The following is a 44,746-nucleotide window of genomic DNA, read 5'->3' on the forward strand; positions in this document are numbered from 1 at the left end:
TAGTCGGTTTTCTCGCCGTCCATGTTGGGAATGCCGAACAGCACCAGGGGCGAGGGTTCGCTGCCGTGGTTTTCCCAGTGGCCTTCGATGGCGGCGATTTTTGCCGGTTGATGTTCCAGGGTGTTGAGGCCGTGGGCGTCACCGACCACCGCCTGGATCGGCGCCACGATCAGCGCCATCCACAGCGCCATGGACAGCATCTTGCGCACCGGCGGCGTGTCGTTGCCCCGAAGCAGGTGCCAGGCGGCGCTTGATCCGACGAAGAACGCCGTGGCGACAAAGGCGGCAATCGCCATGTGCGCCAGGCGGAAGGGGAACGACGGGTTGAAGACGATCGCCAGCCAGTCCATAGGCATGATCCGCCCATCGACGATGGAGAAGCCCTGGGGCGTCTGCATCCAGCTGTTGGAGGCGAGGATCCAGAAGGTCGAGATCAGGGTGCCGATCGCCACCATCACCGTGGCGAAGAAGTGCAGCCCGCGGCCGACCCGGTTCCAGCCGAACAGCATGACCCCGAGAAAGCCCGCTTCAAGGAAGAACGCGGTCAGCACCTCGTAGGTCAGCAGGGGGCCGGTGATGCTCCCGGCAAAGTCCGAGAAGCGGCTCCAGTTGGTGCCGAACTCGTAAGCCATGACCAGCCCGGAGACCACGCCCATGCCGAAGTTGACGGCGAAGATCTTCGACCAGAAGTGATACAGGTCCTTGTAGGTGCTGTTGTGGGTCTTGAGCCACAGCCCTTCGAGCACCGCCAGGAAACTGGCCAGGCCGATGGTGATGGCGGGAAAGATGATGTGGAACGAGACCGTGAACGCGAACTGGATGCGTGCAAGGTCGAGCGCCTGTAGATGAAACATGACGATACCCTCGTAATGGCTTGATGCCCGTGCAGGCACTGCGCGGCCGTCGCGAACCTGTGGGCTCGCGACGGGGGCAGGGGCACTGCGCGGGTGAAGGCTGGGGTGGCGATCGCGCCGCCCCAGGCTGGGTCACACGCCGACGGACTGGATCAGGTTGCTGGCCGCAGCCGGCTCCAGGCGGATGGCGATGAACTTGGAGGTCGGCGTGTAGGTGCGGTCGCCATAGCTTTCCAGGGGCACCAGGGGGTTGGTTTCCGGGTAGTAGGCGGCGGACTGGCCGGCGGGAATGTCGTAGGCGATCAAGGTGAAACCGCTGACCCGACGCTCCCGGCCGTCGTCCCACAGCGAGACAATGTCGACCTTCTGCCCCGGCTCGAAGCCCAGCTGGCGAATGTCCTGTTCATTGGCGAACAGCACCTCGCGCATGCCGTAGACCCCGCGATAGCGGTCATCCAGGCCATACAGGGTGGTGTTGTACTGGTCGTGGGAACGCATGGTCTGCAGGATCAGGTCCGGCTTGACCTTGAGCTTGCGCACCCCGGCACTGATCAGGTGCTCGGGCAGCACGCTGGGGATGAAGCGCGCCTTGCCGGTGGCGGTGTTCCAGCGCCGCTGGGTGGCGTCGTTGCCCAGGTGGAAACCGCCGGGGTGCAGCAGCTTGAGATTGAAGTCCTCGAACCCCGGGATGGTGTCGGCGATCAGGTCGCGGATGCGTCCGTAGTCTTCGATGGTCCACAGCCAGTCGATGGGGTGCTGGCCCAGGGTGGCGTTGGCGATGCCGGCGATGATTGCCGGTTCCGAGCGCAGGTGCGGCGACTTGGGTTTCAGTTGGCCATGGGAGATGTGCACCATGCTGAAGGTGTCTTCCACGGTGATGCCTTGGGGGCCGTTGGCCTGGATATCGATATCGGTGCGGCCCAGGCACGGCAGGATCAGCGCCTCGCGACCGGTCACCAGATGGCTGCGGTTGAGCTTGGTGGCAATGTGCACGGTGAGTTCGCAGTTGCGCAGGGCGGCGTGGGTGCGCGGGGTGTCCGGGGTGGCCTGGGCGAAGTTGCCCCCCAGGCCGATGAACACCTTGGCCCGGCCCTGTTCCATGGCCGAGATCGCCATCACCGTGTTGTGCCCGTGCTCCCGTGGCGGCTTGAAGCCAAAGCGCGTTTCCAGGGCATCCAGCAGCTCGGTGGGCGCCAGTTCGTTGATGCCCATGGTGCGGTCGCCCTGCACGTTGCTGTGGCCGCGCACCGGCGACAGGCCGGCGCCGGGGCGGCCGATATTGCCCCGCAGCAACAGCACGTTGATCACTTCCTGGATGGTCGGCACCGAATGGGTGTGCTGGGTCAGGCCCATGGCCCAGCACATGATCGCGCGCTTGGCCTTGCGGTACATGCGCGCCGCCAGCTCGATGTCGGCCAGACTCAGGCCGGACTGCTCGACGATGTGGTTCCAGGACGTGGCATCGACCTCGGCCAGGTAGCTGTCCAGGCCCGAGGTGTGCTCGGCGATAAAGGCCCGGTCGAACACCGCTTCGCCATTGTTGGCCAGGGCCTCGCGCTCCCAGCGCAGGAGGAACTTGGCGATGCCGCGAAAGGCCGCCATGTCGCCGCCCAGGGCCGGGCGGAAGTAGGCCGAGGAGGTGGGCTCGGAGCCGTTGGTGAGCATCTCCAGCGGGTGCTGCGGATGCTGGAAGCGTTCCAGGCCGCGCTCCTTGAGCGGGTTGAAGCAGATCACCTGGGCACCGCGTTTCACCGCCTCGCGCAGCGGCTCCAGCATCCGTGGGTGGTTGGTGCCGGGGTTCTGGCCGATGACGAAGATCGCGTCGGCCTCTTCCAGGTCATGGAACACCACCGTGCCCTTGCCCACGCCGACGCTTTCGAACATGCCCACGGCACTGGCCTCGTGGCACATGTTCGAGCAGTCGGGAAAGTTGTTGGTGCCATAGGCGCGCACGAACAGCTGATACAGATAGGCCGCCTCGTTGCTGGCCCGGCCCGAGGTGTAGAACTCCGCCTGGTTCGGCGAGTCCAGGCCCTTGAGGTGGCTGGCGATCAGCTCGAAGGCCTCGTCCCAGGTGGTTTCCACATAGCGGTCCTGGGTGGCGTCGTAGCGCATGGGGTGAGTCAGGCGACCCTGGTATTCGAGCCAGTAGTCGCTTTGCGCGGCCAGGGCCGAGACCGTGTACTTATTGAAGAAAGCCGGGTTCACCAGGCGCCCGGTGGCTTCCCAGTTGACCGCCTTGGCGCCGTTCTCGCAGAACTTGACCATGCCGTTTTCCGGCGATTCGCCCCAGGCGCAGCCCGGGCAGTCGAAGCCGCCGTTCTGGTTGGTCTTGAGCATGGCGCGGATGTTCTTGAAGGCGTTTTCACTGCCCAGCCAGTTTCTGGTCACCGCGATCAGTGCCCCCCAACCGGCGGCCGCCCCCTTGTAGGGTTTATATCGATCAACTTCGCTCATGATATTTCTCCAATACAGCGCACGCAGGCAACCGCCCGACAATGAATCAATGTCAGTGATTGTTTTACTGCACAGGCTAAATGCGGTTTTGTTGTGAAGCTGTTTAAGTTTGGATCTGCTTAGCGTTACCGAGTCACTTGAAGAGCCCGTTTCATGGGCCACGAATAAAGCCTATTCGGCCCCTGTGTCGGCTGTCTAATCGCAATTAATGACCGGCTGATCGAAAGGCTCTATCACGGATTAAAATTGATAATAATCAATTGGTTGGATTAAGTTTTCGGTCTTGGTTGTTGGTGTTTTTCTCGTTGATAGATTGCATTGATCAATCAGTTGCAAATAGCGATTGGACGTGACTTTTAATGGCTATTAGTCTTGCCGCCAACAACTCCTTAACGGTCGTTTCTGGCCGCGAACTACAACTAAGACCTATAGGTCGCAAGCGTCGACAGAGGCTGTGATGTCAGATCAAGTATTGGTGGATGGCTTTGCTCGACGGGTCGACTATTTACGTATGTCGGTGACCGACCGTTGCGATTTTCGTTGCGTGTATTGCATGGCCGAGGACATGCAGTTCCTGCCGCGCCAACGCATCCTGACCCTGGAAGAGCTGTACCAGCTGGCGCAGCGTTTCGTCGCCCTGGGTACGCGCAAGATCCGCCTCACCGGTGGCGAGCCGCTGATCCGTCCCGGGGTGGTGCAACTGTGCGAGCGCATCGGGCAATTGTCGGGGCTGCGGGAGCTGTGCATGACCACCAATGGCTCGCAACTGGGCAAGCTGGCAGCGCCGCTGTTCGAGGCCGGGGTCAAGCGCCTGAACATCAGCCTCGACAGCCTGGACCCGACGCTGTTTCGTCAGCTGACCCGCACCGGTGACCTGTCCCGGGTCATCGCCGGCATCGACGCGGCGATTGCCGCGGGCTTCGAGCGCACCAAGCTCAACTGCGTGGTGATGAAAGGGCGCAACGACCAGCAGATCAACGAGCTGGTGGCGTTCGCCATCGACCGCAGCCTGGACATCTCGTTTATCGAGGAGATGCCCCTGGGCACCATCAGCGAGCACAGCCGCAGCGATGCGTTCTTTTCCAGCGCCCAGGTCCGTGAGCAGATCGCCGAGCGCTACACCCTGATGGAGTCCGCCGAGTCGACCCAGGGGCCGTCGCGCTACTGGCGCCTGGCCGAGGCGCCGCAGATCCGCCTGGGCTTCATCTCGCCCCACAGCCACAACTTCTGCGGCACTTGCAACCGCGTACGGCTGACAGTGGAAGGGCGCTTGCTGCTGTGCCTGGGCAACGAACACTCGGTGGACCTCAAGGCCGTGCTGCGCGCTCATCCCGGCGACGCCGAGCGCCTGCAGCGGGCCATTGTCGAGGCGATGAAGCTCAAGCCCTATCGCCACCATTTCGAGCTCAACGACGAGGTCCAGGTGGTGCGTTTCATGAACATGACCGGCGGCTGAGCCTCCACTCATTGCTTCCTTTTATCGTGCAAAGGTTTCGCCCCGATGATCGTCAGATCCAAACCCAACCTGATCAGCGTGCTGATCTCCCTCAAGGGCTCGATTGCCAAGCGCATCGCCTTGCGCAGCCTGCTGGTGACCCTGCTGGCCTCGGCCATCGTGCTGATCGAAACCCTGCACCCGGCGTACTTTTCCAAGGTCAATGCCACGCCTTTCACCTTGCTCGGGCTGTCGCTGTCGATCTTCATGAGCTTTCGCAACAACGCCTGTTACGACCGCTGGTACGAAGGGCGCAAGGCCCTGGGCGCGGTGCTGACCGAGGTGCGCTCGCTGATCCGCGAGACCCAGGTGCTCGGCGATGCCCAGGCCCGCAGCAGCATCCTGCGCGACCTGTGCGGTTTCGCCCACGCCCTCAAGGCCCGGCTGCGCCAGGAGGACGAGCTCAGCGCGGCAGGCACCTGGCTCAGCCATTGGCCGGCGGCCCGGACGCCGAACCTGCCGGACAGCATCCTGCGCCAGGTGTCGCGCCAGTGCTCGGCCCTGGCGACTTCGGGCGTGATCAGCGAGTGGCGCTACCTGCTGATCGCCAATCTGCTGTCCGGGATCACCGCCGCGCAAACCACCTGCGAGCGGATCAAGGGCACGCCGCTGCCGTTCCCCTACACCTTGCTGCTGCACCGCACCAGCTACATGTTCTGCATCCTCCTGCCCTTTGCCATGGCCGAGCCCCTGGGCTGGCTGACGCCGATCTTCACCGCCATCGTCAGTTACACCTTCTTTGGTCTGGACGCCATTGGCGACGAGCTGGAAGACCCCTTTGGCCACGACGAGAACGACCTGCCGATGGACGCCCTGGTGCGCACCCTCGAACGCGAGATTCTCGACGCCCTGGGGGCCACAGAACTGCCGCCGGCCCTGGTGCCGGTGGACTATGTCCTGAGCTGATCCACTGTCTTTATCCGAGGTTGCACATGAACGAACTCACTCACCTGGACGCCCAGGGCCGGGCCAGCATGGTGGACGTCACCTGCAAGGTCGCAACCGAGCGCGAAGCCCAGGCCCAGGCCTGGGTGCGCATGCTCCCGGCGACCCTGCAACTGATCCAGGACAACGGCCACCCCAAGGGCGACGTGTTCGCTGTGGCGCGCATCGCCGGGATCATGGCGGCGAAGAAGACCCACGAACTGATTCCCCTGTGCCATCCGCTGCTGCTCAGCGGCATCCGCGTCGAATTGCAAGCGCTGCCGCCGGACCGGGTACGGATCACCACCTGCTGCCGGCTCAACGGCGCCACCGGGGTCGAGCTGGAAGCCATGACCGCCGCCAGCGTGGCGGCGCTGACGATCTACGACATGTGCAAGGCGGTGGACCGGGGCATGGTCATCGAGGGCCTGCAACTGCTGAAGAAGCAGGGCGGCAAATCAGGGCTGTTCATCGCTGGAGAAACGCAATGATTCTGGTCAATTACTTTGCCCGCTACCGGGAACAGCTGGGCAGCGGCGGCGAGAAGCTGCCCCTGGACCCCGACCTGCACACCGTCGATGACGTGCGCCAGTTGCTGATGGCCCGGGGTGAAACCTGGGCCACGGTGCTGGGGGAAAGCAGCCTGATGTGCGCGTTGAACCAGGACCTGTGCAAGCTCGATGCGGTCATCGAGGACTTCGATGAAATCGCCTTCTTTCCTCAAGTGACCGGGGGCTGAGGCATGAGCATTCAGGTGCAGACCCAGGCCTTCAACCTGGATCAGCTCAACGCCGGCCTGCAGGCCGGCGATAGCCGTGTCGGCGCGGTGGTGACCTTTGTCGGTTATGTGCGCGACCTCAACCTGGGGGAGGCGGTACAGAGCCTGTACCTGGAACACTACCCGGGCATGACCGAGCGCTCGCTGCAGGGCATCGTGCAACAGGCCCGGGAGCGTTGGCCGCTGAACCGGGTGAGCCTGGTGCATCGGGTAGGGTTGCTGCAGGTGGGCGAGCCCATCGTCTTTGTCGGCGTGGCCAGTGCCCACCGGCAAGCCGCCTTCGAGGCCTGCGCCTTCATCATGGATTACCTCAAGACCCGCGCCCCGTTCTGGAAGCGCGAAGTCACCCCCGGCGGCGAACGCTGGATCGACGGACGCGAGAGCGACCGGCAGGCTGCCGAACGCTGGGTTGCAGAACGTTGAGCGGCAGAACGTTGAGCTTATGCCGGTGAGTGAGGCTTGAGGGAAGGGGGGGACAACGCCGGATGCCTGTCATCCGGCGTTGTGCATTTACACCGGGCTGTAGATCCGCGGGGCGTTGCGGTGGGGCACGTGAATCAGGTTCAGGTGGTGTTTGTTGGCCCATTGCACGGTCAGTGCGGTAGGCGCGGAGAGGCTGACCAGGGTGCCGAGACGGGCGCGCACGGCCTTGTGGATCAGTTCCAGGCTGCAGCGGCTGGTGACCACGGTGAAGCCCTTGCGGCCATCGATCCCGGCGTTCAGCAGGGCGCCGATCAGTTTGTCCAGGGCGTTGTGGCGGCCGATGTCTTCCTGGCACAGGCGCACTTCACCCTGTTCGTCGATATACAGCGCCGCATGCAGGGCACCGCTGCTGCGGGCCATGTGCTGGGCCTGTTCGATGCGCTCGCGCAGGCCCTGCAGGTGTTCGGCGCAGGGCAACGGCGAAGGTTCGAGGATCTGCAGTTGCGGTAGCGCCTGTTCCAGGGCTTCCACGCCGCATAACCCACAGCCGCTGGTTCCGGCCATTTGCCGGCGATGGTCCTTGAGGGCCCAGAAGGCCCGGTTGGAAATCTGCACATCGGCCTGGCAGGCCTGGGGAAAGTGGCTCAGGCGGATGTCGTAGATTTCGCTGAGGTCGCTGACGATGTCGTTGGTGATGCTGAAGCCGCGAATGAAATCCTCCAGGTTGCCGGGAGACACCATCATCACCGCCTGGCTCAGGCCGTTGTAGGTGATGGCCAGGGCAATCTCCGCGGCCAGCGGCGCCTCGGCCACCCCGCCCTCGGGGCTGTATTCGCGATAGGCCACGCGCTGCGGCGCGGGGGCCGGTGCATTGGCCTCGGGCTGTTGCTCCGATTGTTCGATACGGCAAACCATGACGACACCTCAATACAGTCGATTCACTCCGGGGCACGCTGGCTCCGGGGGCGTTCATTCGCCCTTGATGGCAAAGAGTTTCCTGGCTTCGGCAAAGCACTTTTCGGCAATCGCCGAGCGCGGCTCGGTCTTGCGCATCACCAGGCCCAGGGGCGCCAGCACGCTGGCATCCGGCAGCTGGATGAAGGCCAGGTTGTCGATGGGCGAATCCAGGCCGCTGTCCAGCGGCATGATCGAGCAGCAGAAGCCTTCGTGAATGGCCTGGAACAGCTGGTAGGTGGAATCGCTCTCCAGGATCGGCGTCGGGTTGAGGCCGCGGCTGCGAAAGCTCAGGTCGATGGACTTGCGATAGTGCATGCCGGTGCTGAGCATCCCCAGGGGCAGCTCGGCGGCGTCCTCCCAACTCATCTCGCTGCCTTCGAAATGAAAGTGCCGGGTGTCGTAGAGCAGGCCGACCCGGGTCTCGCCGATCTCGAAGAAGTCCAGGTAGTTGGGGTTGACGTGGTCCAGGTAGCAGACCCCCAGGTCCAGCTGGTTGTTGCCGATGTCCTCGATGATCCGGTCGGAGCTGGCGGACGACAGGCTGAACTTGAGTTCGGGAAAGCTCGCCGACAGTTTCTGTACATAGCTGATGGGGTTGAAGCCGCTCAGCGGCACCAGGCCCAGGCGCAGGTTACCCACCAGTTGCCCACGGCAGGCGGCGGCTTCGGCGAACAGCCCGTCATGGGCCGCCAGCAGGGTCTTGGCCCAGGCCAGCACCCGCTCGCCAGCCTCGGTGAAGCCTTCGAAGCGCTGGCCCCGGGTCACCAGGATCAGGTCCAGTTCGTCCTCAAGGTTGCGCAGGCGCATGGACAGGGTCGGCTGGGTGATGTGGCAGCGCGCGGCGGCCTGGCCGAAGTGCCGGGTCTGTTCCAGGGCGATGAGAAACTTGAGTTGCTTGATGTCCACAATGGCACCTGTTGTGAGGAAATCGGAGTCAGTATTAACGCAGGTGTCCGGCCTATGGAAAGGCCTTCAATCTTCCCGGGCCGGACCTTCGGGGAACACCTTCGGCGTTCAGGCCAAGGGCCAGGGGTGTGTTTCAGACAGTAGTTCAGGGGTGTTGAAATTGCTCAGTCGCGGGTCGTCCGCGGCGCAGGGCAGGGCGCTCAGTCCATGGGGCGCCAGGGCCCGCAGCAGGCTGCGTTCACCCAGGTTCCAGGCTTGGCGCAAGCTCGCTGCCAGCGCCGTGGGAATCAGGCTGAACATGGGTTGCCAGTACCCGGCCTGCTGCACCATCAGCGGATGAGGGGCGTCCTCTGCGCGGGCATCCAGCAGCGCCTGGATCAGCGCGCTATCGATCCGCGGCGCGTCGCAGGCCAGCACCAGCAGCCAGGGATGCCGGGCCACTGCCAGGCCTGCCAGCACGCCCGCCAGAGGGCCGGGAAAGTCCTCCTGCTCATCCGCCACCAAACGATCGGCATAGGGCCGGTACTGCTCGGCGTTGCGGTTGCAGGAAATGATCAGGTCATCGCTGAAGGGCCGCACCACCGCCTGCACATGGGCAATCAGCGGCCGGCCGTGCCAGGTCACCAGGCCCTTGTCCTGGCCGCCCATGCGCGAGCCGCGGCCACCGGCCAGCAGCAGGATCGAGCAGGGCAGGGAACAGGCGGGTGCAGGCTGGATCGGGGTCATGGCGGGACGCATATCAAGTCGGTGGCGCAAACGATGGCATTGTCCTTCGGGCACGTCCAATCGGAAGTGTTGAATGGCCGATTGACGGGCTTTATCAACCGCCACGGCAAACCCCGGGTGACGATAGAGCGGGTCGATAATCCGGTCAGCCAGAACGATTAGACAGCCGCGGTTTCGGGCCTTTAGCCTGCACTCATGGTTTTTATCTTGCCGGTCGGAGAATGACATGAGCGTGAAGTCGGATGCGTTGTTTGTACCCTTGAACATGGCCGTGCTGACGGTCAGCGATACCCGGGAATACGCCACGGATACCTCCGGGCAACTGCTGGTCAGTCGCCTGCTGGAAGCCGGCCACACCCTGAGCGAACGCAACCTGCTCAAGGACGATCTGTACAAGATCCGCGCCCAGGTGGCGGCCTGGATCGCCGACGAGCGCATCCAGGTGGTGTTGATCACCGGCGGCACCGGCTTCACCGGCCGCGACAGCACCCCCGAAGCCGTGAGTTGCCTGCTGGACAAGCACATCGACGGTTTCGGCGAGCTGTTTCGCGCCATCTCGATCCTCGATATCGGCACCTCCACGGTACAGAGCCGGGCCCTGGCCGGACTGGCCAACGGCACCCTGGTGTGCTGCCTGCCGGGCTCCACCGGGGCCTGCCGCACCGCCTGGGAAGGCATCCTTGCCGAGCAACTGGATGCTCGCCATCGGCCGTGCAATTTCGTGCCGCACCTCAAGCCGGTGCAGGCCTGCGAGTCCCGGGGATGAGCCAGGGCCACTTGATGCCGCTGGAAGAAGCACTGGCCAGCCTGCTGGCCATGGCCGATACCCAGCGCCTGCCAGAGAGCGAAACCCTGGCCCTGGACCATGCCCGGCAACGGGTGCTGGCCAGCGATCTGCTGGCGACCCTGGACCTGCCGCCCTGGGCCAACAGCGCCATGGACGGCTATGCCCTCAACCTGCAGCACTGGGACGGCCAGCCACTGGCGGTGTCACAGACGATCTTTGCCGGTCAGCCCGGCGACCCCTTGCAGCCGGGCACCTGTGCGCGGATCTTCACCGGCGCCCCGGTGCCTGCCGGCGCTGACTGCGTGGAGATGCAGGAGAACGTCGAGTTGCTGGAGGATGGCCGGGCGCGCTTCACCCAGGCGCTGAAACCGGGACAGAACATCCGCCCCCAAGGCCAGGAGAACCGGGCTGGTGATGTGCTGTTGCAAGCCGGCAAGCGCCTGGGGCCTTTCGAACTGGCGGTGGCCGCCGCTCAGGGCTGCACCGAGCTGCAAGTGGTGCGCCGTCCGCGAGTGGCGTTGCTGTCCACCGGCGATGAGCTGCTGGAGCCGGGCATGCCCATGCGCCCGGGTTGCATCTACAACAGCAACCGCACCTTGCTCCGCCACTGGCTCGACACCCTGGGCTGCGAGGTCATCGACGCCGGGATTCTTCCCGACCAGCCACAGCAGACTCGGCTCAGGCTGGAACAGTTGCAGCACGGCGCGGACCTGATCCTGACCACCGGCGGCGTCTCGGCGGGGGATGCCGATTGCCTGGGCCAGGTGCTGAGGAACAACGGCCGACCGCTGTTCTGGAAGCTCGCCATCAAACCCGGAAAACCGTTGACGGTGGGCCACTTCGGCCAGGTGCCGGTGATCGGCCTGCCGGGCAATCCGGCCTCGGCCCTGGTGACCTTCGGCCTGCTGGCCCGGGCCTACCTGTTGCGGATTCAGGGAGTGGAACAGGTTGCGCCCTTGAGCGTGCCGGTCAGCGTGGCCTTCAACTGGCCCAAGGCCGGCAGCCGTCGGGAATACCTGCGGGCACGCCTGGAAAACGGCCGCGCCGTGCTCTATCCGAACCAGAGCTCGGGGGTGCTGCTGGGGGCTAGCTGGGCCGATGGCCTGGTGGAGATCCTTGAAGGCCACACCCTGCAGGTGGGCGACTCGGCGCGTTTCATTCCCTTTCGCGAGCTGTTTTAAATCTTCCAGTGCCGGGCGCTCTTGGCCAATCGCTGGCGCATCTCGCCAAGGGTCGCGGCCAACTGCCGGGTGAGCAGCCGATAACCGTCCAGGGCGCTGTACAGCGGCGCCTCCAGGGCGTTATCGACATGGCCGTCCAGGGGTTTCTCCAGGCGCTGGGTGACTCCCGTTTGCAGGGCCCGGGCCATGCCGATCAGTTGCACGCGGATTTGCCGGTGCTCGGCCTTGAGCGCCAGTTGCATCTGCGCCATGGCGTGCGGGTCGCTGGCGTCGGGGCGGGTGTTGCCGAGGATCTCCAGGGTGCTGATGCACATCCGCAGGTGGCGCTGGATGGCGTCCAGTTCAGTCATGGAAATCCGCACTTCCTTGGACACCGAAGGCATCAGCGAACGCAGTTGCAGCATGGCGCTGTTGACCCGGCCCAGGAGCTTGAGGTGCTCGTCGTCGGTCACCGACTGGCCCTGGATGATCCGCCCGTACAACTGCGCGCAGTCGCGCAGGGCGCTGGCCAGGTTGTAGCGCCAGGAGTACACCGCGTACAGCGGGATGGCGAAGGAAAACGCCAGGGCCAGGGCAATGCCGATGAGGATGTCCACCGCCCGCCACAGGCCGTCGCTGATCTGGTTATCGCCATGGCCGGCGACGATGAACACGGTGATCGCCGCCAGCAGCGCGGTGTAGCCGCCCTTGCCGATGGCGTGGTAGGAAAAGTAGCCGCAGACCGCTGACATGCCCAGGTAGGTCAGCCAGGGAAGACCGAAGTACGCCTGCTGCACCACCAGCACCAGCCCGACCCCGGCGCCCACCAGGGTGCCGATGGCCCGTTCCGCGGCCTTCTTGCCGATGTTGCCGTGGTGCTGCAGGCCGCCGATCACCACCAGCATGGTCACCGAGGCCCACTCGCCGTGGGGCAGGTTGAGGCCGGTGGTCAGGAGGATGGTGGCGATCAGGCCGAGGGCGACCCGCACCGCGTGGATCAGCCGGGCGTGACGGTAGCGCCGGTACGGGTCGAGCACGGGACGCAGCAGGCGGCGCAGCAAAGGTGGCAGGGTGATGCCCCGCAGGTGTTTGAACGGGCCCAGATCGGTACCTCCGGTTGGCGGCAGGGGCCGGGCGTTCGCGCCAGGGCGAACGCTCGGGGCTCCCTCAGAAAATGTAGTCGGTGGTCAGGAAGCTCGACTCGCGATTACGGATGATGTCGCTGATCAGTTGCTTGTTGCGCTCCTGGAACTTGGTCGCCACCAGGGTGCGGATCGAGAAGGTGCGCAACGCATCATGCACCGACAGCGTGCCCTCGGCGGAGTTCTTGCGGCCGTTGAAGGGGAAGGTGTCCGGGCCGCGCTGGCACTGGGCGTTGATGTTGATCCGCCCGACCTGGTTGGCGAAGGTGTCCACCAACCGGCCGATCACTGCCGGGTCGCTGCCGAACAGGCTCAGTTGCTGGCCGAAGTCCGATTCCAGGACGTAGTCGATCACCGTGTCCAGGTCGCGGTAGGGCACGATGGGCACCACCGGGCCGAACTGCTCCTCGTGGTAGACACGCATCTGCGGGTTCACCGGGTACAGCACCGCCGGGTAGAAGAACGAAGCCCGGGAAGCGCCGCCGTGGGCGTTCACCACCTTGGCGCCGTGGACCTGGGCGTCGGCCACCAGGGCGTGCAGGTAGTCGACCTTGGTGTTTTCCGGCAGCGGCGTCAGGGCCACCCCCGGTTCCCAGGGCATGCCCGGCTTGAGGGCTTGCAGCTTGGCGTTGAACTGCTCGATGAAGCGTTCCACCACGGCTTCGTGGACGAACAGGATCTTCAGCGCGGTGCAGCGCTGACCGTTGAACGACAGCGAGCCGGTGAGGGCTTCGCTGACCGCGTTGTCCAGGTCGGCATCGGGCAGCACGATCCCCGGGTTCTTCGCGTCCAGGCCCAGGGCCGCGCGCAGGCGGTGGGGCTTGGGGTGGAGTTTCTTCAGGTCGCTGGCGGCCTTGTTGGTGCCGATGAAGGCAAAGATGTCGATCTTGCCGCTGGCCATCAGCGCGCTGACGGTCTCGCGGCCGCTGCCGTAGATGACGTTGATCACCCCGGCCGGGAAGCTGTCGCGGAAGGCTTCGAGCAGCGGGCGGATCAGCAGCACGCCGAGCTTGGCCGGCTTGAACACTACGGTGTTGCCCATGATCAGCGCCGGGATCAGGGTGGTAAAGGTCTCGTTCAGCGGGTAGTTGTAGGGGCCCATGCACAGGGCCACGCCCAGGGGCACGCGGCGGATCTGGCCGAGGGTGTCCTGTTCCAGTTCGAAGCGGCTGGAGCGCCGGTCCAGTTCCTTCAGCGCGCCGATGGTGTCGACGATGTAGTCGCAGGTGCGGTCGAACTCTTTCTCCGAGTCCTTGAGGTTCTTGCCGATTTCCCACATCAGCAGCTTGACCACCGCCGTGCGCTGTTCGCGCATGCGCGCCAGGAAGGCTTCCACGTGCTGGATGCGTTCGGCCACGCGCATCGTTGGCCAGGCGCCCTGGCCGCGATCGTAGGCGCGCACCGCGGCGTCCAGGGCGGTGAGGGCGGTGTCGGCGTCCAGCAGCGGGGTGCTGCCGAGAATCACCTGGGTATCGCCGTCGGCGCCGCTCAGGTAGATCGGGCTGCGGACCTGGGCCAGGGGGCCGTTCCAGGTGCGCAGTTCACCGTCCACCAGGTAGTCGCGCTGCTCCACCGGGTCGGGCAGGCGAAAGGCTTCGGGGATGTCGGCAGCGGCAGGAAACAGGTGGCTCAATAGATTGGCTGTGGTCATGACTCTACCCCGTGTTGGAAATGGCTCCGGCGCGGTGACAGCGACGGCATCGCTCCATGGTTTATACGCCTTAATGGCCCGGCGCTTTAGCGGTTTTTCCACTGGGCGCCCGAGCGCGACGGCCCGCGGCGCCCCTGTGCGGGCCCGCGGCGCGTCAGCGGTCGTGGTTCTAGATTAAACGTTTCAGCCGCTGCCCAGCAACTGCCGGATCAAGCTCGGGGTGCTGCCGGTCCAGCGCTTGAATGACCGGCGGAAGTTGGCCGGGTCATTGAAGTTCAGGTACTCGGCCACCGCCTCGTTGCTCCAGCCCTTGATCTGGTACAGGTACAGCGCCACGTGCTTGTGCACCCGGTCCACCTGTTGCTGGTAGCCGCTGTGGTGCTTGCTCAGCTTGCGCTTGAGGGTGGCCGGGCTCATGGCGAAATCCTGGGCCGCCTGCTCCAGGCTCGGGGTGTGGCGTACCTGGGTTTTCAGGTAGCGGTACAGGGTGTCGAGGAAACTGCTGGCAAACCCCAGTTGGCGCAGGTGCTCGCCGGCCTCCAGGCGCGCCACCTGGCCGGCGGTGGCCGAGGCCCCGGGCCAGGGCAGGGTCAGGTATTGCCGGGGGATGCGCATCAGGTCCAGGGGCCGCTGGAACTGGGTCTGTTCCCCCAGGTGCACCCAGTACTGCTCGACGTAGCGCGGCTCGCTGTGGCTGAAGCTGCATTCCCAGGGCAGGCGCTGGCCGGCCAGCCACTGACTCATGGCCACCAAGGAGGTCATGCTGGCTTCCAGGAGGAACCGCCAGTGCTCGCCGGCGCCGCAGCTGTCCAGCCAGTAGCAGTAGGCGTGATGCTCGTCCAGCACCAGGCGCGGGCTGGCCAGGGGGCTGAGCAGCGCCTGCTGCTGCACCAGGGCGTCCAGGGCCTGGTGCAGGTTCTGCGCATGGCGCAGGGCATGGCTGGCGGCGCCGTAGTGCCCGGGCAGCAGGCGCTGGCCAAACAGGAAACTGCTGTCGTCGGCATCCAGCAGGCGCCGGCCGTTGCCGATCAGCGCCAGGAACTGCTGCGGGCTGAGGCGGGTCTGGCCGGCCAGGATGTCCTCGTGGAACAGCCCGGTGCCGCGCAGCAGGCGGTGGCTGTCGATGTCCCGGGACAGCGCCAGGTCGATCAGCGCCGCCGGTTGATAGTGCCCGGGGATAAACCGCGTATCGGCTTCGTACCAACTGGTCTTCACGGTCATGACGGCGCCTCAGGCGGTTTTTGCCAGGGGCTGCTTGGCCCGGGCCAGGGCCAGGTTGAGGCGCTTGAGCAGCCCCTCCGGGGTTTCCTCCAGGGCCATCACCACCGCAGTGCTGGCCGCCAGGTGCAGGCGCTCGCCGTGTTGCCGGGTCTTGTGCGCCAGGCTCTGCACCGCCTGTTGCAGCTCCAGGGCCAGCAGCCGTGCCTGGCTTTCCCCGGTGTTGGGCAGCAGCACCACGAAGCGGTCGCCGGCCAGCCGGCACAGCAGGTCCTGGCGCCGCAGGTTGAGCAGCAGCACATGGCTCAGGGCCTGCAGCACCGCATCGCCTTCGGCATGGCCGTAGTCCTGGTTGATCGCCGCGAAGTGGTCCAGGTCCAGGGCCAGCAGCGACAGCGGCTGCTGCTGGCGGCGGCTGTCTTGCAGGCTGCTGGCCAGCTCGCGCTTGAGGTAGTCGGCGCCGGCCAGGGGGGTGAGCTTGTCGAACTGGCGATGCTCGCGAAACAGCCGTTCCTTCTTTTCCATCTGCGCGCTGATGGCCAGCTGTTCGCGGTGCCAGTGGTAGATGCCGATGGTCAGCAGGATCATGCCGATGGGCATCGGCCCGGACTCCAGCCAGTGGTCCCAGGTGATGCTGTCGGGCAGGCGGATGAACTCGTCGAGGCAGTCGATCCACCAGGAAAAGAAAATGCAGCTCAGGCCCAGGGCCAGGTAGTTGGTGACCCGCCCGGCGGGGCGGCTCTTGAGCACCAGCCCGAGCCAGACCAGGGCCAGGAGCGCCGAGCCGCCTTCGCCGATGATGTCCAGCCACTGCCACTCGCTGACCGATTTCAGGCTGCCGCAGGCCAGGTGCAGCAGCAGCCCGGCATTGGCCGCCAGCAACAGCGCGGCGAGTTTCCAGCGGTGGGGTTTGAGCACGGAGAACATGGCCGCGATCCTTTTTGCCAGGAGTGAGAGGGCGCCAGCACAGCAGATGTTTGTGACAGTGGGGTGACGCCGGGGAAACCCGGCGTGAGGTCGAATCAGCTCACGGCGAACGCGTTTTTTTTGGCCCGCAGAAGCCGGCTTGCCGGCGAAGAGGCCGGCAAGACCTGCGCCCGACGGGGGATGGCTTTCGCGGGCAAGCCCGCTCCTACGGGGCGGTGGGTGCACCACGGATCTGCAGGAGCCGGCTTGCCGGCGAAGAGGCCCGCAAGACCTGCGCCCGACGGGGGATGGCTTTCGCGGGCAAGCCCGCTCCTACGGGGCGGCGGACGCACCACGGATCTGTAGGAGCCGGCTTGCCGGCGAAGAGGCCCGCAAGACCTGCGCGTGGCGGGGGATGGCTTTCGCGGGCAAGCCCGCTCCTACGAGGCGGCGGGTGCACCACGGATCTGTAGGAGCCGGCTTGCCGGCGAAGGGGCCCGCAAGACCTGCGCCTGGCGGGGGATAGGGGTCAATTCAGCTCATTTGCCGGGGCGAAAGCCGGGCAATGGGGCGTTTTGGCCCGTTGCCGCCCTGGCCTGTCACAGAACCGTCATTCGCCGACCCTAGCGTGCCCTCCCAGTTGCCGGGCCTCTTGCCCGGCGTTAGCGGACTCTTGGGGGAGGACCATCATGTACAAGCGCAGCAGTCCCGGGCTTGTCAGCTTTACCTTGACCGCGCTGGCCATGGCCATCGCCAGTGAACGCTTGAGCGCCGCGGAACCTGCGGCCACCGAGCATGTGGAAGTGGTGGGCCAGGCCGCCAGCATCGACCAGGCGCTCAAGGAGCAGCGGCGCTCGGACAGCATCGAAAGCGTGGTGCACGCCGACGGCGTGGCCCAATTGCCGGACCAGAACGTCGCCGAGGCGGCGCAGCGCCTGCCGGGCATCAGCATCGAGCGCGACCAGGGCGAAGGGCGCTTTGTCAGCGTCCGCGGCCTGGGCCCGGACCTCAACAGCGTGACCATCAACGGCACCCTGGTGCCCTCGCCGGAAAGCGCCCGCCGAGCCGTGGCCCTGGATGTACTGCCCTCGGAACTGGTGCAGTCGCTGTCAGTGATCAAGACCCTGACCCCGGACATGGACGCCAACTCCCTGGGTGGCACCGTGGATGTGAAAAGCCTCTCGGCCTTCGACCACAAGGGCCTGTTCTACACCGGCAGCAGCGAGGCCAGCTACGATCAGAACACGCGCCAGACCAGCCCGAAATTCTCCGGCGCGGCGAGCAACCGCTTCAGCCTCGGCGACGGCGTCGACAATTTCGGCGTGGCCGCGGCCCTGAGCTGGCAGAAGCGCGATTTCGGCTCCGACAACGTCGAGACCGGTGGCGCCTGGGACTTCGAACAAGGCGCCAAGCTGCAGGAATTCGAGCAGCGCGACTACGCCATCAGCCGCGAGCGCGCCGGTGGCGGCCTGAACTTCGACTACAAGCCCGACGACAGCAGCAGCTACTACCTGCGCACCCTGTACAGCCGCTACAAGGACAGCGAGACCCGCAACTCCACCAGCATCGAGTTCGCCGATCCCCTGGCGGCCGGTGAGCGCGGCGACGCCGAAGCCTCGCGCAAGCTCAAGCAGCGCGAGGAAACCCAGGAGATCCAGTCCTACGTGTTCGGCGGCGAGCGCCAGCTCGGCCTGTGGACCCTCAGCGGCCAGACCGGCTACAGCCGTTCCAGCGAAGACAGCCCGGCGCATATCGCCGGGGCCACCTTCAAGGGCAACAGCGATTTTTCCGACAGCGGCTTCTACGACAACGGCAAGCCGCGCCCGGTGATCGGCGCCGGTTTCTATGACCCGGCCAACTTCACCCTGGACAAGGTCGATTGGGAACAGCAGAACACCACCGACACCGAGAAGAACCTGCGCCTGGACCTGGCCCGGGACTATGACCTGAGTGGCTACGCCGCGCAGTTCAAGTTCGGCGGCAAGCTCAGCCGGCGCAACAAGGACAACGACCTGGAAGCCTGGGTCTACAAGGACTTCGACACCCTGGGCTTTACCGACCAGCAGCTCAACCTCGGGCAGTTCCAGAAGGGCAACGTGGACTATTCCCTTGGCCGCTTCGGCCCGGGCATCAGTGGCGGCGCCATCAAGCAACTGATCGGCGGCCTGAATCAGGCGGCCTTCTACGACGAGGAAGAATCCCGGGTCAACGACTTCAAGATTCGCGAAGACATCAACGCCGGCTATTTCATGAACACCCTGGACATCGACGACTGGCGCTTCATCGCCGGCCTGCGCTACGAGGGTACCGAGTTCGAGGCCAAGGGCACCGGGGTCACCGACGGCGCCTTCACCGCCACCGACACCCAACGCCGCTACCAGCACTGGCTGCCGGGGCTGCATGCGCGCTACCAGCTGGACAAGAACACCCAGGTCCGCGCGGCCTGGACCAAGAGCGTGGTGCGCCCGACCTTCGGCCAACTGGCCCCGGGCTTTGTCATCGACGGCGACGAGGCGACCTTCGGCAACCCCGACCTCAAGCCCCTGGAGTCGAGCAACCTGGACCTGGGCATCGAGCACTACATGGGCCATGCCGGCAGCGTCTCGGCCTTCGTGTTCTACAAGGACATCCAGAACTTCGTCTACAACACCGACCTGGCCGGCACCGGCGCCTGGAGCGGGTTCTCCGAGGCGCACACCTTCGCCAACGGCGACAGCGCCAAGCTATACGGCCTGGAACTGGCCTATTCGCAGAAATTCGACTGGCTGCCGGCGCCGTGGAACGGCCTGCTGCTGGGCGCCAACAGCACCTTCAGCCGCTCCAGCGCGAGCATCGAGGGCTTCGACCAGAAGGCCGGGGTCAACCGCAAGCGCGACATCGACCTGCCCAACCAGTCGGACACCGTGGGCAACCTGATGCTCGGTTGGGAAGACGACAAGCTCAGCCTGCGCCTGTCGGCCAACTACAAGTCGGCCTACCTCTATGAGCTGGCCTCCATCAGCGACAAGGCCCACGACCTGCACGTGGATGCCCAGACCTTCGTCGACTTCAGCGCCAAGTATTCCCTGAGCAAGAACCTGCAACTGAGCTTCGAGGCGCAGAACCTCACCGACCAGCCGTACTTCGTCTACACCGGCAACCGCTCCTACAACGCCCAGTACGAGGAATACGGCCCGACCTACAAGCTCGGCCTGACCTTCACCCATTTCTAAGTAGCGGGCCCTTGCCCGACCGCACACCCAAGGATTGTGATGAGCACTGTATCGACCGCAAGAAACCGCCTGCTGGCCCTGTGCATTGGCTTGACCTGTGGCGCCGCCCTGGCGGCCCCCAACGTGCCCGGCCTGAACCTCAAGCCCTGGGCCGAGCAGACCCCGGGCGTTACCGGCCTGGGGTTCGTGCCCGCCGGCACAGGCGCCGACCGGCTGCTGGCCAGCGAGCGCGAAGGCCTGTTGCTGCTGGATGAACAGGGCCGCCAGCTGGCCCGTTTCAAGGGCTCGTTCAACGGCCTGGACAGCCGCGCCGCCGGCCAGCAACTGCTGGTGGCCAGCCTCGACAACCAGCGCCAGCAGGCGCTGCTGCTGAGCCTCGACCCGGCCAGCCGTACCTGGGGCCAGCCGCTGTACCTGCCGCCCCGCGACTTCCCGGTCAACGGCCTGTGCCTGTACCGCGACGAGGCCAGCAACCTGTTCCTGTTCCTGGTGGGCGAGGAGGGCAAGGGCGAGCAGTGGCTGGTGGGCCACGGCGCGCAGTTGAGCGCCGAACCGCAGCGGGTACGTGGCCTGCCCCTGCCGCCGGAGGCCAAGTTCTGCCAGGTGGACGACGCCGTCCAGCAACTGCTGGTCAATGAACAGAATGTCGGCTGGTGGGCCTACCCGGCCCATGCCGAAGCCGACACCGCGCGCCAGCCGGTGGCCCTGCGCGCGCCCTTTGGCGACATCAGGAAAAGCGCCGGGGCCATGGCCCTGGTGCCGGGCGGGGTGCTGGGCCTGGACCCGAAGGCCGCGCAACTGCATCTCTACCAGCAGCAGGAAAAAGGCTGGCTGGCCCAGGCCACGTTGCCCCTGGCCGGCCTCAAGGAACCGGAAAACATCGCCCTGCGCGCCAGCGGAAAAGGCCTGCAGGTCTTGCTGCGCGATGACGAGGACGGGCGCCTGTACCAGGGCCAGTTGAACTGGCAGGCCACTGCGCTGGCCCTGCCGCCGGTATTGCCCACCGTACAGGCGGCGGCACAGAGCGAGCCGGTGGGGCGCCAGGGCGATGCAGCCGATGATCCGGCGATCTGGGTTCACCCGCAGCAGCCCTCCCTGAGCCGGGTGCTGGGCACCAACAAGAAGCAGGGCCTGCTGGCCTACGACCTGCAGGGCAAGCTGTTGCAGGAGCTGGCAGTGGGCCGGCTGAACAACGTCGACGTGCGGCCCAACTTCCAGCTCGGCGAGCGCCGTGTGGACCTGGCCGTGGCCAGCAACCGCGACCGCAACAGCCTCAGCCTGTTCGCCATCGACCGCGCCAGCGGCGAGCTGAGCGAGGCCGGCGAGGTGCCGACGCCGCTCAAGGAAATCTACGGCATCTGCCTGTTCCAGCCGGCCAGCGGCGAGATCTATGCGATTGCCAACGACAAGGACGGCACCTTCGTCCAGTACCGCCTGAGCGCGCCTGGCGGCACCGCCCAGGGCGAGCTGGTGCGCCAGTTCAAGGTGGCCAGCCAGCCCGAGGGCTGTGTCGCCGATGACCAGCGCCAGCGCCTGTTCCTTGGGGAAGAGGACGTTGGCGTGTGGGCGGTGGATGCCCGGCCCGAGCAGCCGGCGACCCTGCACAGCGTGATCAAGGTCGGCGGCCTGTTGCAGGCCGATGTCGAGGGCCTGGCCCTGTACCAGAGCAACGCCCGCGACTACCTGGTGATTTCCAGCCAGGGCAACGACAGCTACCTGGTGCTGGATGCCGAACCGCCGTTCGCTTCCCATGGCGCCTTCCGGGTCAGCCTCAACGCCCGCGCGGGGATCGACGGCGCCTCGGAAACCGATGGCCTGGAAGTCACCTCGGCCAACCTCGGCGGGCCCTGGAGCCAGGGCCTGCTGGTGGTCCAGGACGGGCGCAAGCGCATGCCCGAGCAGACCCAGAACTTCAAGTTCGTGCCCTGGGCCGAGGTCACCCAGGCCCTGAAGCTGCCCTGAGCCGGCGGTCATCACCTTGTCATTTGAATGTCATCGAATAGCCCCGCCAGCCCAGGCGGGCACCCGAGAAGGAGTTCCACCATGCAGGCCACACTCGAACACATGAGCATCTGGGGGCTGATCAGCGATGCCAGCCTGTTGGTCAAGGCGGTGATGCTGACCTTGCTCCTGGCGTCCTTGCTCAGCTGGTACCTGATCATCCAGCGTGGCGCCGTGCTGCGCGGTCGTGAGCAGCGCTTCCAGGCTTTCATCCAGCGTTTTCGCGCCGCCCCCGAGCTGCTGCCGCTGTACCGCGAAGTGGCCAGGGGCAGCGACGCCGAAGGCGGCGTGGAGCCGATCTTTGCCGCCGGCTACCAGGAGTTCAGCCACCTGCGCGGCCAGCCCGGCGGTGCCGGAGAAGGGGTGCTGGAGGGTGTGGAACGGGCCTTGTACGTGGCCATCAGCGAGCAGGAAACCCGCCTGGAAAAGGGCCTGCAGTTTCTCGCCACTGTGGGTTCGGTAAGCCCCTATATCGGCCTGTTCGGCACCGTGTGGGGGATCATGAATTCCTTCCTCGGCCTGTCCCAGGTGCAGCAGGCGACCCTTTCCACCGTGGCCCCGGGCATTGCCGAGGCGCTGATCGCCACCGCCATCGGCCTGTTCGCGGCCATTCCCGCGGTGATTGCCTACAACCGCTTTTCGGCCCGCAGCCAGACCCTGCTGACCCGCTACTACGCCTTTGGCAATGAACTGCAAGTACGCCTGCATCGCACCTTGCAGGGCACCCCGAGCCACCTGGCCGTGGCCGCCTGAGAGAAGGAGCAAGCCGATGTTGACCCGGCCGCAACGCAAGCACGGACCCAAGGCGGAAATGAACGTGGTGCCCTACATCGACGTGATGCTGGTGCTGCTGGTGATCTTCATGGTCACCGCGCCGATGCTCACCCAGGGGGTGAAGATCGAATTGCCCAAGGTCGCCAGCGACGCCCTGGCCACCGACAGCCGCCAGCAGATCCTCACCCTGTCGGTGCAGGCCGGTGGCGGCTACTACTGGAACCTGGGCAGCGAACTGGACACCCGCAATCAGACCGACAGCGCTGTGGACCTTGAGCAGATGCGCGCCAAGGTGACCCAGGTGATTGCCCGGCGCGGCGACACCCAGGTGTATATCCGCGCCGACCAGGACGCCGCCTATGCCAGCGTGGTGGCGGCCATGGCCGCGTTGCAGCAGGGCGGGGTACACAACCTGGGGCTGGTGACCGAGGCCCCGCAATGACGGCGATGATCATGCACAACCCCACCGCGATGCCCCTGCGGCCCGAGGCGTCCGGCTTCTGGCGCAACAGCCTGGCGGCCAGCCTGGCCCTGGCCCTGCACGCCGGAGTGCTGGTGGCGCTGGTGCTGGGCTGGTCGGTGGACAAGCCGCAGGTCGAGACGCCGCCGGTACTGACCACCCAACTGGTGATGCTGGCGCCGCCTGCCGCCCCCGCGGAACCGCTGCCGACGGTGGTCGAGGTGGCGCCACAGCCACCGCCACCGCCCGCGGCTGCGCCGGAGCCGGAGCCGGCCAGGCCCCGGGTTGACCCCCAGGTACAGGCGCAGAAGCTGGAGCAGGCGGCCCTGGCGCGCAAGCGGGTGGAAGACAAACGTGAGCAGGTGCAGGAGCAGCAGCGCCAGCAGCGCGAGCGCCTGGAGGCCGAGCAGCGCCGGCGCGATACCGAGCAACGTGTGGCCCAGGAACAAGCGCAGGCCCAGCGTGCCGAACAGTCGCGGCTGGCTGCCGAGCGCACGCGCCAGCAGGCGGCCCAGGCGGCGGCCGACAGTCGCCAGTACCAGCCCCTGAGCAAGGAGGCCCCGGACTACCCGCAACGGGCCCTGGACAAGAACCTGGAAGGCGACTGCACCGTGGAATACAGCGTCAACCCCCAGGGGCGGGTGGAGAACCCCAAGGTCATCGACGGTTGCCACCCCCTGTTCATGCGCCCGTCCCTGGCAGCGGTGGCGACCTTCCGTTATCAGCCGCGGCTGATCGATGGCCAGGCGGTAACGGTGCCGGCGGTGCGCAACACCTTCCACTACCGGATCAAGTAAGGCGCGGGGCAGGCATGGGCCCGTTGCCATGCAGGCAGCCTCTGGCTGACCGTGCGCGCCCTGGCTGGCCGAGCCTGTCCCCTTGGCTGGCCGCCAATGCCCTCAACCCCGGGGCGCGGGTGTCTTAGTGTGGCCGGGTGTGGTCCGCCGCTGTCGCCGGGGCGGGCCCCTTGCCCTGGCCGCACTGAGGACCGCCGATGCCCACTGTCACCCCCGCCTGTTCGCGCCCGTTGCGGCGCCACTCTTGGCTACCGATTCGTAGCGCCCTGGGCCTGGCCTTGGGGCTGCTGCTGAGCGCCTGCGGCGAGGCTGAGTCGCCTGCTGCCGTGCGCCTCGACGCCGCCCGCCAGAGCCCGGCCGACCCGGCCCTGGCGCAGGTCTACGCCAGCAGCTGCCAGCTGTGCCATGCCAACCCGGCCTCCGGCGCGCCCCTGGCCGGCGATGCCAAGGCCTGGGCCCCGCGCCTGGCCCAGGGCGCCGACACCCTGCTGGACCACAGCATCAACGGCTACCAGGGCATGCCGCCCATGGGCCAGTGCATGCAGTGCAGCGAAGAGCAGTTCCTGGCCCTGATCAGCTTCATGTCCGGCCATTCATTCCAATAAAAAGCACAGGTTCTCCCTTCATGGTCATGCACCTTTCCCGACGCCGGCTGCTGCAAGGGGCCGGCGCCCTCGGCGCGTTCAGCGCGCTGTGCAGCAACCCGCTGCTGGCCGAACTGGCCCGCGCCCCGCGGCTGATTCCCTGGCGCAACTGGTCCGGCGCGCAAAGCTGCCTGCCCCAGGCGCGGCTGGCGCCCAAGGACCTGGATGAACTGCGCCAGGTGGTCCGCCAGGCCCCGGGCAAGATCCGCCCGGTGGGTGCCGGGCACTCCTTCAGCGCCCTGGTGCCCACCGACGGCACCTTGCTGTCCCTGGCCTATTTCAACGGCCTGCTGGACCACGACCCCAAGACCCTGCAAGCCGAATTCGCCGCCGGCACGCCCATGTCGCTGATGGGCCCGGCGCTCAAGGAGGTGGGGCAGGCGCTGTGGAACATGGCGGATATCGACTACCAGACCCTGGCCGGGGCGATTGCCACTTCCACCCACGGCACCGGGATCGGCTTCGGTTCCTATTCGTCCCGGGTCTGCGGGCTGCAACTGGTGACCGCCAGCGGCGAAGTGCTGGACTGCGACCCCCGGCGCAACGCCGAGGTGTTCCACGCCGCCCGGGTGTCCCTCGGCGCGCTGGGGGTGGCGACCCGGGTGCGCCTGCAGAACCGCGAGGCTTATCGCCTGCGGGAAAAACAGTGGATCGGCAAGACCGAGGAACTGCTGGAGGACATGGACAACCTGACCCGCGACAACCAGCACTGGGAAATGCTCGTGGTCACCCACTCCGACTACGCCCTGGCGGTGGCCCTGAACGAAACCACGGAACCGCCGACCCCGCCCACCGATCCGGCCGAGGAGGGCGGCAACGAGTTCGTCAACCTGATCGAAAACCTCGACAAGTACGTCAGCGACTTCCCCGAGACCCGCCGCCACCTGCTCAACAGCCTGCGCTGGCTGGCGCGCTTCGATGAGCGGGTGGGGGATTCCTACCAGATCTACGCCAACGTGCGCAGCGTGCGCTTCAACGAAATGGAGTACTCGGTGCCGGCGCACCTGGGGCCGGCGTGCCTGCGGGAAATCCTCGCGCTGATCCGCGACAAGGACCTGCGCACCTGGTTTCCCATCGAGTACCGCTACGTCAAGGCCGACGACATTCCCCTGAGCATGTTCGAAGGTCGCGACAGCTGTTCGATCTCGGTGCACCAGCACTACAGCATGGACCACCACAACTTCTTCGCCGCCGTGGAGCCGATCTTCTGGAAGTACCAGGGGCGCCCGCACTGGGGCAAGCACCACAGCCTCAACGCCCGCACCCTGCAGGGGCTGTACCCGCAATGGGCAGCCTTCGCCAGGGTGCGCCAGGCACTGGACCCGCAAGGCAAATTCATCAACGCCCACCTGGCCTCGGTGCTGGGTGTGGCGTGAACAGGAGATGCGCACAATGAACCGTCGTCATTTCATGGCCGGCACCCTGGGGGCCGGAGTCTTGCTGGCCGGTGTCGGCGCCTGGCTGCGGCCCGGCGACCGGGGCCTGCCCTACAGCCCGTACTTCGCCGAGCTCAATCGCGAGCTCAAGGCCCACGGGCCGATGCAACCGGTGATGCTGATCGACCTGGATCGCCTGGACCACAACATCGATGTGGTCATGCAGTCGGTGCAGCGCGGCGGCAAGCACCTGCGCCTGGTGGAAAAATCCCTGCCGTCGCCCGGGCTCCTGGCCTACATCGCCCAGCGCGCCGGTACCCGGCGCCTGATGTCCTTCCACCAGCCGTTTCTCAACCACGACGCCGAGGTATTTGCCGACGCCGATATCCTCTTGGGCAAGCCCCTGCCGATCCGCGCCGTCGAGCTGTTCTACCAGCAGCTCAAGGGGCCGTTCGACCCGCGCCGGCAACTGCAATGGCTGCTCGATACCCCCGAACGCCTGCAGCAGTACCTGGCGCTGGCCCAGGGCCTGGGCACGCGGATGCGCATCAATATCGAACTGGATGTGGGGCTGCACCGTGGCGGCGTGGCGGACCACGCCGTGCTGGGGCGGATGCTGGCGCTGATCAGCGCCAACCCCCGGCACCTGGAGTTTGCCGGCTTCATGGGCTACGACCCCTTTGTCGACATGGGCGTGCCGGGGATTCTCGGGTCGCCGCAAAGCCTGTTCGATAAGGTCATGCAGCGCTACAACGGCTTTGCCGATTTCACCCGTCAGCAGTACCCGGCGCTATGGCAGGCCGAGCTGACCCTGAACACCGCCGGCAGCCCCAGCTATCGTCGGCACGAGCAGGAAAGCCTGAGCACCGAAGTATCGGTGGGCACCGCACTGCTCAAGCCCAGCCACTACGACCTGGCGTCCCTGGAGCAGCACGTGCCGGCCGCCTTTATCGCCACCCCGGTGCTCAAGAGTACCGGGCCGGTGCGGATCCCGGCCCTGGACGACAAGTCGCGGCTGTTCTCCTGGTGGGACCGCAACCAGCACCAGACCTTCTTCATCTATGGCGGCCACTGGCTGGCGGATTTCGAATCGCCGGCGGGTCTGCAGAGCAACGAGCTGTTCGGTCGCAGCTCCAACCAGGAGATGGTCAACGGCTCCCGCGCCGTGGGCTTGCAGGTGGACGACCAGGTCTTCCTGCGCCCGCAGCAGAGCGAAGCGGTACTGCTGCAGTTTGGCGACCTGCTGGCCCTGCGCGGCGGGCGCATCGTCGAACGCTGGCCGGTGTACTGATCCCACGTATAGCCCTTGCCTGGCGATCTCCCGCCGAGCCCGCAGCAGCTTCAGGCTGCCGCGGGTTTCACAGGGCAAAGGGAATGGTCAGCTTGGCCCAGAGCATGTCGCCCTCGGGGCGGTTTTCCACGTCGAACTCCTTGGCCCAGCGGATCTCGGCGCTGGCGTACCTGAGAAAGCGCAGGTGCAGCGCCGGGCCGATGGCGAACACTTGCCCGCGTACCCCGTCACTCACGTCCTCGCCCATGAAGGTCACGGTCTTGCCGTTCTGTTTGTCGTCGGTGGTCTGCTTCAGGTAGTAGCCGTTGAGCCCCAGGCTCAGGTCGTCGGTCAGGCGGTAGCTGGCCGAATAGTCGAAGTGCAAGATCTGCCCGGAACGGTAGTGGGTGGCGTGGTTTTCCTGGTTGAAGCTGTAGGTGCTCTTGAACGACAGCTCGGTGCGTTCGCTGGGCAGCCAGGTCATGGAGAACAGCGGCTTGTAGGTGGTGAAGTTGTTGCTGGTGTTGGCCAGCCGATCGGCATCGTACTGCCCGGTGGGCAGGGTCACTTCCAAGGCCGCGCCCAGGGTCAGGTCGGGGCCCATGTCCCACAGGATGATCGGCGCGAAGGTGGTATCGCCCATGCTTTCGCGGCGGTCGCTCTGGCCGTACAGCGACACCTGCTGGCGCAGGTAGGGCTGGGCCACGTAGCCCCCCAGGCGCCCGCCCAGGACCCGCAGCGGGCTCAGGTAGTCCAGGCGCGGGATGATCGCGTCGGAGGTGATCCTGACCTCCTGGACCTTGCCGCCAAAGGAGCTGATGTCGAGCTTCCTGGCCTGGTAATGGTTGTAGTAGAGGTTGAAGGCGAACATGTGCTCCGGGAGCTGGTCGGGGCTCAGGGGCAGCACGTAGAAGCCGTCGGTGCCGGGGCCGATATTGTCGACCCCGGATTCGGTGGCCTGGGCATTCAGGTTGGCGCAGGCGGCCAGGGCCACGCCCAGGTGCAGGGAGCGAGTGAGGCGGGTCGGGTGCATGGTTGGGCTCATTCTTATTGTTAGTGGGGGCGCGGCGGCAGGCACGCCGCCCGCCCCATAGAAATAAGCCCTGGGCCGGGCGCGGGGCAGGGTATTGGCGGACAGGGAGGGGGACTTTGTCGGACACTTTGCAATGCTTTGTTACATTCCCCCGTAAAACCCCAGGCAACGGGATATGCTTGAACCGCCGGTGAAGCCTTGGCACCGGTGCCTGACCGACAATAAAAACAGCCGCTCAAGCGGCCCGGAAGCCCACTCCCATGCAGATCAAAGCCGCCGATGCCCACGACCAGCTGGCCCTGGTTTCACCCTTCCTGCTGCAGACCCTGGCGGATGTCGCCGAAGCCAAGGGCGTCAGCGCCGAGCGCCTGTGTCGCGGCCTGGGCTTTACCCTGGACGACCTGCAGGACCCGACCCTGCGCATCTCCTACCGCCAGGCGGTGGCGATGATCGAACGTGCCCTGGCGGCATTGCCGCAGCAGGGCCTGGGGCTCTGGGTCGGCAGCCGCAATGTGCTGGGCACCCTGGGCCTGCTGGGGCATGCGTTGTCGTTGTGCCGGACCCTGGGCGACGCCTTCGAGCTGGGCATCCGCCATCAGCACACCTCCGGCACCATTGTCAGCGCCGATGTCGGGCGCCAGGGCGAAGAGTTCTTTGTCGAGCTGCAATGCCGCCTGCCCTACGGCGAGGTGCAGATCTTTGCCGCGGAAGAGTTCTTCGCCAGCCTGCTGATCTATGGCCGGGCCCTGGTCAGCGCGGATTTCCAGGCCCTGCGGGTGGAGTTCATGCACGCCGCGCCGGCCTATGCCGAGCTCTATACCCGGTTGCTGGGCCCCCACGTGCAGTTCGGCTGCCTGCAGGCGCGCATGGTGATCGAGGCCCGCTGGTTGCAGGCGCCGCTGCCCAACCATCATCCGGTGGCGCTGCGCCAGGCGCTCAAGCTGCTGGAACTGGAAAGCGCCCAGGTGCACCAGAAGATGGACCTGATCCAGGCGGTGGAGCGCGCCCTGAGCCGGGACCTGCGGGCCGGCAGCCATATCGAGCAGGTGGCGGGGGATTTGAACATGAGCGGGCGCACCCTGCGCCGGCGCCTGACCGAACACGGCCTGACCTTCGAGGCGCTGCTGGAACGGGTGCGCCAGGCGCGAACCCTGAACCTCTTGGGCAACCCGGAGCTGTCCATCGAACGCATCACCGAAGAGGTCGGCTACAGCGACGTGCGCAGCTTCCGCCGGGCCTTCAAGCGCTGGACCGGCCTGAGCCCCAGCGCCTTTCGCGAAGAGGCGGCGCTGCATTGAAGGCCGCCCCTGTAGCCGCTGCCGAGCCCGCGAGGCTGCGCAAAGGCCCGCAGGGCCTTGCTTGGCGATCTCCCATCGAACCTTGAGCGGCCTCCAGATCCCCGCGTCTGCTGCGTCGCAATGCCGCCCATGCCGTTCTCAGCCTGCGGCAGCGGCTACACAACCCCGGCCCGGCCTTTTCACCACGGCCTTGCAACGTCGCCGCGCAAGCGGCGACAAGCCTTGCCCGTTTCGACGCTGACGCCGGCAGCCCATGGCGGTAAACTCCTGCGCCTTTATTCAGGAGTTCCCATGAGTTACTACCAGCCCGGCATCCTCGCTGCACCCGTTCCGTCCCAGGCCCGCCACCTGTTCTTTGCCCTTGAGTCCATCGAGGCGTTGCCCCAGGCCCTCGACCAGTTGCTGGCACGGGTGGATGGCGCAACGGCGGTGGCAGGTTTTGGCGCGTCGCTGGTCAAGGCCCTGGGCGCGCGAGTGCAAGGGCTCAAGGCGTTCCCGGCGCTGACCGGCGTGGGCGTGGACAACCCTTCGACCCAGCACGCGCTGTGGGTCTGGCTGCACGGTGATGATCGCGGCGAGCTGCTGCACCGCAGCAACGAGCTGGCGGCCGCCCTGGCCCCGGCCTTGCGCCTGGTCGGCATGAACGAGACCTTCCGCCACAAGACCGGCCACGACCTCACCGGTTATGAAGACGGCACCGAAAACCCTCAGGACGAAGCCGCCGTGGCCGCCGCACTGGCCGAGGGCGAAGACGGCCTGCGCGGTGGCAGCTTTGCCGCGATCCAGCAGTGGCAGCACGACTTCCAGGGGTTTGCCGCGATGCACCAGCAAGAGCGCGACCACATCATGGGCCGGCGCCTGAGCGACAACGAAGAACTGGACGACGCGCCGGTCTCGGCCCACGTCAAGCGCACCGCCCAGGAAAGCTTCACCCCGGAAGCCTTTCTCGTGCGCCGCTCGATGCCGTGGATCGAAGGTGACAAGGGTGGCCTGATGTTCCTTGCCTTCGGCCACACCCTGAACGCCTTCGAAGCCCAACTGCGGCGCATGAGCGGCCTGGAAGACGGCATCACCGACGGCCTGTACCGCATGAGCCGGCCGATCACCGGGGGCTACTACTGGTGCCCGCCGCTGCACAACGGCCAGCTCGACCTGCGCGCGCTGCAAGCGTCGAAATGAACACCGGGGCCGAGCCGCTGCGGACCGTGCGCTGGGGCATGATCGGTTGCGGCAGTGTTACCGAGCGCAAGAGCGGCCCGGCCTTCTACAAGGTTCCGGGGTCGGCGCTGGTGGCGGTGATGGGACGCCGGGCCGAGGCGGTGCGCGACTATGCGCAGCGCCACGGCATTGCCCGCTGGTACACCGATGCCCAGGCCCTGATCGACGACCCCGAGGTGGACGCGGTGTACATCGCCACGCCCCCCGACAGTCATTACGCCTACAGCCTGCAAGTGGCCGCCGCCGGCAAGCATTGCTGCGTGGAAAAACCCATGGCCCTGCATGCCGGGCAAAGCCTGGCCATGCAGCAGGCCTTCGAGCAGGCCGGGCTGCATCTGTTCGTCTCCTATTACCGGCGTTCCTTGCCGCGCTTTGCGCAGGTGCGGCAATGGCTGGCGGATGGGCGCATCGGGGAGGTCCGGCACCTGCACTGGAGCCTGAGCAAGGCTGCCTCCGAGGCCGACCGCAGCGGCGCGGCCAACTGGCGTACCGACCCGCAAGTGGCCGGCGGCGGCTATTTCGCCGATTTGGCCAGCCATGGCCTGGACCTGTTCCAGTACCTGCTGGGCGATATCGTCGAGGTGGCCGGCTTCAGCACCCGCCAGGCCGGGCTGTATGCCGCCGAGGATGCGGTCAGCGCCAGTTGGCGCTTCGCCTGTGGGGCGCTGGGCAGCGGCGCCTGGAACTTCGTCGCCGACCGCCGGGTGGACCGGGTGGAAATCATCGGCAGCCAGGGGCGCATCACTTTTTCCGTATTCGACGAGCATCCGCTGCAACTCGAAGCCGAAGAGCCCCTGAACCTGTTCATCGACCACCCCGCGCACATCCAGTGGCATCACGTGCAGGGCATGAACGCCCATATCCGCGGCCAGATCCGGCACCCGGCCCTGGCCAGCGAAGCCCTGAAGACCGACCGGGTGATGGACCGCATCCTGCAGCGCGGCTGATCCTGAGGCGCCCGCCTTTCGGGCCTCTTCGCCGGCAAGCCGGCTCCTACGGGGTTTGTGGGGGGCATTGCCGGCGTGTTCCTGCGGGCTTTTGTAGGCGCTGGCTTGCCAGCGAAGGCGGCCTTGAGGCGGGTGCCAGTCGTTCGGGCCCCTTCGCCGGCAAGCCGGCTCCTACGGGGTTTGTGGGGCGCACTGCCGGCGTGTTCCTGCGGGCTTTTGTAGGAGCTGGCTGGCCAGCGAAGGCGGCCTTGAGGCGGGTGCCAGTTCTTCGGGCCTCTTCGCCGGCAAGCTGGCTCCTACGGGGTTTGTGGGGCGCACTGCCGGTGTGTTCCTGCGGGCTTTTGTAGGAGCTGGCTTGCCAGCGAAGGCGGCCTTGAGGCGGGGGCCAGTCGTTCGGGCCCCTTCGCCGGCAAGCCGGCTCCTACGGGGTTTGTGGGGGGGCATTGCCAGCGAAGGTGGCCTTCGGGATGGGCATTCAGAAGGTCTTCTTGACGCTGGCCACCCAGGTGGCGCCGCACAGGTCGTTGAAGCCGTAGTTGCTGGTGCACTGGCTGCGGGACAGGTCGGTGTCGATGTAGCTCAGGCCCAGTTCCAGCCCGGCCATTTCCCGGGTCAGTTTGGCTTCCCATTCGTGGTAGCTGTCCTCGCCCTGGCCCGAGGCGCGGATCAGCCGCGGGTCCTTGAAGTCCATCTGGCCGTAGCGCAGATGCAGCCCCAGTTCCAGGGGCAGTCGGGTCTCGTAGCCAAGGTAGCGGTACAGGGTGCTCTGCTGGCTGTCGATGCCGGGGGCATCGTCGGAGTAATAGGCTGCCAGCTTGACCCCGTAGACGCTGAGGATGCCGTACACCTCGCTCTGGTTGAACTGGGCTTCCCGGGGGTAGCTGTACTTCAGGTAGCCCAGGTCCAGGCTGATGTCTGCGCTGGCCTGCCACAGCCAGCCGCCGTAGTAGTCGACTTCCTGGCGGGTCTTCAGGCCACCGCCGAAATCGACGTTGGAGCTCCAGGTGCCCAGGTACAGGCCGCTGCTGTGCAGCAGGGTCACGGCCGCCTGGGCCGCGGGGTCGTTCTGGGTCTGGGAGATGCCGCGGGTGCGGTAGTCGCTGGCCAGGGTCAGCTCCAGTTCCATGGCCAGGTCGTCGGTCAGGGGCAGGGCGTGGCCGGCCTGCGGCAGCAGGCACACGGCGCCCAGGGTGAGCAGGGTGAGGGTCTTCATGGGTATCCCGTTGTTGTGATTGTTATGGGGGAGCGGGCAAGGCGGCGCCGTACCCCGGCGTCACCAGGGCGCGGGGCAGGCGGTGCAACGGTGGAGCGGGGTCAGAGTGGGCGGCTGTAGATCTCGCGGCCGGCGAACCAGGTCTGCAGCACCTGGGTTTCATGCAGGGCCTTTTCGTCCACGGTAAACACGTCGCGGTCGAGGACGATGAAGTCGGCCTGCTTGCCGGCCGTCAGCGAGCCGATCTGCTGTTCCAGGCCCAGGGTGCGCGCGGCATTGAGGGTGTAGGCATAGAACAGGGTTTCGCGGTCCAGGCGTTCGTCGGCGTTGAGCACCCCCAGGGGCCCCTGGCGGGTGATGGCCTGGGCCATGGCGTTCCACGGGTTGGGCGACGACACCGGCCAGTCGCTGGCGCCGGCGATGGTCGCGCCCTGCTTGAGCAGCGAGTGCGCCGGGTACTGGTAGCGGAACGCCAGGGCGCTGACGTAGGGCTTGATCATGTCCAGGGTGTAGTCGTCGGCCGAGGCCCAGAGCAGTTGCATCGAGGCAATCACGTTGAGCGGCTTGAAGCGGGCGAACTCCTTGGGGTTGACCATCTGCAGGTGGGTGATGGAGTGGCTGATGCCGCTCTGGCGATCCTGGCGTGCCCGCTCGATGCCGTTCAGCGACTCACGCACCGCACGGTCGCCGATGGCGTGGATGTGCACCAGCCAGCCGCGCTGGTCGATGGCGCTGACCAGTTCGCCAAAATGCGCCGGGTCGATCAGCAGTTCGCCGGGTTTGTGCGAGTTGCTGTAGGGCTCGAGCATCGCCGCGCTCTGCGCCGGGTATTCGATCACCCCGTCGGCGAAGATCTTGATGCCCGGCAGGGTCAGGTTGGGGATGCCCTGAAACTGCTGGCGCACCTTGTCCAGGGTGTCGAGGTCGGCCGGCCGGCTGCGGGGGTTGGCCACCAGCAGGGCGGCGACGTGGGCGCTCATCCCGCCGCTCTCGGCCAGGGCCTTGTAGGCCGGCAGCGCGCCGACGGTGTGCTCGGTGGGCTTGAGGGCGAACACCGCTTCGCCGGGGGCGGCGTTGGCGGCCGGGTCCATCCAGGCGGTAATCCCCAGGCTGTTGTTGTAGTGCAGGGCCGACTGCGCGGCGCGCAGCATCTGCTCGGGCCCCGGCACCGGCATTTTCGCGGCCACCCGGTCCCAGCCGGCGTCCACCAGGAAACCGTTGGGGCGGCCGTCGGGCAGTTGGCCGATGGTGCCGCGTTCGGCCTCGGGCAGGCTCTTGAGCAGGGCGGCGTCGATCCCGGCGCGCTTGAGCATGAAGTCATTGGCCCAGGCGGTATGGTGATCGCTGCCGGTGAACACCACTGCCATACCGGCCCATTCACCCTGGTTGAAACGCTGGCCGAGGGCCGCGGCCTGGGCCCAGTAGGCCGAGCTCATGCCGGCGATGCTGAGCACGTCGGCATGCCGGGCGCTGCCGTCGTCACGCCAGGCGCGCAGGCGTTTTTCCAGTTCGTCGAGGCTGACCACCTCGTCCTGCAGGTTGGCGCCGGTCATTTCCAGGCCGCCGAAGATCGCGTGGGAGTGGGTGTCGATCAGGCCCGGCATCAGGGTCTTGCCGCCCAGGTCGACGACCCGGGTGTGGCTGTCGATCAGTGCCTTGATCTGCGTATCGCTGCCGGCTTGCAGGACCTTGCCGTTCTCCACCGCCAGGGCCTGGACCTTGGGCTGGGCGCGGTCGGCGGTGAAGACCTGGCCGTTGAGCAGCACCAGGTCGGCTGCCGCCACGGCTTCCAACGAGGCAAAACTCATGGCGGCCAGTAACAGCGTGGGGGTCAATCTTTTCATTGAACATTTCCTTGTTATTGCGTCTGATCGCCAGATTAGGGGCTGTCCATAGCGGGCAGAACGGCTGCTTCACGAAAAACATTTTTGCCTGGATGGAAAAACCATGGACAAGTTGAATGCCTTGAAGATGTTCGTGGTCACCGCCCAGCTGGGCAGTTTCAGCCGGGCCGCCGAGCAGTTGGGCAAGACCCCGTCGGCCCTGACCAAGGCGGTCAATCACCTGGAGGCCGAATTGGGCTCGCGGTTGTTCGAGCGTAGTACCCGACGCATCGTGCTGACCGAAATCGGCCGGCTTTATCTGGAAACTGCACGCCAGGTGCTGCAGCGGCTGGAAGAGGTGGGCGAGGAGGTGGAGCAGCTGCAGCATGGCCTGCGCGGCAACCTCAAGGTCACCGCGCCGCTGGCCTACGGCCAGGCGTTTCTGGATCAGGTGTGTGACGGTTTTCTTGAGCAGTACCCGCAGATCAATCTGCAAGTGGACCTGTGCGACGAATTCGTCAACCTGCTGGAAAGCGGCTACGACCTGGCCCTGCGCGAAGGCCATGACGACCTGCCGGGGCTGATTGCCCGGGTGGTCGGAAGCAACCGCCTGGCCCTGTGCGCCAGCCCGGCCTACCTGGCGCGCAAGGGCCGGCCGGTGACCCCGCAGACCCTCGAAGAGCATGAATGGCTGCTGTATCGCCACCCCTTGCTCAGCCGGGAGTTCTGGTGGGTCGAGCGCGACGGCCAGCGCCTGAGCCTACCCCAGCCCCAGGCACCACGCCTGCGCAGTGACAATTACGACCTGCTGCTGGCCAATGCCCTGGCCGGGCGCGGCCTGCTGCACACCCCGTTGTGGAGCGCCGCGCCGTACCTGGCCGACGGGCGCCTGGTGCGGGTGATGGCCGACTACGCGATCGACCCGGACAGCTTCGGGCCGCACATCCTCGCGGTCTACCCCAGCCACCGGCGGGCGACCGCCAAGGTGCAGGCGTTCATCGACTATGTCGGCGGCTTCCTGGCCAGCCGTGGCCTGGACTGATTGGCGGTTCTTGTCAGATAAATCCGAGAGGAGTACAAATGTACTCCATGACGACTTTATCTCCCCGCCGCACTGCCATCCTGACCTTTATCCGCGAACGCATCGCCGATCACGGCCAGCCCCCGAGCCTTGCTGAAATCAGCCAGGCGTTCGGTTTCGCCTCGCGCAGCGTGGCGCGCAAGCATGTGTTGGCGCTGACCGAGGCCGGGTTCATCGAGGTCAACCCGCATCAGGCCCGGGGCATTCGCCTGCTCAACCAGCCGCGGCGCCCCGAGCTGCTGGAAATCCCGGTGCTGGGGCGGGTGGCCGCCGGTGCGCCGATTGGCGTCGATGCCGAAATACACGGCCAGTTGCTGCTGGACCCGGGCCTGTTCAGCCGCACCCCGGATTACCTGCTGCGGGTCCAGGGCGATTCGATGATCGACGACGGTATCTTCGACGGTGATCTGGTGGCAGTGCGCCGCAGCAGTGAGGCGCGCAACGGCCAGACCGTGATCGCCCGGCTGGACGGCGAGGTGACCATCAAGCGTTTCGAGCGCAAGGGGCAGGGCATTCGCCTGTTGCCGCGCAATCCGGCCTATCAGCCGATCAAGGTCACGGCCGACCACGAACTGTTTATCGAAGGCGTGTTCTGCGGTCTGGTGAGGCAAGGCTGATGGGCGCCGTGGTCGCACTGGATTCCCTGTTCAATGCCGGGCGGGTGTGGAAAGGCCGCCCGGCCGCCGCGCCTGCCAGCCCGCAGCCCACCGGCCATGCCGCCCTGGATGCGGTGCTGCCCACGGGCGGCTGGCCGGAAGCGGCACTGACCGAAATCCTCATTGCCGCCCAGGGTCTGGGCGAGCTGCAACTGCTGTGGCCGAGCCTGGCGCGGCTGAGCGCGGCGGGGGAGCGCATCGTGCTGGTGGCGCCGCCGTTCGTGCCCTATCCCCAGGCCTGGCAGAACGCCGGGGTGGATGTGCGCCAGTTGTCGATCATCCAGGCCGGGGAGCGTGATGCCCTGTGGGCCGCCGAGCAGTGCCTGCGTTCCGGCAGTTGCGGCGCGGTGCTGTGCTGGCCGCAGCAAGCCGACGATCGCGCCCTGCGGCGCCTGCAGGTGGCGGCGGAAAGCGGCCAGACCCTGGCCTTTGCCTATCGGCCCCTGGACGCCGCGCACAACCCCTCGCCGGCGGCCCTGCGGATTGCCGTGCAAGGCCGTCCCGGGCAGTTGCGGGTGCTCAAGTGCCGGGGCGGGCTGGCCCATCCGGCGCCTATCGCCTGGCCCGCCGGGCACTGAGGTTGGCATGCGTTGGGTGTGCATCCTGTTCCCGCAATTGGCGCTGGACGCAGTCTTGCGTCAGCGCGCCGAGCCCGAAGCGCCCCTGGCGCTGCTCAGCGGTACCCCGCAGCGGCGGGTGATCCAGGCGGTGAACGCCGCCGCCCGCGAACTGGGCCTGCGCCCCGGGCAATCGCTGACCGCCGCCCAGGCCCTGACCAAGGCCTTTGCCAGCGCCGAATACGACCCCCGGCAGATCGAGCACTGGCAGCAGTTTCTTGCCGCCTGGGCCTACGGTTTCAGCTCCCAGGTCAGCGTCGCCTACCCGCGCACCCTGGTGCTGGAGATCGAGTCCAGCCTGGGCCTGTTCGGCCCCTGGCCGCAGCTGGAAGCGCGCCTGCGCCGGGAGTTGCAGGCCCTGGGTTTTCGTCATCGCATCGTGGCCGCGCCGAACCCGGCGGCGGCCCGGGTCCTGGCCAATGCCTATGACGGCTTGGCGGTGGCCGATCGGCAGGCCCTGGCCCAGGCCCTGGGAGCGATGCCCATCGAGCGTCTGGGCCTGGCCCCGGAGCAGGCCACGGCCCTGTCGCGCGTGGGGGTGCGCAGCTTCGAGCAGCTGCGGGAGCTGCCCCGGCCCAGCCTGGCCCGGCGTTTTGACGGCAGCTTGCTCAAGCACCTGGATACCCTGCTCGGCGAGCGCCCGCTGGGGCTGGCCTTCTATCAGCCGCCGGACCGCTTCGACCTGCGCATCGAGCTGAATTTCGATGTGCAGTCCCATCAAGCGCTGCTGTTTCCCCTGCGCCGGCTCACCGCCGATCTGGCGGCCTTTCTCTGTGGTCGCGACAGTGGCGTGCAGCGCTTTGCCCTGCACCTGGAGCACGCCGAAGGCGCCGACACCCTGATTCCGGTGGGGCTGCTCAGCGCCGAGCGCGACCCGGCGATGCTGTTCGAGCTGGCCCGCGGGCGCCTGGAGCAGATCCAGGTGCCGGCGCCGGTGCGCAACCTGCGGCTGGTGGCCGAGGACTTGCCGCTGTTCGTGCCCCAGCACAGCGAGCTGTTCGACGAGCGCCCGCAGCAGAACCTGCCCTGGGAGCAGTTGCGCGAACGCCTGCGGGCGCGCCTGGGGGATGACGCGGTGCAGGGCCTGGGGCATCGCGCCGATCACCGCCCGGAACGCAGTTGGCAGCCCCAGACTGATCCGCGACCCTGTCCGGCCAGCCCCGGATTGCGCCGCCCCGGTTGGCTGTTCAGCGAGCCCCAGGTGCTGGGCGAGGGCTCGGTGCGGATTCTCATGGGCCCGGAACGCATCGAGTCCGGCTGGTGGGACGGTGCCGATGTGCGCCGCGACTACTACCTGATCGAAACCGCCACCGGCCAGCAAGGCTGGGCCTATCGTCAGGTCGGCGAGCCCGGACCGCTGCTGTTGCAGGGCTGGTTCGCATGAGCGCCTACGCCGAGCTGCACTGCCTGTCCAACTTCAGCTTCCAGCGCGGCGCCTCCAGTGCCGCCGAATTGTTCCAGCGTGCCAAGGCCCTGGGCTACCAGGCCCTGGCGATCACCGACGAGTGCACCCTGGCGGGAATCGTCCGGGCCTGGCAGGCCTCACGCGATACGGGCCTCAAGCTGATCGTCGGCAGTGAAATGCAGGTCGAGGACGGCCCGCGCCTGGTGCTGCTGGTGGAAGACCTGGCGGGTTACCAGGGCCTGTGCCGGTTGATCACCCGGGCCCGGCGCCGGGCCGAGAAGGGCAGCTATCGCCTGTTGCGGGAAGACTTCGCCGAACCGCTGCCGGGGCTGCTGGCCCTGTGGCTGACGGGCGCCGGTGAGCCGCTGGCCCAGGGCCGCTGGTTGCAGCAGGTGTTCCCCCGGCGCCTGTGGCTGGCGCTGGAGCTGCATTGCGGCCAGGACGATGCCCGGCACCTGCAACAGCAACTGGCCCTGGCCCGGCAACTGGGGCTGCCAACCGTGGCCTGTGGCGATGTGCACATGCACGTGCGCGGGCGCCGGGCGCTGCAGGACACCATGACCGCGATCCGCCATCACCTGCCGGTGGCCGAGGCCGGGCAACGCCTGTTCGCCAACGGCGAGCGCCACCTGCGGCCCGTCGAAGTGCTGCAAGGCCTGTACCCCCAGGCCCTGCTCGACGAGTCGCTGGCCATCGCCGGGCGCTGCGCTTTCGATCTCGGCCAACTGCGCTACCAATACCCCCGGGAGCTGGTGCCCGAGGGCCACGACGCTGGCTCCTGGCTGCGGGTGCTGACCCAGCGCGGCATCGTGCGCCGCTGGCCCGCTGGTGCCCGGGCCGAGGTACTGAAGCAGATCGACAAGGAGCTGGAGCTGATCTGTGACCTGGGCTACGAGAGCTATTTCCTCACGGTGCACGACATCGTCGACTTCGCCCGGCGCCAGCACATCCTCTGCCAGGGTCGGGGCTCGGCGGCCAACTCGGTGGTGTGTTTCGCCCTCGGCATCACCGAGATCGACCCGGACCGCTCGACCCTGCTGTTCGAGCGCTTCCTGTCGCGCGAACGCAACGAGCCGCCGGACATCGATGTCGATTTCGAGCACGAGCGCCGCGAAGAGGTGCTGCAGTACGTGTTCCAGCGCTATGGCCGGCATCGCGCGGCGCTGACCGCCGTGGTCAGCACCTACCACGGCGCCGGGGCGGTGCGCGATGTGGCCAAGGCCCTGGGCCTGCCGCCGGATCAGGTCAATGCCCTGGCCGAGTGCTGCGGCCATTGGAGCGATACGCCGCCCAGTGTCGAGCGCCTGCAGGAGGCCGGGTTCGACCCCGAGAGCCCGGTGCTGCGCCGGGTCCTGAGCCTGACCGGGCAGTTGATCGGCTTTCCCCGGCACCTGTCCCAGCACCCCGGTGGCTTCGTGATTTCCCAGCAGCCCCTGGACAGCCTGGTGCCGGTGGAGAACGCGACGATGGCCGAGCGCACGGTGATCCAGTGGGACAAGGACGACCTGGACATGGTCGGCCTGCTCAAGGTGGACATTCTGGCCCTGGGCATGCTCAGCGCCATCCGCCGTTGCTTCGACCTGATCCACGGCTACCGTGGCCAGCGCTACAGCCTCACCAGCATTCCGCCTGAAGACCCCGCCACCTACGCGATGATCGGTCGCGCCGACACCATTGGCGTGTTCCAGATCGAGTCCCGGGCGCAGATGTCGATGCTGCCCCGGCTCAAGCCGCAGAACTTCTACGACCTGGTGATCGAGGTGGCCATCGTCCGGCCCGGGCCGATCCAGGGCGGCATGGTCCATCCCTACCTGCGTCGGCGTAACCGTGAAGAGCCGGAGACTTATCCGTCGCCGAAGTTGGAAGCGGTGCTCAAGCGCACTCTGGGAGTGCCGCTGTTTCAGGAGCAGGTGATGCAGATCGCCATTGTCGCCGCCGACTACACCCCGGGGGAGGCCGATCAGTTGCGCCGCTCCATGGCCGCCTGGAAGCGCCACGGCGGCCTGGAGCCGCACCGCGAACGGCTGCGCAAAGGCATGCGCAAGAACGGCTACAGCGACGAGTTCGCGGCGCAGATCTTCGAGCAGATCAAGGGCTTTGGCAGCTACGGTTTTCCCGAATCCCATGCTGCCAGTTTTGCCTTGCTGACCTACGCCAGCTGCTGGCTCAAGTGCCACGAACCGGCGGCCTTCGCCTGCGCCCTGATCAACAGCTGGCCCATGGGGTTCTACAGCCCCGACCAGATCCTCCAGGACGCCCGGCGCCATGGTTTGCAGATCCTGCCGGCGGATGTGGGGGCCAGTGATTGGGACTGCAGCCTGGAGCCGATCCCCAGCCACCCCGGACGCGCTGAAAATTTCATGTCCGGGCAGCCGGCTCTGCGCCTGGGGCTGCGCATGATCAAGGGCTTTCGCCAGGAGGATGGCCAACGCATCGAGAGCGCCCGCCAGCAACGGGCCTTTGCCGATGTCGCCGACCTGGGCCAGCGGGCCCGGCTTGATCTGCGTGCCCAGGAGCTGCTGGCGGATGCCGGGGCCTTGCGCGGCCTGGCGGGGGATCGCTACCGGGCGCGCTGGGAAGTGGCCGGGGTGGAGAAGCAGCTGGGGCTGTTCGCCGAGCTGCCACGCCAGGAGGAAGCCCCGGTGAACCTGCCCCGGCCCAGTGTCGGTGAAGACCTGCAGGCCGATTACCACAGCCTTGGCACCACTTTGGGGCCGCATCCTTTGGCGCTGTTGCGCCCACAGCTCAAGGCCCAGCGTTGCCGCAGCTCGCGGGAACTGCTGGAGGTGGAGCACGGGCGCTCGGTGAGCGTGGCCGGGCTGGTCACCGGGCGCCAGCGCCCGGGCACTGCCAGCGGGGTGACCTTCGTCACCCTTGAAGACGAGTTCGGCAACGTCAATGTGGTGGTCTGGCGCGACCTGGCCGAACGCCAGCGTCGGGTACTGGTGGGGGCGCAGTTGCTCAAGGTCGACGGCACCCTGGAAGCCGAAGGTGAAGTGCGCCACCTGATTGCCGGGCGCCTGAGTGACCTGAGTTCGTTGCTGGATGGCATCAGCGTGCGCAGTCGGGATTTTCATTGAGGGATCAGGCACTTGCCCGAAGTGCTTGGGCGGGCCGGGGAATCAAGCAGTCAATGAACTGGCGCCAAGGTTTTTTATTCCTTTTCGGCCTGATGGCGCTTTGGCATAATCGCCGCCGATGATGCCCCCTGCATCAAGTTTCAGAACGCCCTGCAGACGATTTCGAGCCCGCACAGACTGGGGTTCGCAGAAGTACGGCAGGGCGAAAGTGCATCTAACAGTGCCTCTAAATGGATACTCAAAAAGGAACATAGAGTGAGAGTGATCTCGAAGTTGATGTTGTCCGGCGCGGCGCTGGCGGTGCTGGCGGGCATGAGTGGTTGTGCCACCGAAAGCTCCCGGGCCTTGCCGGTGGAAAAAGTCCAGAGCGCCAGCCAGGTGTGGACCGGCGCCCGGGTGCCGATGGCGGTGGGCAAGTTCGATAACCGTTCCAGCTACATGCGCGGGATCTTCTCCGATGGCGTCGACCGCCTCGGCGGCCAGGCCAAGACCATCCTCATCACCCACCTGCAGCAGACCAACCGTTTCAACGTGCTGGACCGCGACAACATGGGCGAGATCCAGCAGGAAGCGGCGATCAAGGGCCAGGCGCAGAAACTCAAGGGCGCGGACTTCGTGGTCACCGGCGACGTCACCGAGTTCGGCCGCAAGGAAACCGGCGACCACCAGCTGTTCGGCATTCTCGGCCGTGGCAAGACCCAGGTGGCCTACGCCAAGGTGGCGTTGAACATCGTCAATATCAGCACTTCCGAAGTGGTGTATTCGACCCAGGGCGCCGGCGAGTACGCCCTGTCCAACCGTGAAGTGATCGGCTTCGGCGGCACCGCTTCCTACGACTCGACCCTCAACGGCAAGGTGCTGGACCTGGCCATGCGCGAGGCGGTCAACCGCATGGTCGAGGCCATCGACGCCGGGGCCTGGAAACCCGGCCGCTGATCAACACTGCTGACAGGGAGACGTAAGCATGTTCAAGACAATGACGGTGCGGCCACTGCTGGCCGGCGCCTTGCTGGGCAGCGTGTTGCTGGCCGGTTGCAGTGGGCCCAAGACGCTGTACCAGTGGGAAACCTATCAGGCCCAGACCTACGAGTACTTCAAGGGCGAGGAAGCCCGCGAGGCCCAGGTCGAGGCGCTGGAGCGCGACCTGCAGAAGATCAAGTCCACCGGCAAGGCCGTGCCGCCGGGCTACCACGCCCACCTGGGCATGCTCTATGCGGACCTGGGCAAGGATGACCAGATGGTGCAGCAGTTCAACACCGAGAAGGCGCTGTTCCCCGAGTCGGCGCGCTACATGGACTTTCTGCTCAAGAGCGCCAAGAAGGGAGATGCCCAATGAGCCTCAATACCCTGCGCAACCTCCTGGGCCTGTTGACCGTCAGCCTGCTGGTGGGCTGCGCCGCGCCCAAGACCGTGGACTACTCGGCCTACAAGCAGGCCCGGCCGAAGTCGATCCTGGTACTGCCGCCGCTCAATGAGTCGCCGGACGTCAAGGCCACCTACAGCATGCTGTCCCAGGTGACCTTTCCCCTGGCCGAAGCCGGTTACTACGTGATGCCGATTGCGCTGGTGGACGAAACCTTCCGCCACAACGGCCTGACCAACCCGGCAGACATCCACGGCCTGGCGCCGGCCAAGCTCAACGAGATCTTCGGCGCCGATGCCGGCATGTACATCACGGTCAAGGAATACGGCACCAGCTACATGCTGATCAGCAGCGCCACCGTGGTCACCGCCAGCGCCACCCTGGTGGACCTGAAGACCGGCACCACGTTGTGGACCGGCAGCGCCCGCGCCTCCAGTGAGGAAGGCAACAACGGCAACAACGGTGGCCTGGTGGGCATGCTGATCACCGCCGCGGTGAAGCAGATCATCAACACTTCCACCGACGCCGGGCACCCGATCGCCGGCATCACCAGCCAGCGCCTGCTGTCGGCCGGGCAACGCACCGGTCTGCTGTACGGTCCGCGCTCGCCGAAATACGGCACCGACTGAGGTCCTTGCGGGCGGGCAATCCGCCCTTTTCCAGGGAGGCGCTGGCCGGCGTCCTCCTGGACTGGCCGGGATCGCCTATCCTGTGTGTTCAGTGCTGTTGAACCGGGCGTGTCCAGGTTTTCCGGTCCGGGGCTGAAAACCATGAAACCATCCGCCCGGGCCGTGCTCAAAGGCTCTGGAGGCTGTGCGCAACCTCTTGAAAACCCATGCTGTATCACGTTTTTCGTAGAGTCCGTTCATGCCGTTCTTATCAGATCATCACGGGTGCCAGGGGTGGAAAGGCGAGATGGCCGAGCGCATCCGCGCCTTCGACTGGTCCGTCACCAGCCTGGGCTCATTGCAGCACTGGAGCCATAGCCTGTGCAGCACGGTGCAACTGATGCTCGGCTCGCCGGTGCCGATGGTGATGCTCTGGGGGCCGTTGGGCTACATGATCTACAACGATGCCTACGCGGTGTTCGCGGGCGGTCGCCACCCTTATCTGCTGGGCTGCGCGGTGGAGCTGGGCTGGCCGGAAGTGGCCGAGTTCAATCGTGGCGTGATGAACACCTGCCTCAGTGGCGGCACCTTGTCCTACCGCAACAAGGAACTGGTGCTGCTGCGCAACGGCGAACCGGAAAACGTCTGGCTGGACCTCTACTACAGCCCGGTGGCCGGTGATGACCAGGCGCCGGCCGGGGTCATTGCCATCGTCGTGGAAACCACCGCCCACGTGATTTCCGAGCAGCGCCGACAGGCCGCCGAGGATGACCTGCGGCAGATGACCCGCAACCTCGAGCAACGGGTGCTGGAGGAGGTCAATGCCCGCCTGAGCGCCGAGGAGCAGTTGCGTCAATCACAGAAGCTCGAAGCCATTGGCGGCCTCACCGGTGGCGTGGCCCATGACTTCAATAACCTGCTGCAAGTGATCGCCGGCAACCTGCACCTGCTGGCCCGCCATGAGCCGGACAATACCAATGTGCAGCGCCGCACCGGAGCCGCATTGGCGGCGGTGGAACGCGGCGCCAAGCTGTCGACCCAACTGCTGGCCTTTGCCCGGCGCCAGCCGTTGTCGCCGGCAATCTACAACCCGCGCCATCTGTACGAGGGGCTGGGGGAGCTGTTGCAGCGAGCCCTGGGTGAAACCATTGCTATCGAGGTGCAACTGCCCGACCAGCCCTGGTGCATCCATGTGGATCGCAATCAGTTGGAAAACGCCGTGCTCAACCTGGCGATCAATGCCCGGGACGCCATGGGCGGCGAGGGCACCATCCGCATCAGCGCCGAGAATCTGCTGCTGGACCGCAGGTTCTGTGCCGGCAAGGACATCAAACCCGGCGAGTACCTGCGGATGACCGTGGCCGACAGCGGCAGCGGCATGTCCCCAGAAGTGCTCAAGCAGGCCTTCGAGCCGTTTTTCACCACCAAGTCCGATGGGCACGGCACCGGCCTGGGCCTGAGCATGGTGTTCGGTTTCGTCAAGCAG

At 66.4% G+C, this 44,746-nt stretch carries 39 protein-coding genes; 27 read left to right on the top strand and 12 right to left on the bottom strand.

The features are described 5' to 3' along the window. Together BLX41_RS17360 and BLX41_RS17365 are read right to left on the bottom strand one after the other, a co-directional pair. Nucleotides 1-854 (bottom strand): cytochrome ubiquinol oxidase subunit I (locus BLX41_RS17360; protein WP_148059750.1); only part of this gene is annotated, 854 nt, incomplete at its 3' end. Nucleotides 855-986: 132 nt separating this feature from the next. After that, nucleotides 987-3,311, bottom strand: a complete 2,325-nt coding sequence (locus BLX41_RS17365; RefSeq protein WP_123725878.1) for an FdhF/YdeP family oxidoreductase — start codon at nt 3,309-3,311, stop codon at nt 987-989. A 457-nt stretch (nt 3,312-3,768) separates the two neighbouring features. On the opposite strand from BLX41_RS17365, the gene moaA reads away from it, so the two are divergent. Genes moaA through moaE form a run of 5 tightly spaced genes read left to right on the top strand, consistent with a single transcriptional unit; the run spans nt 3,769 to nt 6,931 of the window. Continuing rightward, entirely contained in the window at nt 3,769-4,767 is a 999-nt protein-coding gene (gene moaA, locus BLX41_RS17370) for a GTP 3',8-cyclase MoaA (protein ID WP_123725879.1), read from the top strand. 45 nt (nt 4,768-4,812) lie between these two features. Then, nucleotides 4,813-5,712 carry a bestrophin family protein gene (locus BLX41_RS17375; RefSeq protein ID WP_102881610.1) on the top strand — a complete coding sequence of 300 codons (900 nt, stop codon included), beginning with the start codon at nt 4,813-4,815 and terminating at the stop codon, nt 5,710-5,712. A gap of 26 nt (nt 5,713-5,738) precedes the next feature. Next, a complete protein-coding gene (moaC, locus tag BLX41_RS17380; protein WP_123725880.1) occupies nt 5,739-6,221 on the top strand; it encodes a cyclic pyranopterin monophosphate synthase MoaC in 483 nt (160 codons plus the stop codon). Next, entirely contained in the window at nt 6,218-6,469 is a 252-nt protein-coding gene (locus tag BLX41_RS17385; protein ID WP_123725881.1) for a MoaD/ThiS family protein, read from the top strand. Before moaC ends, BLX41_RS17385 begins: the two co-directional genes overlap by 4 nt. Nucleotides 6,470-6,472: 3 nt before the next feature. Continuing rightward, on the top strand, nt 6,473-6,931 hold the full coding sequence (gene moaE / locus BLX41_RS17390; RefSeq protein ID WP_102864825.1) for a molybdopterin synthase catalytic subunit MoaE: 459 nt from the start codon (nt 6,473-6,475) through the stop codon (nt 6,929-6,931). Between the two features lie 87 nt (nt 6,932-7,018). Here moaE and fdhD read toward each other — a convergent pair whose 3' ends face one another. The 3 genes from fdhD to mobA form a co-directional block, all read right to left on the bottom strand. Then, nucleotides 7,019-7,846: a formate dehydrogenase accessory sulfurtransferase FdhD gene (gene fdhD / locus BLX41_RS17395; RefSeq protein ID WP_123725882.1), complete on the bottom strand. Its 828-nt coding sequence runs from the start codon at nt 7,844-7,846 to the stop codon at nt 7,019-7,021. 54 nt (nt 7,847-7,900) lie between these two features. Further along, a complete protein-coding gene (locus tag BLX41_RS17400) occupies nt 7,901-8,794 on the bottom strand; it encodes a LysR family transcriptional regulator (RefSeq protein WP_102864827.1) in 894 nt (297 codons plus the stop codon). A 108-nt stretch (nt 8,795-8,902) separates the two neighbouring features. Continuing rightward, nucleotides 8,903-9,520 (bottom strand): molybdenum cofactor guanylyltransferase MobA, encoded by a 618-nt coding sequence (gene mobA / locus BLX41_RS17405; protein WP_185073635.1) that lies wholly within the window; start codon nt 9,518-9,520, stop codon nt 8,903-8,905. Between the two features lie 226 nt (nt 9,521-9,746). Here mobA and moaB point away from each other — a divergent pair, with 226 nt between their 5' ends. Then, complete coding sequence (moaB, locus tag BLX41_RS17410; RefSeq protein WP_102881605.1) at nt 9,747-10,286, top strand: molybdenum cofactor biosynthesis protein B; 540 nt, start codon at nt 9,747-9,749, stop codon at nt 10,284-10,286. Beyond that, nucleotides 10,283-11,488 (top strand): molybdopterin molybdotransferase MoeA, encoded by a 1,206-nt coding sequence (locus BLX41_RS17415; RefSeq protein ID WP_123725884.1) that lies wholly within the window; start codon nt 10,283-10,285, stop codon nt 11,486-11,488. The genes moaB and BLX41_RS17415 overlap by 4 nt, the downstream gene beginning before the upstream one ends. Here BLX41_RS17415 and BLX41_RS17420 read toward each other — a convergent pair. The 4 genes from BLX41_RS17420 to BLX41_RS17435 form a co-directional block, all read right to left on the bottom strand. Next, nucleotides 11,485-12,528: an FUSC family protein gene (locus BLX41_RS17420; RefSeq protein ID WP_123725885.1), complete on the bottom strand. Its 1,044-nt coding sequence runs from the start codon at nt 12,526-12,528 to the stop codon at nt 11,485-11,487. The two genes, BLX41_RS17415 and BLX41_RS17420, sit on opposite strands and share 4 nt — an antisense overlap. 106 nt (nt 12,529-12,634) lie before the next feature. Beyond that, nucleotides 12,635-14,260 (bottom strand): NADP-dependent glyceraldehyde-3-phosphate dehydrogenase, encoded by a 1,626-nt coding sequence (locus BLX41_RS17425; protein WP_123725886.1) that lies wholly within the window; start codon nt 14,258-14,260, stop codon nt 12,635-12,637. A 183-nt stretch (nt 14,261-14,443) separates the two neighbouring features. Continuing rightward, on the bottom strand, nt 14,444-15,481 hold the full coding sequence (locus BLX41_RS17430) for an AraC family transcriptional regulator (RefSeq protein ID WP_123725887.1): 1,038 nt from the start codon (nt 15,479-15,481) through the stop codon (nt 14,444-14,446). Nucleotides 15,482-15,490: 9 nt separating this feature from the next. After that, entirely contained in the window at nt 15,491-16,405 is a 915-nt protein-coding gene (locus tag BLX41_RS17435; protein ID WP_123725888.1) for a GGDEF domain-containing protein, read from the bottom strand. A gap of 668 nt (nt 16,406-17,073) precedes the next feature. Here BLX41_RS17435 and BLX41_RS17445 point away from each other — a divergent pair. From BLX41_RS17445 to BLX41_RS17480, 8 genes are all read left to right on the top strand, one after another. Continuing rightward, nucleotides 17,074-19,596: a TonB-dependent receptor gene (locus BLX41_RS17445; protein ID WP_123725890.1), complete on the top strand. Its 2,523-nt coding sequence runs from the start codon at nt 17,074-17,076 to the stop codon at nt 19,594-19,596. A gap of 39 nt (nt 19,597-19,635) precedes the next feature. Continuing rightward, nucleotides 19,636-21,558, top strand: a complete 1,923-nt coding sequence (locus BLX41_RS17450) for a phytase (RefSeq protein ID WP_123725891.1) — start codon at nt 19,636-19,638, stop codon at nt 21,556-21,558. Nucleotides 21,559-21,639: 81 nt separating this feature from the next. Beyond that, the gene (tolQ, locus tag BLX41_RS17455; RefSeq protein WP_123725892.1) at nt 21,640-22,350 is read left to right on the top strand and encodes a protein TolQ; all 711 of its coding nucleotides are present in this window, start codon (nt 21,640-21,642) and stop codon (nt 22,348-22,350) included. A 16-nt stretch (nt 22,351-22,366) separates the two neighbouring features. After that, nucleotides 22,367-22,813 carry a protein TolR gene (tolR, locus tag BLX41_RS17460; RefSeq protein WP_123725893.1) on the top strand — a complete coding sequence of 149 codons (447 nt, stop codon included), beginning with the start codon at nt 22,367-22,369 and terminating at the stop codon, nt 22,811-22,813. Beyond that, complete coding sequence (locus tag BLX41_RS17465; protein ID WP_123725894.1) at nt 22,810-23,628, top strand: energy transducer TonB; 819 nt, start codon at nt 22,810-22,812, stop codon at nt 23,626-23,628. Before tolR ends, BLX41_RS17465 begins: the two co-directional genes overlap by 4 nt. Nucleotides 23,629-23,825: 197 nt before the next feature. Then, nucleotides 23,826-24,233 carry a c-type cytochrome gene (locus BLX41_RS17470; protein WP_259744981.1) on the top strand — a complete coding sequence of 136 codons (408 nt, stop codon included), beginning with the start codon at nt 23,826-23,828 and terminating at the stop codon, nt 24,231-24,233. Between the two features lie 86 nt (nt 24,234-24,319). Beyond that, the gene (locus BLX41_RS17475; RefSeq protein WP_185073645.1) at nt 24,320-25,648 is read left to right on the top strand and encodes a D-arabinono-1,4-lactone oxidase; all 1,329 of its coding nucleotides are present in this window, start codon (nt 24,320-24,322) and stop codon (nt 25,646-25,648) included. A gap of 85 nt (nt 25,649-25,733) precedes the next feature. Then, nucleotides 25,734-26,939: a DSD1 family PLP-dependent enzyme gene (locus BLX41_RS17480; protein WP_185073647.1), complete on the top strand. Its 1,206-nt coding sequence runs from the start codon at nt 25,734-25,736 to the stop codon at nt 26,937-26,939. A gap of 67 nt (nt 26,940-27,006) precedes the next feature. On the opposite strand, the gene BLX41_RS17485 is transcribed toward BLX41_RS17480, so the two are convergent. Further along, nucleotides 27,007-27,951 carry a SphA family protein gene (locus BLX41_RS17485; protein ID WP_041752362.1) on the bottom strand — a complete coding sequence of 315 codons (945 nt, stop codon included), beginning with the start codon at nt 27,949-27,951 and terminating at the stop codon, nt 27,007-27,009. 260 nt (nt 27,952-28,211) lie between these two features. Between BLX41_RS17485 and BLX41_RS17490 the strand changes: the two genes are divergently transcribed. From BLX41_RS17490 to BLX41_RS17505, 3 genes are all read left to right on the top strand, one after another. Continuing rightward, entirely contained in the window at nt 28,212-29,249 is a 1,038-nt protein-coding gene (locus BLX41_RS17490; protein ID WP_011061981.1) for an AraC family transcriptional regulator, read from the top strand. Between the two features lie 291 nt (nt 29,250-29,540). Beyond that, a complete protein-coding gene (locus tag BLX41_RS17500) occupies nt 29,541-30,428 on the top strand; it encodes a Dyp-type peroxidase (protein WP_123725898.1) in 888 nt (295 codons plus the stop codon). Between the two features lie 17 nt (nt 30,429-30,445). Beyond that, complete coding sequence (locus BLX41_RS17505; protein WP_185073649.1) at nt 30,446-31,414, top strand: Gfo/Idh/MocA family protein; 969 nt, start codon at nt 30,446-30,448, stop codon at nt 31,412-31,414. A 475-nt stretch (nt 31,415-31,889) separates the two neighbouring features. On the opposite strand, the gene BLX41_RS17515 is transcribed toward BLX41_RS17505, so the two are convergent. Continuing rightward, nucleotides 31,890-32,627 (bottom strand): TorF family putative porin, encoded by a 738-nt coding sequence (locus BLX41_RS17515; RefSeq protein ID WP_123725900.1) that lies wholly within the window; start codon nt 32,625-32,627, stop codon nt 31,890-31,892. Between the two features lie 101 nt (nt 32,628-32,728). After that, the gene (locus tag BLX41_RS17520; RefSeq protein WP_123725901.1) at nt 32,729-34,471 is read right to left on the bottom strand and encodes an amidohydrolase; all 1,743 of its coding nucleotides are present in this window, start codon (nt 34,469-34,471) and stop codon (nt 32,729-32,731) included. A 103-nt stretch (nt 34,472-34,574) separates the two neighbouring features. Here BLX41_RS17520 and BLX41_RS17525 point away from each other — a divergent pair, with 103 nt between their 5' ends. From BLX41_RS17525 to BLX41_RS17565, 9 genes are all read left to right on the top strand, one after another. Then, complete coding sequence (locus BLX41_RS17525) at nt 34,575-35,492, top strand: LysR family transcriptional regulator (protein WP_123725902.1); 918 nt, start codon at nt 34,575-34,577, stop codon at nt 35,490-35,492. A 38-nt stretch (nt 35,493-35,530) separates the two neighbouring features. Beyond that, entirely contained in the window at nt 35,531-36,148 is a 618-nt protein-coding gene (gene lexA / locus BLX41_RS17530; RefSeq protein ID WP_123725903.1) for a transcriptional repressor LexA, read from the top strand. Further along, nucleotides 36,148-36,765, top strand: a complete 618-nt coding sequence (gene imuA / locus BLX41_RS17535; protein WP_047287769.1) for a translesion DNA synthesis-associated protein ImuA — start codon at nt 36,148-36,150, stop codon at nt 36,763-36,765. The genes lexA and imuA overlap by 1 nt, the downstream gene beginning before the upstream one ends. A 7-nt stretch (nt 36,766-36,772) precedes the next feature. After that, nucleotides 36,773-38,188, top strand: coding sequence for a Y-family DNA polymerase (locus BLX41_RS17540; protein ID WP_123725904.1), 1,416 nt, complete (start codon nt 36,773-36,775; stop codon nt 38,186-38,188). Continuing rightward, nucleotides 38,185-41,289 carry an error-prone DNA polymerase gene (locus BLX41_RS17545; protein ID WP_123725905.1) on the top strand — a complete coding sequence of 1,035 codons (3,105 nt, stop codon included), beginning with the start codon at nt 38,185-38,187 and terminating at the stop codon, nt 41,287-41,289. The genes BLX41_RS17540 and BLX41_RS17545 overlap by 4 nt, the downstream gene beginning before the upstream one ends. A gap of 276 nt (nt 41,290-41,565) precedes the next feature. Then, complete coding sequence (locus BLX41_RS17550; RefSeq protein ID WP_185073651.1) at nt 41,566-42,225, top strand: CsgG/HfaB family protein; 660 nt, start codon at nt 41,566-41,568, stop codon at nt 42,223-42,225. A 28-nt stretch (nt 42,226-42,253) separates the two neighbouring features. After that, nucleotides 42,254-42,625: a DUF4810 domain-containing protein gene (locus BLX41_RS17555; protein ID WP_123725907.1), complete on the top strand. Its 372-nt coding sequence runs from the start codon at nt 42,254-42,256 to the stop codon at nt 42,623-42,625. Beyond that, nucleotides 42,622-43,281 (top strand): DUF799 domain-containing protein, encoded by a 660-nt coding sequence (locus tag BLX41_RS17560; protein ID WP_123725908.1) that lies wholly within the window; start codon nt 42,622-42,624, stop codon nt 43,279-43,281. Before BLX41_RS17555 ends, BLX41_RS17560 begins: the two co-directional genes overlap by 4 nt. 238 nt (nt 43,282-43,519) lie before the next feature. Next, nucleotides 43,520-44,746, top strand: a 1,227-nt coding sequence (locus BLX41_RS17565) for an ATP-binding protein (RefSeq protein ID WP_259744982.1), incomplete at its 3' end; no start/stop codon positions are given.

Source organism: Pseudomonas protegens (genome assembly GCF_003732485.1).
GTDB lineage: Bacteria > Pseudomonadota > Gammaproteobacteria > Pseudomonadales > Pseudomonadaceae > Aquipseudomonas > Aquipseudomonas protegens_B.

What these genes read in the sequence shown, in the direction of transcription:
- BLX41_RS17490 (WP_011061981.1), top strand. Translation starts at nt 28,212, where the DNA reads ATGCAGATCAAAGCCGCCGATGCCCACGACCAGCTGGCCCTGGTTTCA.
- BLX41_RS17500 (WP_123725898.1), top strand. Translation starts at nt 29,541, where the DNA reads ATGAGTTACTACCAGCCCGGCATCCTCGCTGCACCCGTTCCGTCCCAG.
- moaB (WP_102881605.1), top strand. Translation starts at nt 9,747, where the DNA reads ATGAGCGTGAAGTCGGATGCGTTGTTTGTACCCTTGAACATGGCCGTG.
- moaE (WP_102864825.1), top strand. Translation starts at nt 6,473, where the DNA reads ATGAGCATTCAGGTGCAGACCCAGGCCTTCAACCTGGATCAGCTCAAC.
- BLX41_RS17485 (WP_041752362.1), bottom strand. Translation starts at nt 27,951, where the DNA reads ATGCACCCGACCCGCCTCACTCGCTCCCTGCACCTGGGCGTGGCCCTG.
- BLX41_RS17555 (WP_123725907.1), top strand. Translation starts at nt 42,254, where the DNA reads ATGTTCAAGACAATGACGGTGCGGCCACTGCTGGCCGGCGCCTTGCTG.
- lexA (WP_123725903.1), top strand. Translation starts at nt 35,531, where the DNA reads ATGTACTCCATGACGACTTTATCTCCCCGCCGCACTGCCATCCTGACC.
- moaC (WP_123725880.1), top strand. Translation starts at nt 5,739, where the DNA reads ATGAACGAACTCACTCACCTGGACGCCCAGGGCCGGGCCAGCATGGTG.
- moaA (WP_123725879.1), top strand. Translation starts at nt 3,769, where the DNA reads ATGTCAGATCAAGTATTGGTGGATGGCTTTGCTCGACGGGTCGACTAT.
- imuA (WP_047287769.1), top strand. Translation starts at nt 36,148, where the DNA reads ATGGGCGCCGTGGTCGCACTGGATTCCCTGTTCAATGCCGGGCGGGTG.
- BLX41_RS17470 (WP_259744981.1), top strand. Translation starts at nt 23,826, where the DNA reads ATGCCCACTGTCACCCCCGCCTGTTCGCGCCCGTTGCGGCGCCACTCT.
- tolR (WP_123725893.1), top strand. Translation starts at nt 22,367, where the DNA reads ATGTTGACCCGGCCGCAACGCAAGCACGGACCCAAGGCGGAAATGAAC.
- BLX41_RS17425 (WP_123725886.1), bottom strand. Translation starts at nt 14,260, where the DNA reads ATGACCACAGCCAATCTATTGAGCCACCTGTTTCCTGCCGCTGCCGAC.
- BLX41_RS17525 (WP_123725902.1), top strand. Translation starts at nt 34,575, where the DNA reads ATGGACAAGTTGAATGCCTTGAAGATGTTCGTGGTCACCGCCCAGCTG.
- tolQ (WP_123725892.1), top strand. Translation starts at nt 21,640, where the DNA reads ATGCAGGCCACACTCGAACACATGAGCATCTGGGGGCTGATCAGCGAT.
- BLX41_RS17375 (WP_102881610.1), top strand. Translation starts at nt 4,813, where the DNA reads ATGATCGTCAGATCCAAACCCAACCTGATCAGCGTGCTGATCTCCCTC.
- BLX41_RS17435 (WP_123725888.1), bottom strand. Translation starts at nt 16,405, where the DNA reads ATGTTCTCCGTGCTCAAACCCCACCGCTGGAAACTCGCCGCGCTGTTG.
- BLX41_RS17385 (WP_123725881.1), top strand. Translation starts at nt 6,218, where the DNA reads ATGATTCTGGTCAATTACTTTGCCCGCTACCGGGAACAGCTGGGCAGC.
- BLX41_RS17430 (WP_123725887.1), bottom strand. Translation starts at nt 15,481, where the DNA reads ATGACCGTGAAGACCAGTTGGTACGAAGCCGATACGCGGTTTATCCCC.
- BLX41_RS17515 (WP_123725900.1), bottom strand. Translation starts at nt 32,627, where the DNA reads ATGAAGACCCTCACCCTGCTCACCCTGGGCGCCGTGTGCCTGCTGCCG.
- mobA (WP_185073635.1), bottom strand. Translation starts at nt 9,520, where the DNA reads ATGACCCCGATCCAGCCTGCACCCGCCTGTTCCCTGCCCTGCTCGATC.
- BLX41_RS17415 (WP_123725884.1), top strand. Translation starts at nt 10,283, where the DNA reads ATGAGCCAGGGCCACTTGATGCCGCTGGAAGAAGCACTGGCCAGCCTG.
- BLX41_RS17450 (WP_123725891.1), top strand. Translation starts at nt 19,636, where the DNA reads ATGAGCACTGTATCGACCGCAAGAAACCGCCTGCTGGCCCTGTGCATT.
- BLX41_RS17465 (WP_123725894.1), top strand. Translation starts at nt 22,810, where the DNA reads ATGACGGCGATGATCATGCACAACCCCACCGCGATGCCCCTGCGGCCC.
- BLX41_RS17365 (WP_123725878.1), bottom strand. Translation starts at nt 3,311, where the DNA reads ATGAGCGAAGTTGATCGATATAAACCCTACAAGGGGGCGGCCGCCGGT.
- BLX41_RS17560 (WP_123725908.1), top strand. Translation starts at nt 42,622, where the DNA reads ATGAGCCTCAATACCCTGCGCAACCTCCTGGGCCTGTTGACCGTCAGC.
- BLX41_RS17545 (WP_123725905.1), top strand. Translation starts at nt 38,185, where the DNA reads ATGAGCGCCTACGCCGAGCTGCACTGCCTGTCCAACTTCAGCTTCCAG.
- BLX41_RS17550 (WP_185073651.1), top strand. Translation starts at nt 41,566, where the DNA reads ATGTTGTCCGGCGCGGCGCTGGCGGTGCTGGCGGGCATGAGTGGTTGT.
- fdhD (WP_123725882.1), bottom strand. Translation starts at nt 7,846, where the DNA reads ATGGTTTGCCGTATCGAACAATCGGAGCAACAGCCCGAGGCCAATGCA.
- BLX41_RS17520 (WP_123725901.1), bottom strand. Translation starts at nt 34,471, where the DNA reads ATGAAAAGATTGACCCCCACGCTGTTACTGGCCGCCATGAGTTTTGCC.
- BLX41_RS17540 (WP_123725904.1), top strand. Translation starts at nt 36,773, where the DNA reads ATGCGTTGGGTGTGCATCCTGTTCCCGCAATTGGCGCTGGACGCAGTC.
- BLX41_RS17445 (WP_123725890.1), top strand. Translation starts at nt 17,074, where the DNA reads ATGTACAAGCGCAGCAGTCCCGGGCTTGTCAGCTTTACCTTGACCGCG.